This window comes from Kitasatospora sp. NPDC048286 (assembly GCF_043201735.1).
GTDB lineage: Bacteria > Actinomycetota > Actinomycetes > Streptomycetales > Streptomycetaceae > Kitasatospora.
Genome location: NZ_JBICZE010000006.1, coordinates 437,325 through 494,571 on the forward strand (window position 1 = coordinate 437,325; position 57,247 = coordinate 494,571).

The 57,247-nt window shown below is 74.6% G+C and carries 47 protein-coding genes (2 of these 47 only partly in view); 28 read left to right on the forward strand and 19 right to left on the reverse strand.

Annotated features, from left to right (window positions below; all coding sequences use genetic code 11):
- The 4 genes from ACGF13_RS17480 to ACGF13_RS17495 all read right to left on the reverse strand — a co-directional run.
- Positions 1–1,179, reverse strand: the 5' portion of a protein-coding gene (locus tag ACGF13_RS17480; RefSeq protein ID WP_392875344.1) for an XdhC family protein. 63 nt of this gene lie to the left of the window's left edge; only the first 1,179 of its 1,242 coding nucleotides appear in the window; it begins with the start codon at positions 1,177–1,179; its stop codon lies beyond the left edge, outside the window.
- Between the two features lie 103 nt (positions 1,180–1,282).
- Positions 1,283–3,742 carry a xanthine dehydrogenase subunit D gene (pucD, locus tag ACGF13_RS17485; protein WP_392875347.1) on the reverse strand — a complete coding sequence of 820 codons (2,460 nt, stop codon included), beginning with the start codon at positions 3,740–3,742 and terminating at the stop codon, positions 1,283–1,285.
- The gene (locus tag ACGF13_RS17490) at positions 3,739–4,230 is read right to left on the reverse strand and encodes a (2Fe-2S)-binding protein (RefSeq protein ID WP_392875350.1); all 492 of its coding nucleotides are present in this window, start codon (positions 4,228–4,230) and stop codon (positions 3,739–3,741) included. The genes pucD and ACGF13_RS17490 overlap by 4 nt, the downstream gene beginning before the upstream one ends.
- Positions 4,227–5,114 carry an FAD binding domain-containing protein gene (locus ACGF13_RS17495; protein WP_392875352.1) on the reverse strand — a complete coding sequence of 296 codons (888 nt, stop codon included), beginning with the start codon at positions 5,112–5,114 and terminating at the stop codon, positions 4,227–4,229. Before ACGF13_RS17495 ends, ACGF13_RS17490 begins: the two co-directional genes overlap by 4 nt.
- A gap of 298 nt (positions 5,115–5,412) precedes the next feature.
- On the opposite strand from ACGF13_RS17495, the gene ACGF13_RS17500 reads away from it, so the two are divergent.
- Complete coding sequence (locus tag ACGF13_RS17500; RefSeq protein WP_392875355.1) at positions 5,413–7,056, forward strand: PucR family transcriptional regulator; 1,644 nt, start codon at positions 5,413–5,415, stop codon at positions 7,054–7,056.
- 87 nt (positions 7,057–7,143) lie between these two features.
- On the opposite strand, the gene ACGF13_RS17505 is transcribed toward ACGF13_RS17500, so the two are convergent.
- Positions 7,144–8,277, reverse strand: coding sequence for an alpha/beta hydrolase (locus tag ACGF13_RS17505; RefSeq protein ID WP_392875358.1), 1,134 nt, complete (start codon positions 8,275–8,277; stop codon positions 7,144–7,146).
- 311 nt (positions 8,278–8,588) lie between these two features.
- Here ACGF13_RS17505 and ACGF13_RS17510 point away from each other — a divergent pair, with 311 nt between their 5' ends.
- The 7 genes from ACGF13_RS17510 (at position 8,589) to ACGF13_RS17540 (ending at position 16,435) form a co-directional block, all read left to right on the forward strand.
- A complete protein-coding gene (locus ACGF13_RS17510; protein ID WP_392875360.1) occupies positions 8,589–9,608 on the forward strand; it encodes a substrate-binding domain-containing protein in 1,020 nt (339 codons plus the stop codon).
- A complete protein-coding gene (locus ACGF13_RS17515) occupies positions 9,605–10,651 on the forward strand; it encodes an ABC transporter permease (RefSeq protein WP_392875363.1) in 1,047 nt (348 codons plus the stop codon). The genes ACGF13_RS17510 and ACGF13_RS17515 overlap by 4 nt, the downstream gene beginning before the upstream one ends.
- Positions 10,648–11,574: an ATP-binding cassette domain-containing protein gene (locus ACGF13_RS17520; protein WP_392875366.1), complete on the forward strand. Its 927-nt coding sequence runs from the start codon at positions 10,648–10,650 to the stop codon at positions 11,572–11,574. Before ACGF13_RS17515 ends, ACGF13_RS17520 begins: the two co-directional genes overlap by 4 nt.
- Positions 11,571–12,677 carry an ROK family glucokinase gene (locus ACGF13_RS17525; protein WP_392875369.1) on the forward strand — a complete coding sequence of 369 codons (1,107 nt, stop codon included), beginning with the start codon at positions 11,571–11,573 and terminating at the stop codon, positions 12,675–12,677. Before ACGF13_RS17520 ends, ACGF13_RS17525 begins: the two co-directional genes overlap by 4 nt.
- A 252-nt stretch (positions 12,678–12,929) precedes the next feature.
- Positions 12,930–14,720: a gamma-glutamyltransferase gene (gene ggt / locus ACGF13_RS17530; RefSeq protein ID WP_392875372.1), complete on the forward strand. Its 1,791-nt coding sequence runs from the start codon at positions 12,930–12,932 to the stop codon at positions 14,718–14,720.
- Positions 14,721–14,856: 136 nt separating this feature from the next.
- Positions 14,857–15,660, forward strand: coding sequence for an exodeoxyribonuclease III (locus tag ACGF13_RS17535; protein WP_392875375.1), 804 nt, complete (start codon positions 14,857–14,859; stop codon positions 15,658–15,660).
- A gap of 202 nt (positions 15,661–15,862) precedes the next feature.
- Positions 15,863–16,435: a hypothetical protein gene (locus tag ACGF13_RS17540; RefSeq protein ID WP_392875377.1), complete on the forward strand. Its 573-nt coding sequence runs from the start codon at positions 15,863–15,865 to the stop codon at positions 16,433–16,435.
- 149 nt (positions 16,436–16,584) lie between these two features.
- On the opposite strand, the gene ACGF13_RS17545 is transcribed toward ACGF13_RS17540, so the two are convergent.
- Positions 16,585–17,313 carry a lysoplasmalogenase gene (locus tag ACGF13_RS17545; RefSeq protein ID WP_392875380.1) on the reverse strand — a complete coding sequence of 243 codons (729 nt, stop codon included), beginning with the start codon at positions 17,311–17,313 and terminating at the stop codon, positions 16,585–16,587.
- 225 nt (positions 17,314–17,538) lie between these two features.
- Here ACGF13_RS17545 and ACGF13_RS17550 point away from each other — a divergent pair, with 225 nt between their 5' ends.
- Positions 17,539–19,206 (forward strand): DUF2398 family protein, encoded by a 1,668-nt coding sequence (locus ACGF13_RS17550; protein ID WP_392875383.1) that lies wholly within the window; start codon positions 17,539–17,541, stop codon positions 19,204–19,206.
- Between the two features lie 247 nt (positions 19,207–19,453).
- Here the strand turns inward: ACGF13_RS17550 and ACGF13_RS17555 are convergent, their stop codons facing one another.
- The 3 genes from ACGF13_RS17555 to ACGF13_RS17565 all read right to left on the reverse strand — a co-directional run bounded on the left by ACGF13_RS17555 (position 19,454) and on the right by ACGF13_RS17565 (position 21,914).
- Positions 19,454–19,633 carry a hypothetical protein gene (locus ACGF13_RS17555; protein ID WP_392875385.1) on the reverse strand — a complete coding sequence of 60 codons (180 nt, stop codon included), beginning with the start codon at positions 19,631–19,633 and terminating at the stop codon, positions 19,454–19,456.
- Positions 19,634–19,753: 120 nt separating this feature from the next.
- Positions 19,754–21,385: a BCCT family transporter gene (locus ACGF13_RS17560; protein ID WP_392875388.1), complete on the reverse strand. Its 1,632-nt coding sequence runs from the start codon at positions 21,383–21,385 to the stop codon at positions 19,754–19,756.
- Between the two features lie 133 nt (positions 21,386–21,518).
- Positions 21,519–21,914, reverse strand: coding sequence for a MerR family transcriptional regulator (locus ACGF13_RS17565; RefSeq protein ID WP_392875391.1), 396 nt, complete (start codon positions 21,912–21,914; stop codon positions 21,519–21,521).
- A 463-nt stretch (positions 21,915–22,377) separates the two neighbouring features.
- On the opposite strand from ACGF13_RS17565, the gene ACGF13_RS17570 reads away from it, so the two are divergent.
- Positions 22,378–23,616 carry a sulfite oxidase gene (locus ACGF13_RS17570; RefSeq protein ID WP_392875797.1) on the forward strand — a complete coding sequence of 413 codons (1,239 nt, stop codon included), beginning with the start codon at positions 22,378–22,380 and terminating at the stop codon, positions 23,614–23,616.
- A gap of 81 nt (positions 23,617–23,697) precedes the next feature.
- On the opposite strand, the gene ACGF13_RS17575 is transcribed toward ACGF13_RS17570, so the two are convergent.
- Positions 23,698–24,348 carry a TetR/AcrR family transcriptional regulator gene (locus tag ACGF13_RS17575; RefSeq protein ID WP_392875393.1) on the reverse strand — a complete coding sequence of 217 codons (651 nt, stop codon included), beginning with the start codon at positions 24,346–24,348 and terminating at the stop codon, positions 23,698–23,700.
- Positions 24,349–24,438: 90 nt separating this feature from the next.
- Positions 24,439–25,347: an acyl-CoA thioesterase gene (locus tag ACGF13_RS17580; protein ID WP_392875396.1), complete on the reverse strand. Its 909-nt coding sequence runs from the start codon at positions 25,345–25,347 to the stop codon at positions 24,439–24,441.
- A 218-nt stretch (positions 25,348–25,565) separates the two neighbouring features.
- Here ACGF13_RS17580 and ACGF13_RS17585 point away from each other — a divergent pair, with 218 nt between their 5' ends.
- The 3 genes from ACGF13_RS17585 to ACGF13_RS17595 all read left to right on the forward strand — a co-directional run bounded on the left by ACGF13_RS17585 (position 25,566) and on the right by ACGF13_RS17595 (position 30,876).
- Entirely contained in the window at positions 25,566–27,014 is a 1,449-nt protein-coding gene (locus ACGF13_RS17585) for an SWIM zinc finger family protein (RefSeq protein ID WP_392875399.1), read from the forward strand.
- Positions 27,011–29,755 carry a DUF6493 family protein gene (locus ACGF13_RS17590; RefSeq protein WP_392875402.1) on the forward strand — a complete coding sequence of 915 codons (2,745 nt, stop codon included), beginning with the start codon at positions 27,011–27,013 and terminating at the stop codon, positions 29,753–29,755. Before ACGF13_RS17585 ends, ACGF13_RS17590 begins: the two co-directional genes overlap by 4 nt.
- 176 nt (positions 29,756–29,931) lie before the next feature.
- Complete coding sequence (locus ACGF13_RS17595) at positions 29,932–30,876, forward strand: DUF389 domain-containing protein (RefSeq protein WP_392875405.1); 945 nt, start codon at positions 29,932–29,934, stop codon at positions 30,874–30,876.
- A gap of 34 nt (positions 30,877–30,910) precedes the next feature.
- On the opposite strand, the gene ACGF13_RS17600 is transcribed toward ACGF13_RS17595, so the two are convergent.
- The 3 genes from ACGF13_RS17600 to ACGF13_RS17610 form a co-directional block, all read right to left on the reverse strand.
- Entirely contained in the window at positions 30,911–32,119 is a 1,209-nt protein-coding gene (locus tag ACGF13_RS17600; protein ID WP_392875800.1) for an MBL fold metallo-hydrolase, read from the reverse strand.
- A 375-nt stretch (positions 32,120–32,494) separates the two neighbouring features.
- Positions 32,495–32,947, reverse strand: coding sequence for a MaoC family dehydratase (locus tag ACGF13_RS17605; protein ID WP_392875408.1), 453 nt, complete (start codon positions 32,945–32,947; stop codon positions 32,495–32,497).
- 74 nt (positions 32,948–33,021) lie between these two features.
- Positions 33,022–33,552, reverse strand: a complete 531-nt coding sequence (locus ACGF13_RS17610; protein ID WP_392875410.1) for a pyridoxamine 5'-phosphate oxidase family protein — start codon at positions 33,550–33,552, stop codon at positions 33,022–33,024.
- 120 nt (positions 33,553–33,672) lie between these two features.
- Here ACGF13_RS17610 and ACGF13_RS17615 point away from each other — a divergent pair, with 120 nt between their 5' ends.
- The 13 genes from ACGF13_RS17615 to ACGF13_RS17675 all read left to right on the forward strand — a co-directional run bounded on the left by ACGF13_RS17615 (position 33,673) and on the right by ACGF13_RS17675 (position 48,468).
- Positions 33,673–34,560, forward strand: coding sequence for a hypothetical protein (locus ACGF13_RS17615; RefSeq protein ID WP_392875413.1), 888 nt, complete (start codon positions 33,673–33,675; stop codon positions 34,558–34,560).
- A gap of 137 nt (positions 34,561–34,697) precedes the next feature.
- The gene (locus ACGF13_RS17620) at positions 34,698–35,321 is read left to right on the forward strand and encodes a hypothetical protein (protein ID WP_392875416.1); all 624 of its coding nucleotides are present in this window, start codon (positions 34,698–34,700) and stop codon (positions 35,319–35,321) included.
- The gene (locus ACGF13_RS17625) at positions 35,315–36,256 is read left to right on the forward strand and encodes a hypothetical protein (protein ID WP_392875419.1); all 942 of its coding nucleotides are present in this window, start codon (positions 35,315–35,317) and stop codon (positions 36,254–36,256) included. Before ACGF13_RS17620 ends, ACGF13_RS17625 begins: the two co-directional genes overlap by 7 nt.
- 160 nt (positions 36,257–36,416) lie before the next feature.
- Positions 36,417–37,319 carry an SAF domain-containing protein gene (locus ACGF13_RS17630; RefSeq protein ID WP_392875421.1) on the forward strand — a complete coding sequence of 301 codons (903 nt, stop codon included), beginning with the start codon at positions 36,417–36,419 and terminating at the stop codon, positions 37,317–37,319.
- Positions 37,319–38,944, forward strand: a complete 1,626-nt coding sequence (locus tag ACGF13_RS17635; protein WP_392875424.1) for a hypothetical protein — start codon at positions 37,319–37,321, stop codon at positions 38,942–38,944. Before ACGF13_RS17630 ends, ACGF13_RS17635 begins: the two co-directional genes overlap by 1 nt.
- Positions 38,934–40,565 carry a CpaF family protein gene (locus tag ACGF13_RS17640; protein WP_392875426.1) on the forward strand — a complete coding sequence of 544 codons (1,632 nt, stop codon included), beginning with the start codon at positions 38,934–38,936 and terminating at the stop codon, positions 40,563–40,565. Before ACGF13_RS17635 ends, ACGF13_RS17640 begins: the two co-directional genes overlap by 11 nt.
- Positions 40,565–41,530 carry a type II secretion system F family protein gene (locus tag ACGF13_RS17645; protein ID WP_392875428.1) on the forward strand — a complete coding sequence of 322 codons (966 nt, stop codon included), beginning with the start codon at positions 40,565–40,567 and terminating at the stop codon, positions 41,528–41,530. Before ACGF13_RS17640 ends, ACGF13_RS17645 begins: the two co-directional genes overlap by 1 nt.
- Positions 41,527–42,405, forward strand: a complete 879-nt coding sequence (locus tag ACGF13_RS17650; protein WP_392875431.1) for a hypothetical protein — start codon at positions 41,527–41,529, stop codon at positions 42,403–42,405. Before ACGF13_RS17645 ends, ACGF13_RS17650 begins: the two co-directional genes overlap by 4 nt.
- Before the next feature lie 107 nt (positions 42,406–42,512).
- Positions 42,513–42,806 carry a hypothetical protein gene (locus ACGF13_RS17655; RefSeq protein WP_392875434.1) on the forward strand — a complete coding sequence of 98 codons (294 nt, stop codon included), beginning with the start codon at positions 42,513–42,515 and terminating at the stop codon, positions 42,804–42,806.
- Positions 42,807–42,844: 38 nt separating this feature from the next.
- Positions 42,845–43,219, forward strand: coding sequence for a TadE/TadG family type IV pilus assembly protein (locus ACGF13_RS17660; protein ID WP_392875436.1), 375 nt, complete (start codon positions 42,845–42,847; stop codon positions 43,217–43,219).
- 173 nt (positions 43,220–43,392) lie between these two features.
- Positions 43,393–43,761: a pilus assembly protein gene (locus ACGF13_RS17665; protein WP_392875439.1), complete on the forward strand. Its 369-nt coding sequence runs from the start codon at positions 43,393–43,395 to the stop codon at positions 43,759–43,761.
- Between the two features lie 163 nt (positions 43,762–43,924).
- Positions 43,925–44,371 (forward strand): hypothetical protein, encoded by a 447-nt coding sequence (locus ACGF13_RS17670; RefSeq protein ID WP_392875442.1) that lies wholly within the window; start codon positions 43,925–43,927, stop codon positions 44,369–44,371.
- A complete protein-coding gene (locus ACGF13_RS17675) occupies positions 44,371–48,468 on the forward strand; it encodes a LysM peptidoglycan-binding domain-containing protein (protein WP_392875444.1) in 4,098 nt (1,365 codons plus the stop codon). The genes ACGF13_RS17670 and ACGF13_RS17675 overlap by 1 nt, the downstream gene beginning before the upstream one ends.
- A gap of 136 nt (positions 48,469–48,604) precedes the next feature.
- On the opposite strand, the gene ACGF13_RS17680 is transcribed toward ACGF13_RS17675, so the two are convergent.
- Entirely contained in the window at positions 48,605–49,135 is a 531-nt protein-coding gene (locus ACGF13_RS17680; RefSeq protein WP_392875447.1) for an HAD domain-containing protein, read from the reverse strand.
- Between the two features lie 171 nt (positions 49,136–49,306).
- On the opposite strand from ACGF13_RS17680, the gene ACGF13_RS17685 reads away from it, so the two are divergent.
- Positions 49,307–51,748 carry a hypothetical protein gene (locus tag ACGF13_RS17685; RefSeq protein WP_392875449.1) on the forward strand — a complete coding sequence of 814 codons (2,442 nt, stop codon included), beginning with the start codon at positions 49,307–49,309 and terminating at the stop codon, positions 51,746–51,748.
- A 153-nt stretch (positions 51,749–51,901) separates the two neighbouring features.
- Here the strand turns inward: ACGF13_RS17685 and ACGF13_RS17690 are convergent, their stop codons facing one another.
- Positions 51,902–53,272 (reverse strand): S8 family serine peptidase, encoded by a 1,371-nt coding sequence (locus ACGF13_RS17690; protein ID WP_392875451.1) that lies wholly within the window; start codon positions 53,270–53,272, stop codon positions 51,902–51,904.
- A gap of 245 nt (positions 53,273–53,517) precedes the next feature.
- A complete protein-coding gene (locus ACGF13_RS17695) occupies positions 53,518–54,507 on the reverse strand; it encodes a helix-turn-helix transcriptional regulator (protein WP_392875454.1) in 990 nt (329 codons plus the stop codon).
- A gap of 93 nt (positions 54,508–54,600) precedes the next feature.
- Here ACGF13_RS17695 and ACGF13_RS17700 point away from each other — a divergent pair, with 93 nt between their 5' ends.
- A complete protein-coding gene (locus ACGF13_RS17700) occupies positions 54,601–54,999 on the forward strand; it encodes a VOC family protein (RefSeq protein ID WP_392875457.1) in 399 nt (132 codons plus the stop codon).
- A gap of 182 nt (positions 55,000–55,181) precedes the next feature.
- Here ACGF13_RS17700 and fabG read toward each other — a convergent pair whose 3' ends face one another.
- Together fabG and ACGF13_RS17710 are read right to left on the reverse strand one after the other, a co-directional pair.
- Positions 55,182–55,940, reverse strand: a complete 759-nt coding sequence (gene fabG / locus ACGF13_RS17705; RefSeq protein WP_392875460.1) for a 3-oxoacyl-ACP reductase FabG — start codon at positions 55,938–55,940, stop codon at positions 55,182–55,184.
- Between the two features lie 174 nt (positions 55,941–56,114).
- Positions 56,115–57,247, reverse strand: partial view of a thiolase family protein gene (locus tag ACGF13_RS17710; protein WP_392875463.1) — the 3' portion only. 67 nt of this gene lie beyond the right edge of the window; only the last 1,133 of its 1,200 coding nucleotides appear in the window; the start codon falls outside the window, past its right edge; it ends in the stop codon at positions 56,115–56,117.

A 57,247-nucleotide genomic window follows, 5' to 3' on the forward strand; every position in this document is an offset into this window, starting at 1 on the left:
CTCGATGCCCTCGACGCCCCCGTCACCCTCCGCCTCCGGGCGGGGCAGGTCGTGGTGGATCGGCCCGTCCGAGGCGCTCAGCGGCAGGCAGCTGCCGCCGCGCCGGTGGGCGACGATCTCGGCGGCGACCGAGACCGCCGTCTCCTCCGGGGTGCGGGAGCCGAGGTCCAGGCCGATCGGGGAGCGCAGCCGGGCCAGCTCGGCCTCGGTGAGCCCCACCTCGCGCAGCCGGGCCACGCGTTCGCGGTCGGTGCGGCGCGAGCCCATCGCGCCGACGTAGCCGACCGGCAGCCGCAGGGCGCGCTCCAGCAGCGGGATGTCGAACTTGGCATCGTGGGTGAGCACGCACAGCACGGTGCGCCCGTCGATCCGGCCGAGCTGGGAGTCCAGGTAGCGGTGCGGCCAGTCGATCACCACCTCGTCGGCCTCGGGGAAGCGACGGGCGGTGGCGAAGACCGGCCGGGCGTCGCAGACGGTCACGTGGTAGCCGAGGAACTTGCCGATCCGCACCACCGCGGCCGCGAAGTCGATCGCCCCGAAGACCAGCATCCGCGGCGCGGGCACGTACGACTCGACGAAGCAGGTGACGGTGCCCCGCCGGCGGTCGTCGCAGGGGCGTCCGTCCAGGCCGAGTACGAGCCGGCCGGTGCGTCCGGCCTCCAGCATCGCCCGGGCCTGCGCGACGACCGCCCGCTGCAGGCCGCCGACCGTCGACGGGGCCGGCGAGAGCGCGCCCTCGACGTCGTCGGCGGTGACCGCCAGGGTGGCCCCGACCAGCCCGTCCGGCCCGGCGATCACCCGCACCAGGGTCACCGGTGTGCCCGCCGCGACGTGGGCGATCCCGGCGTCCAGTCCGGTGTCGGCCCCGGGCACCACCGGCTGGACGAAGACGTCCAGGACGCCGCCGCAGGTCAGCCCCACCGCGAAGGCGTCCTCGTCGCTGTACCCGAAGCGTTCCAGGGCCGGCCGGCCGCTCGCGATGGCGGCCTGGCACAGCTCGTACACCGCGCCCTCGACGCACCCGCCGGAGACGCTGCCCACCGCCTCGCCGTCGGCGTCCACGGCCAGCGCGGCTCCGGGGTCGCGCGGAGCGCTGCCGGAGACGCCGACCACGGTGGCCACGGCGAAGGAACGCCCGGTCGCGTGCCAGGCCAGCAGCTGCTCGGCGATGTCCTGCATGGGGTGAGGCTCCTTACACGGTTTCGACAGTAGCGGGCGGCGCCGCCGTACGGGAAACGATCCCGTACAACAGCGGTGCCGCCCAAGGCCGCTGCCCAGGGCGCTACTGCGCGAGGCCGTGCTGTCCGCCGAGCCCCCGGCCGGGGGCCCGGCCCGGCCGCTCGGTGGTCAGGTGCTCCGGTCGCACCGGGATCCGGTTGAGCGCCAGCCCAGTGGCGTCGCGGATGGCGGCCACGATGGACGGCGTCGCCGAGACGGTCGGCGCCTCGCCGACCCCGCGCAGCCCGTACGGCGCGTTGGGGTCGGGCAGTTCGAGCAGTTCCACCGGGATCGGCGGGGTGTCCAGGATGGTGGGGATCAGGTAGTCGGTGAAGGAGGCGTTGCGCACCTTGCCGTCCCGCAGGACGATCTCCTCCATCACCGCGAGGCCCAGCGCCTGGGTGCAGCCGCCCTGGATCTGGCCGACCACGGAGAGCGGGTTGAGCGCCTTGCCGACGTCCTGGACGGCGGTGAGCTCGACCACCTTGACCAGGCCCAGTTCCACGTCCACGTCCACCACCGCGCGGTTGGCGCAGAAGGAGTACTGGACGTGGCCGAAGCCCTGGCCGGTCTCCCTGTCGAAGGGCTGCGTGGGCCGGTGGCGGTGTACGCGGGTCTGCTCGACGGCCCCGTCGCCGAGCAGGTCGACGACGGGGACCAGCACGCCGGCGCTCCTCGACACCACCTTGCCGCCGGCCAGCACCAGGTCGTCGTGGGTCCAGCCGTAGCGCCGGCGGCCCCGGTCGAGCAGTTCCCGGCGCACCGCCTCGGCGGCCAGCTTCACCGCGCCGCCGGTCATGTACGTCTGGCGCGAGGCGGAGGTCGAGCCGGCCGAGCCCACCGAGGTGTCGGCCGGGTGGATGGTGACGTGCTCGACGCCCAGCTCGGTGCGGGCGATCTGGGCGTGCACGGTGACGCCGCCCTGGCCGACCTCGGCCGCCGCGGTGTGCACCATGGCGACCGGCTCACCGCCGATCGCCTCCAGCCGCACCCGGGCGGTGGAGTAGTCGTCGAACCCCTCGGAGAAGCCGACGTTCTTGATCCCGACCGAGTAGCCGACGCCGCGCACGATCCCCTCGCCGTGCGAGGTGTTGGACAGCCCGCCGGGCAGCCGGCGCAGGTCGGGGCGCTCGGAGTCCAGCGGCGGCGGAAGCGGCATCTCCTTGGCCCGGCGCAGCAGTTCGGCGACCGGAGCGGGCGCGTCGATCTGCTGCCCGGTGGGCATGGAGTCGCCCTGCGAGACGGCGTTGAGCTGCCGCAACTCCACCGGGTCCATGCCCAGTTCGGCGGCCAGCTTGTCCATCTGCGACTCGTAGCCGAACGCCGCCTGCACCGCGCCGAAGCCGCGCATCGCCCCGCAGGACGGGTTGTTGCTGTACAGCGCGAGGGCGTGCATCCGCACGTTCGGGATCACGTACGGGCCGTGCCCGAGCGAGGCCGCGTTGCCGACCACGGCGGGGGAGGTGGAGGCGTACGCGCCGCCGTCCAGCACGATCCGGCAGTCGGCGAAGACCAGCTTGCCGTCCCGGGTGGCGCCGTGCTCGTAGTGCATCCGCGCGGGGTGGCGGTGCACGTGGCCGAAGAAGGACTCGTCCCGGGAGTAGACGATCTTGACCGGTTTGCCGGTGCGCTGGGCCAGCAGACAGGCGTGGATCTGCATCGACAGGTCCTCGCGGCCGCCGAACGCGCCGCCGACGCCGGCCAGGGTGAGCCGGACCTTCTCCTCCGGCAGGCCGAGCACCGGAGCCATCTGCCGGCGGTCCGCGTGCAGCCACTGGGTGGCGACGTAGAGGTCGACGCCGCCGTCCTCGGCGGGCACCGCGAGGCCGGACTCCGGGCCGAGGAAGGCCTGGTCCTGCATGCCGACCTCGTAGTCGCCGCTGACGATCACGTCGGCCAGCGCCCGCACCTCGTCGGTCACGCCGCGGCCGGAGACCAGCCGCTGCTCGTGGCAGATGTTGCCGTACGCATGGGACTTGTACGCCTGCGGCTCGTGCACGTACCCGTACGTCTCCGGGTCGAGGCACTGCTCCTCGGTGACGATCGGGGTGAGCACCTCGTACTCGACCGCGATCTTCCTCACCGCGCGCCGGGCCGTCTCCGGGTGGTCGGCCGCGACCAGCGCGACGGGCTCGCCGTGGTAGCGGATCCGGTCGATTGCCAGGGCCGGCTGGTCCTGGACGTCCAGGCCGTAGTACTTGGAGCCGGGGATGTCCTCGTGGGTCAGCACCGCGTACACCCCGGGCACCTTGAGCGCCTCGGAGAGGTCCACCGAGAGGATGTTCGCCCGGGGGTGCGGCGAGCGCAGCGCCGTGCCCCACAGCATGTCCTCGTGCCAGAGGTCGGAGGAGTAGGCGAACTCGCCCCGGACCTTCAGGTTGCCGTCCGGGCGCAGCGGTGAGCCGCCGATGCCGTCCTTGGACGCCTGGTCGATGCTCCGGAGGTTCTTCTGCCCCTGGATGGTCCGCCCGCCCGTGCCACCGCTCTCCGCGCCGCCCGTGCCACCGCCCGCCGCACCGTTCATCGCGCACCGGCCTTCCCCGCGCCGCCCATGCGGGCCGAGGCCAGCCGCACCGCGTCCATGATCTTCTCGTAGCCCGTGCAGCGGCACAGGTTGCCGGACAGCGCCTCGCGGATGTCGTCGTCGCTCGGCTGCGGGTCGTCCGCCAGCAGCGCGTCGGTCTGCACCAGCAGCCCGGGGGTGCAGAAGCCGCACTGGACGGCGCCGGCGTCGACGAACGCCTGCTGGACCGGGCCCAGTTCGCCGTCCTGCCCGCTCAGGCCCTCGACCGTGCGCACCTCGCGGTCCTGCACCTGTCCGGCCGCGACCAGGCAGGAGCAGACCGGGACGCCGTCGAGGTAGACGGTGCAGGAGCCGCACTCGCCCTGCTCGCAGGCGTTCTTCGAGCCCGGCAGGCCGACCCGCTCGCGCAGCACGTACAGCAGGCTCTCGCCCTCCCACACGTCGTCGGCCTCGACCGGCTTGCCGTTGGCGGTGAAAGTGACCCTCATGCCGCGCTCCTGATCTGCTTGCCGTAGTCGTTCCAGGTCCAGGTGAGGGTGCGGCGGGCCATCACGGCGAGCGCGTGCCGGCGGTAGTCGGCGGTGCCCCGGACGTCGTCGATCGGCGAGGCCGCGGCCTTCACCAACTCGCCGAAGCGCCGGACCACCTCGGCGCCCAGCGGCTCCCCGGACTCCCACAGGCCCCGCTCGGCGAGCACGCCCCGGAGGTACTCCTCGGCCTCGACGGCACGGCGCGGCGTGGGCGCGGCCGAGCCGATACCGGTGCCGACGGTGCCGTTCCGCGGGTGCAGGGCAAGCCCGAACGCGCAGACCGCGATCACCATGGCGTTGCGGGTGCCGATCTTCGAGAACTGCTGCGGCCCGTCCGCCACCGGGACGTGCACGGCCCGGATCAGCTCGTCGGCCGCCAGGCAGTTGCGCTTCACCCCGGTGTAGAAGTCGTCGATCGGGATCATCCGGGTGCCGCGCACCGAGGCCGCCTCGACGAACACGTCCCGCCCGGCCGCCAGCAGCGCCGGGTGCGAATCGCCGGCCGGGGAGGCCGCGCCGAGGTTGCCGCCGACGCTGCCGCGGTTGCGGATCTGCGGCGAGCCGACGGTGCGGGCCGCCAGCGCCAGCCCGGGCAGCGGGCCGGACAGCTCCGCGATGATCCGGGTGTAGGAGACGGCGGCGCCGAGCCGGACGACACCGCCGTCCTCGGACCACGAGGTGAGTTCGGCGATGCGGTTCAGGTCGAGGATCGCGGACGGCCGGTGCATGTCGAAGTTCAGCTCGACCATGACGTCCGTGCCGCCCGACAGGGGCAGCGCCGTCGGCTGTTCGGCCTTCACCGCGAGCGCCTCGTCCCAGGTGGCGGGCCGAAGGAACTCCATGCGGGTGTCTCCTCACGTCGTCGCCCGCCGGGTGTCCGGTGGCGTGTCGCCCAGTGAACCGCTGTGACGCGGCCCACTGGCAGTCACCGATGGCATGAAGCCCCGGCTGTGAGCCCGCCCGGCATCCTGTACGTTCCTCTAAGGAGGGGAATCCCGCAGCCCAGGTGTTCGCCGGGTGCTACCTACGACCGTAATCCCGGCCGTGACGCGAGGGCTACGGACCCGCACACGCCCCTACGGCCAGGCCCTATCGTTACCCCTTCGTTCCTTCCCCCAAGCCCCGTTAAGGAGTCCGCGGATGCGCGTCCGTGACCTGCTCGCCCCCGGCGCCCCGGGACTGCGCCTGCTCGCGGCCGAGGAAGAGCTGGACCGGCAGGTCAGCGGTGTGATGACGACGGACCTCCAGGACCCGGGCCGCTACCTGCACGGTGGCGAACTGGTGCTCACCGGCATGCTCTGGCGCACCGTCCCGGCCGACTCCGAGCGCTTCGTCCGCACCCTCGCGGCCGGCGGCGCGGTCGCTCTCGCGGCCGGCCAGGCCGAGGTCGGGCCGGTGCCCGAGGACCTGGTCGAGGCCTGCCGCCGGCACCGGATGCCGCTGCTCGTCGTCCCCGACGACGTCGCCTTCGGCACCGTCACCGAGTTCGTCGGGCGCCAGCTCTCCGCCGACCGCGCGGCCGACCTCGCCGCCCTGGTCGACCGGCACCGCCTGCTGGTCTCGGCGGCCGGCGGCGGCGGACTGGACGCGGTGCTGGACCTGCTCGGCGGCGACCTCGACCTGGACTGCTGGGTGCTCACCCCGACCGGCGCGGTGATCGCCGGCCCCGCCGACCGGCTCTGCGCCCAGGACCGCGACCAGCTGGTCCGCACCCACCTCGCCGCCCAGCGCCAGCGCCGCCGCCCCCCGCACCGGGCCCGGCTGGCGGACGGCTCGTACTCGCTGCTGCCCGCCCCGGCCCCGGTCCCCGACTCGGAGCCCACCCCCGCCCCCGCTGCCGGCGAGCCCGACGCGCCGCCGGCCGACTGCCCGCCGGCCGACTGGGTGCTCGTGGTCGCCGGCGACGTCACCGAGTGGACCACCAAGCGCCAGCAGCTCGCCGAGAACCTCGCCCGGCTGGTCGCCGCCGAGCGCCACCGCCGCGACGAGGGCCGCCGGCTGCGCCGCCGCCTCGCCGACGAGGTGCTCGCCCTGCTGCGCCGCGACGCCGACCCGGCCGAGATCAGCCGCAGCCTGTACGCCTCCTCGGCGATGGCCGCCCGCTACGAGGGCCCCGGGCGCAAGTCCCAGGCGCAGGACGACTCCTGGCTGGTGATCAGCGCCGAGGGCACCGGCCTGCCGGAGGGCGCCGTACGGGCGGTGCTGGAGGAGGCCCTCGGCGGCACCGACGACCGCGCCCTGATCGCCGGAACGGGCACCGGCGCCGTGGTGGTGCTGCCCGCCCTGGACGGCCCGGTGCCCGCCGACACGCTGCGCGAACTGCTCGCCCCGCTGGAGGCCGGGCTCGGCGCCGACGACCGGATCACCCTCGGCGTCTCCGCCCCCGCCTCCGGGGCCGGCGGCCTGCGCGGCGCCCTGGAGGAGGCCCGGCACGCCCGCCGGATCGCCGCCTCCCGGAGCGGCCGGGTCTGCGTCGCGGGCCCCGAGGAGCTCGCCTCGCACGTCCTGCTGCTGGCCGCCGTCCCGGACGAGGTGCGCCGCGCCTTCCGCGGCCGGCTGCTGGACAAGGTGATCGCGTACGACACGGAGCACCAGGCGGACCTGGTCCGCACCCTGGAGGCCTTCCTGCGCTCGGACGGCTCCTGGACCCGCTGCGCCGCGCAGCTGCACGTCCACGTGAACACCCTGCGGTACCGGATCGGCCGGATCGAGGAGCTGACCGGGCGTGACCTCTCCCGGCTGGAGGACCGGGTGGACTTCTACCTGGCGCTGGAGCTGGCCTGACGCCGCACCCGCCCGGACATGCGACAGGGCCCGCCGCGACCACGGTCGCGGCGGGCCCTGCCCGTACGGTTCGCTACTGCCGGTCGGTCACTGCACCGGGATGACGGAGGTCAGCCACTGGAAGGCGGACGGGACCATCTTCTTCCACTGCTCGGTGGTGTGCGGGCCGGAGCCCTCCTCGACCTGGACGGTGGTCGGGGCCTTGGCCGCGGTGCGGATCGCCTCGCCGTCCTCGAAGCCGTCCCCCTTGGAGCCGCTGACCAGCAGGGCGACCTTCGGCGGCTGCGCGGCGGTCTTCAGGATGTTGACCGGGTTGTTGGCCTCGCGCAGCTTGGCGTCCTTGCCGACCAGGGAGTCCGGCTCCTGGGCCGGGTCGTTGTAGCCGGACATCGCGATGGCGGCCCGGTACCGGTTGGGGTGGGCCAGCGACAGCTTGGCCGCGCAGTGGGCGCCGGCCGAGTAGCCGGCGATCGCCCAGCGGTCCGCGGACGGGTCGGCGCGGAAGTTGTCCAGCACCATCTGCGGGACGTCGCGGGTGATCCAGGCGTCGGCGTTGATCTTGCCGGGGATGTCGGTGCAGCCCGCGTCCTGGTTGTTCAGCAGCTTCGTGCGGGGCGAGACCAGGATGAACGGGGCGACCTTGCCCTGCTGCATCAGCGGCTTGAGCTGGTCGGAGACCTTGAGGGTGCCGTACCAGGTGGAGGAGGAGCCGGGGTAGCCGGGGATCAGCTCGACCACGGGGAACTTCTTGTCCTTGAACGCCGGGTCGTTGTACTGCGGCGGCAGCCAGACCAGCACCTCGCCGTCGACGCCGGAGACCTGGCCCTTGAGCTCGGTCCGCTGCACGTCCTTCGGTACCGCCGGGTCGTCGACGCCGCCGAAGCTCTGCTTGACCTTCGGCGGCTCCTTGGCGGCGTCGGCGGCGCTCTGGCCCGGTGCGGCCGCGGCCGGGTCGACCGGGGTCACCACGGGCACCGCGCGGACGTGGTTGCCGGTGCCGAGCAGGTCGTCCCAGTTGCCGTAGATCAGGTTGGCGTTGTTGACCATCACGAAGACCATCAGGACGGCCGTGACCTGGCAGAACATGATCATGACGATCCGAGTGAGGTACCGCACCGGCTCGGGGCCGCCGACCTTCCCCCAGAACAGCAGCGCCACCGCGATGGAGACCGGCACCAGGATGACGGTGAGGAGGAAGAATGGCGTACCTGTCAGTTCCATCGATTCTCGTATCCGGGTCGCACGCCGCCCGGGCCCCACTCGCCCGGACGCACGTCAATGGCATCAGACGGCGATGGACCGATGATCGGTTGCCGTCCGAATCTGTGCGGAACCTGAGAGGAACATCACGTTCTCGTGATGAACCCCCTTCGGATCGGCGCCTAAGTCTGCCACCCGAACGGACGCCGTCCGGACCAGGTGCTCAGCGAACTACCAGGAAAGGTCCCCCGGGGCACCATACCTCCCAGGCCGTTCGAGCTGCCGGGCGAGGCGGTGCGATCGCGTGCGGCCCGGGCAGGGAGACTATGGGGATGAGCATCACCCGCTTTCGCCCGTCCCGCCGCTTCTGGCCCGTGTGCGCCGTTCTGGCACTCGCGGTCACCGCGGCCGGTTGCAGCAGTACCGGAGGCAGACGCGCCGAGGAGGCCCGCGCCAAGGCCGCGGCCACCGGCGGCAGCGCCGTCACCACCCCGCGCTGGAAGGTCGCCATGGTGACCCACGCCGGAGCCGGCGACGCCTTCTGGGACACTGTGCGCAAGGGCGCCGAGCAGGCCGCCGCCAAGGACAACATCACCTTCCTGTACTCCAACGACGCGCAGACCCAGAACCAGGTCCAGCTCGTCCAGGCCGCCATCGACCAGAAGGTCGACGGCCTGCTGGTCACCCTCGCCAAGGGCGACGCCATGGCCGACGTCCTCGGCAAGGCCAAGGCCGCCGGCATCCCCGTGATCACGATCAACTCCGGTCAGGAGTTCTCGCAGAAGTTCGGCGCGCTGACCCACGTCGGCCAGGACGAGTCCACCGCCGGCCAGGCGGCCGGCGCCGAGCTGGCCTCGCGCGGCCGCAAGAACACCCTCTGCGTGATCCACGAGCAGGGCAACGTCGGCCAGGAGCAGCGCTGCTCCGGCGCCCAGTCCAAGGCCGGCGGAACGTTCCAGGTGCTCTACGTCAACGGCGTCGACATGCCCGACGCCCGCGCCGCGATCTCCGCCAAGCTCCAGGCCGACCCGTCCATCGACACCGTGCTCACCCTCTCCGGCCCGATGGCCGCCACCGGCCTCCAGGCCATCCAGGACGCCCACCGCGGCGTCGAGCTGGACACCTTCGACCTGGGCACCCAGGTGGTGTCCGGGCTGAAGTCCGGCAGCGTCGGCTTCGCCGTCGACCAGCAGCCCTACCTCCAGGGCTACACGGGCGTCGACCTGATCTGGCTGTACAAGTACAACCTGAACATGCTCGGCGGCGGCAAGCCCGTCGAGACCGGCCCGCAGATCCTGACCAAGGACAACGCCGACGCGCTCGCCGAGTACGTCGCGAGGGGGACCAGGTGAGCACCCCCGACCTCCTCGCCAGGGACGGCCTGCTCGACGACCGTCCGGCGGCCCTGCGGCGGCTCCTCGCCCGCCCCGAGCTCGGCTCGCTGATCGCCGCCGTCGCGGTCTTCGCGGTCTTCGCCGCCGTCGCCGAACCCTTCCTGCGGGTCTCCTCGATGGGCACCGTGCTGTACGCGGCCTCCACCATCGGGATCATGGCGGTGCCGGTCTCGCTGCTGATGATCGGCGGCGAGTTCGACCTCTCGGCCGGCGTGCTGGTCACCACCGCCGCGCTGACCTCCTCGATGGTCTCGTACCAGTTCACCGCGGTGACCTGGGTCGGCGTGCTGGTCTCGCTGGCGACCACGCTGGCCATCGGCTGGTTCAACGGCTGGATGCTCGGCCGCACCAGGCTGCCCAGCTTCATCGTCACGCTCGGCACCTTCCTGATGCTGACCGGCGCCAACCTGGGCGTCACCAAGGCGATCTCCGGCACCGTCTCCACCAGGTCGATCGCCGACATGGAGGGCTTCGCCTCCTGCCGGTGGCTGTTCGCCTCCGAGGTCACCATCGGCGGACTGGCGATCAAGGCCACCGTCTGGTGGTGGCTCGGCCTGCTCGTGGTCGGCAGCTGGGTGCTGCTGCGCACCCGCTTCGGCAACTGGATCTTCGCGGTCGGCGGCGACGCGGACGCGGCCCGCGCGGTCGGCGTGCCGGTCGCCCGGACGAAGACCCTGCTCTACCTGGGCGTCGGCTTCGGCGCCTGGGTGCTCGGCCAGCACCTGCTGTTCTCCTTCGACACCGTGCAGTCCGGCGAGGGCGTCGGCAACGAGCTGATCTACATCGTCGCGGCCGTCATCGGCGGCTGCCTGATCACCGGCGGCTACGGCTCGGTGGTCGGCTCCGCGCTCGGCGCGCTGATCTTCGGCATGGCCAGCAAGGGGATCATCTACGCCCAGTGGAACCCGGACTGGTTCAAGTTCTTCCTCGGCGCGATGCTGCTGCTGGCCGCGCTGCTGAACGCCTACGTCAAGCGCCGGGCCGAGCGGGGGCCGCGATGAGCAAGGACGTTTCGGCGGCCTCCACGGCCTCCACGGCCTCCATCGGGGACGAGCTGCTCTCCCTGGACGGCGTGGGCAAGAGCTACGGCACCGTCCGGGCGCTGCAGGACGTCTCGCTGACCCTGCGGGCCGGCGAGATCAGCTGCGTGCTCGGCGACAACGGGGCCGGCAAGTCCACCCTGATCAAGATCATCTCGGGGCTGCACCAGCACGACGAGGGCACCCTGACCGTCGGTGGCGAGGAGGTCCGCTTCGCCTCCCCGCGCCAGGCCCTGGACCGCGGCATCGCCACGGTCTACCAGGACCTTGCGGTCGTCCCGCTGATGCCGGTCTGGCGCAACTTCTTCCTCGGCTCCGAGCAGGGCATGCGCCGCTGGGGCGGCCTGCGGCTGGACGCCGACGGGATGCGCGCCACCACCCGCGAGGCGCTCGCCAGGATGGGCATCGACCTGCACGACGTCGACCGGCCGATCGGCACCCTCTCCGGCGGACAGCGCCAGTGCGTGGCGATCGCCCGCGCGGTGCACTTCGGGGCCAGGGTGCTGATCCTGGACGAGCCCACCGCCGCGCTCGGCGTCAAGCAGTCCGGGGTGGTGCTCAAGTACGTCACCGCCGCCCGCGACGCCGGACTCGGGGTCGTGCTGATCACCCACAACCCGCACCACGCGTACCTGGTCGGCGACCACTTCACGCTGCTCAAGCGGGGGCGGATGGCGGGCAGCCACCCGCGAGCCGAGATCAGCCTCGAACAGCTCACCACCGAGATGGCCGGCGGCTCCGACCTCGCGGAGCTCTCGCACGAGCTGGCCAGGCCGTCCGTCTCCGGTCCGTCCGTCTCCAATCCGTTCGCCACCGGCCCCTCCGACTCCGGAGATTCCGACTCCGATCCGTCCGACCCCCGTGAGGAGCGTCCGCAGCTGTGACCAGCTCCCAAGGCAGCACCCGGCCGCCCGTCCTGCCCACCCTGCTCGGCCTCGGCCCGCGCGCCGAGCGTCGCCGCCGCGCCCTGCCCGCCGGGATACTGCGACTGCCCACCATCGGCGTCGACATCGGCGGCACCAAGGTGGTCGCCGGGGTGGTGGACGGCGAGGGCAAGGTGCTGGAGAAGCTGCGCACGGACACGCCGCACAAGAGCAAGAGCCCCAAGGTCGTCGAGGACGTCATCGTCGACCTGGTGCTCCAGCTCGCCGACCGGCACGACGTCCACGCCGTCGGCATCGGCGCGGCCGGCTGGGTCGACGCCGACCGCTCCAAGGTGCTGTTCGCCCCGCACCTCAACTGGCGCAACGAGCCGCTCCAGGAGGCGCTCAGCGAGCGGCTGCGGTTCCCGGTGATCGTGGAGAACGACGCCAACGCGGCCGCCTGGGCCGAGTGGCGCTTCGGCGCCGGCCGCGGCGAGGACCACATGGTGATGCTGACCCTGGGCACCGGCATCGGCGGCGCGGTGGTCCGGGACGGCTACGTGGACCGCGGCAAGTACGGCCTGGCGGGCGAGTTCGGGCACATGCAGGTGCTGCCCGGCGGCCACCGCTGCCCGTGCGGCAACCGGGGCTGCTGGGAGCAGTACTCCTCCGGCAACGCGCTGGTGCGCGACGCGCGCGAACTGGTCGCCGAGGAGTCGCCGGTGGTGCAGCCGCTGCTGGCCCGGGCCGGCGGCACGGTCGAGGGCATCACCGGGCCGCTGGTCACCGAGGCCGCCCAGGACGGCGACGCGACCGCGACCGAGCTGCTCTACGAGGTCGGCACCTGGCTCGGCGTCGGCATCGCCAACCTGGCCGCCGCGCTGGACCCGGGCCGCTTCGTGATCGGCGGCGGGGTCTCCGAGGCGGGCGACCTGCTGCTCGGCCCCGCCCGGGACACCTTCCGCCGTACCCTCACCGGACGGGGCTTCCGCCCGGAGGCCGCCATCGTGCACGCCGCCCTCGGCAACGAGGCCGGCCTGGTCGGCGCGGCCGACCTGGCCCGGCAGGTGGCGCGGCGCTTCCGCACGATCAAGCGGCGGCGGGTGGAGCGCAGCGCGCTGTAGCGGGGAGCCGCTGACGACGAACGGCCGACGACGAACGGCCGACAGCCGATAGCTGACAACAAACAGCCGACAGATTTCAGCCGACAGATTTCGTTTTCTGTCATCTGAAACCTGTCGGCTGTTGCCGTTCCGCTTCCACCGGATCTGCCCCGCCGACCCGTCAACTACCCATTGATATCGGCGCGGTGTGGTTGTCGGATCATGCCTCCTGTGGAACAACTGATGAGTTGACGTCGACTCAGGAGGACTCGCATGAGAGCTCTGGCCCGTCTCGCGCCGTCTCTGTTACTCACCACCGCACTGGTCTGGTCCGGCGTCGGACCGGCCGGCGCCGCGGCCCCGCCGTCGAAGGTGCCGGAGGCGGTGGGCTGGGGCGGGGCGGTGGCCACCGTCGACGCCGACGCCACCGCCGCCGGCATCGAGGTGCTGCGCAACGGCGGCAACGCGGTGGACGCGGCCGTCGCCGCTGCCGCGGCCCTCGGGGTCACCGAGCCGTACTCCTCCGGCATCGGCGGCGGCGGGTACTTCGTCTACTACGACCACGCCACCGGCCGGGTGCACACCATCGACGGCCGCGAGACCGCCGGCCGCACCGCCGACAGCGGCCTCTTCCTGGAGGACGGCAAACCCCTGGCCTTCGCCGACGCCGTCACCAGCGGCCTGTCCGTCGGCGTCCCGGGCACCCCCGCCACCTGGGACGCCGCGCTGCGCCACTGGGGCACCCGCTCGCTCGCCCGGAACCTCGAACCGGCCGAGCGGATCGCCGACAACGGCTTCGTCGTGGACGACACCTTCCGCAACCAGACCGCCGACAACTACGCCCGGTTCAAGGACTTCCCGGCGACCGCCAAGCTCTACCTGCCGAACGGCAAGCCCCCCGAGACCGGCAGCGTGCAGCGCAACCCCGACCTCGCCGCCACCTACCGGCTGCTCGCCAAGGACGGCGTCAAGGCCTTCTACCAGGGCGAGTTGGCCCGGGACATCGCCGACACCGTGCAGCACCCGCCGGTCGACCCGGCCTCCGGCCGGGGCGTCCGCCCCGGCAAGGTCGACACCACCGACCTCGCCGACTACCGGGTCCGCGACCAGGCGCCCACCCACGTCTCCCACGGCGCCTACGACGTCTACGCGATGGCCCCGTCCAGCTCCGGCGGCACCACCGTCGGCGAGGCGCTCAACATCCTGGAGGACGGCGGCGACGTCTCCGCCTACAGCAGCACCCAGTACTACCACCACTTCCTGGAGGCCTCCCGGATCTCCTTCGCCGACCGCAACCGGTGGGTCGGCGACCCGGCCTTCACCGACGTCCCCACCAGGCAGCTGCTCTCCGAGCGCCACGCCGCCGCCCGGGCCTGCCTGATCAGCCCGGACCACGCGCTCACCAGCCCGCTCGCCCCCGGCGACCCGAGCCACCCCGCGCCCTGCGCCGACACCGGCCAGGCCGTCCCCGAGCCGTACGAGGGCCCCAACACCACCCACCTGACGGTCGCCGACCGATGGGGCAACATCGTCTCCTACACGCTCACCATCGAGCAGACCGGCGGCAGCGGCATCACCGTCCCCGGCCGGGGCTTCCTGCTCAACAACGAGCTGACCGACTTCGACTTCACCCCGCTCGCCCCGGGCGTCCCCGACCCCAACCTGCCGGGCCCGGGCAAGCGGCCGCGCTCCTCGATGTCCCCGACGATCGTGCTGCGCGACGGCGAGCCGCTGCTCGCCACCGGCAGCCCGGGAGGCGCGACCATCATCACCACCACCCTCCAGGTGCTGCTCGGGCGGCTCGACCGGGGCCTGAGCCTGGAGCAGGCCATCGCCGCGCCGCGCGCCAGCCAGCGCAACAGCGCCGCGACCCAGGCCGAGCCCGGCTTCCTGGCCCTGCCCGAACGGGCCGCGCTGGAGGGCCTCGGGCACAGCTTCGTCAACGGCGGCGAGATCGGCGCCGCCACCGGCGTGGAACGGCTGCCGGATGGCCGCTGGGTGGCCGCCGCGGAACCGGTGCGGCGCGGCGGCGGCTCGGCCGCGGTGGTCCGGCCCGCACGCTGATCGGACCGGCCTGTCGGTGCCGGGCGGTATGTTCGGGGTGGGCCTCCCGGGAGGGGAGGCCCACCCCGTCCGTCATGCCCGTCCGCACATCCGTCGCACACCCGTCCGCACCGAACCACCGGGAAGGCCGCCCGCCGTGACCGTCCGCATCGCCACCTGGAACATCAACTCCGTCACCGCGCGGCTGCCCAAGCTCCTGGAGTGGCTGGAGAGCGCCAAGCCCGACGTGCTCTGCCTCCAGGAGCTCAAGTGCGCGGCCGACGCCTTCCCGTACGAGGCGGTCCGCGAGCTCGGCTACGAGACGGCCGCGCACGGCACCGGCCGCTGGAACGGCGTCGCGATCGTCTCCCGGCTCGGCCTGGAGGACGTCGTGCGCGGCCTGCCCGACCAGCCCGGCTACCTCGCCGACGGCGCCCTGCTGCCCGAGGTCGAGCCGCGCGCCGTCGCCGCCACCTGCGGCCCGGTCCGGGTCTGGTCGGTGTACGTGCCCAACGGCCGCGAGGTCGGCCACGCGCACTACCGGTACAAGCTGGAGTGGCTGGAGGCGCTGCGCAAGGCCGCCGCCGAGGACGCCGCCGGCTCCCGCCCGTTCGCCGTCCTCGGGGACTTCAACATCGCCCCGACCGACGAGGACGTCTTCGACACCGCCGCCTTCGAGGGCCTCACCCACGTCACCCCGGTCGAGCGCGCCGCGCTCACGGCCCTCGGCGAGATCGGCCTCCAGGACGTGCTGCCCCGCCCGCTCAAGTACGACCGCCCCTACACCTACTGGGACTACCGCCAGCTGGCCTTCCCCAAGAACCGCGGCATGCGGATCGACCTCACCTACGCCAACAAGCCCTTCGCCGACGCCGTCACCGACAGCTACGTGGACCGCGAGGCCCGCAAGGGCAAGGGCACCTCGGACCACGCGCCGGTCGTGGTGGACCTCGACCTCTGATCCGCTCGGCGGGCGGCACGGCAGTGGGCACGGCGGCGCCATGACCGGCATCACAGCGGGTCATGGGCCGTAACCCGAACGGGTGTGAGCGCTGGCCGGGCGTGAGGCGGGTACCTACCGTCGGTGAATGACCGGGTGCGGTTGATTGACCACGTGGACATGGGAGTCCCCGGCCGCGCCCGAGAATCCCGGAGGTTCCGGCATGCGCCCCATGTGTACGGCCGCCGCCGCCCTGATCGGCGCGACGGTGCTGACCAGCCTGACGGCCCCCCTCGCATCCGCCAGGGACGGCTCCGCCTCGGTCAGCCCGTCCCAGGCCGCACCGGGCCAGACCGTGACGGTCACGGTCTCCTGCGAGAAGTCGGACAAGCCCGACGCCAAGACCATCACCGCCCGCTCCGCCGCCTTCGAAGGCGGTCCGGCGACCCTCACCCTGGGCCCCGACGGCAAGCACAGCGGCTCCGCCCGGCTGGCCGACCAGCACGCCGGGGACAGCAGGGTCGACGGCACCTGCCCGGACGGCGGGGCCTTCGCCACCACCGTGACCTCCACCACCCCCGACAGGAGCCTCGGCGAGTGGGGCGAGGCCGCGGGGGAGTGGGCCGGCTCGCTCGGGCAGTCCGGCGCCGACAGCCGGCAGGTCGCCCCGCACGGCTCCGTGCAGACCGGCCTCGGCGGCTCGGTCGCGGCGAACCCGGCGGAACTGGCCGGCGGCCTCGCGCTGGTCGCGGGCGGCGTCGGCGGCTTCTGGCTGCTGCGGAGGCGCGGTGCCTGAGGCCTCGCCCCGCGCCCGAGGGCGCGTCCCCGTGTCGTGCCGCCGGAACCCTTGAGGATCGGCGGTGCGGCGGCATGTCGGACGGTCGGACGGTCCGGTGATCCGGCGACCCGGCTGTCCGGTGATCCGACGACCCGGCGGTCAGGAGATCAGGCGGTCTGCGGCCCGGCGCCCTCGCCGGCCTCGCGGTGGAGCCGCTCCTGGTGCCGGAGGGTGCCGTCCGCCAGCAGGTACTGGGCCAGCACATAGGTCGCCATGATCCAGAACTGATGGCCCGGCAGCTCCCGCCACTTCGCCAGCTGGGTGGCGATCAGCGTGTCGGAGAGCAGGAACAGCGCCCCGCCCAGCCCGGTCCGCCAGCCCAGCCCGGCCGAGGTGACGGCCGTCGAGGCCAGCAGCAGGCTGTAGCCGGCCACCGGCACGCGCAGGTCCCCGAGGTCCGGCCAGAGCTGCCCGACCAGGGCCACCCAGGCCGTCGCGTACGCGGCCGCGACCACCAGGGCCCGGCGGCGGTCACTGAGCGCGCCGCGCTGGACGAACATCGTCACGTAGCAGACGTGCGCCGCCGCGAACGAGCCCATGCCCGCGAGGAACGCGGGGTCGTTCTTCAGCTGGAGCAGCACGTCCCCGCCCGCGCTCAGCAGCAGCGCCGGCGCCAGCAGCTTCGGCGCCTCCCGTCCGGCCTTCGCGGCCGCCGTCACGCTGTGCGCGGCCAGCAGTGGCATCAGGGCCGGCTTGGTGGCGTTCTGGAGCACCGAGACACCGGAGGCGATCGCGCCCAGGTGCGCCGCCGAGGTGGCCGCGAAGCCGCCCAGCAGGCCGGTGGCCGAGCGCAGGCGTGCTCCGAGGCCGACGCGGTTGGTGGTACGGACGGTCATGCGTGCGCCTCTCGGTGATCTGCTGCTTAGGACCGACCCTAGAGGAGCCGGAGCGGCGGCGGAAGAGTCGGTTACCGGTGCGTAACCCCCGTCGGGCGTGGCGGATGACGGGGCGGCCGGTTAGCGGAGCGCGGGCGCCCGCTTCGAGGGCTCTTGCGGAGAGTTCCTCAGGAGGGCGGTTGCTGCCGTCGGGTGACCCGGGCACCGTCTAGTCTGGACCCCGACATGGATCAGCAGGAGTACGCGGTCGGCGCCACCCGGGTGGCCGCCGGCAGGCCGGACGGACGTACGGGCGGGGCAGGACGGGGAACCGCCGACGCCGTCCTCGCCGTACGCGAAGCCGGGCCCGCCGCCGACGTCACGCTCTCGCCCGACCCCGGACTGCTGCGCCTGGCCCACTGGTTCGCCGCCGCCACCCCCGGCACCGCCGACGACCTCTGCGCCGCCTCCTTCGGCCTCTACCCGGCGCGCCACCTCGGCGGCGCCGCCGAACCCGCCGCCGAGCCCGGCGTCAGCTGGTGGCACGGCCCCACCGCGCACGGCGCCACACCCGTCCGCCCCCGCGAGGACCGCACCGACGGCGGCCTGCGCCGCGCCCGGCGCGACGACGCCGCACTGCCCGTCGTCCGGTCAGGTGCCAAGCCGGGCAGGCCGGGTCGGCATCGCAGGCCCGAGGGCACGCCGGTGGCGCGGCTCACCGTGACGGCGCAGGATCGTTCCGGCGAGGAGCTCCCCGCGGCCGAACGCCGGATCGCCGCCCGGCTGTTGCTCGCCCATCCGCTGGTCACTGCCTCCGGCCCGCACGCCGACGGCTTCCCGCTGATCCGCCGTCACCGAGACTGGCTCGCCGAGCGCTTCGACACCCTGCTCGGCTACCGCCTCGTGGTCGGCCCCTGGCACGCCCGGCTCTGCAAGGCCGGCCTCGGCGCCGACGCCGCCCGCCGCCTCGAACACCCCGTCACCGGCGCGCCGTTCACCCCGGCCGGTTACGCCCAACTCGCCCTCGCGCTGGCCCTGTTGGTCGACGCCCCGGAGGAGCTGGGACACCGGCGGCTGCTCGACGCGATGGGCGCCGCCGCACCCGAACTCGCCGCCGAACCGGCCGACCTCGACATGGCGCTGGCCGCGCTGGCCGGCTGGCAGGTGCTCGGCGAGCTGCCCGCCGACCCGGCCGACGACTCCTTCGTGCTGACCGTGGACCGCGAACTCGCCCGGGCCGTCCCGGCCGGCCCGCCCGCCCTCGCCGACGACGCCGACGACCTGATCCGCCGCGCCGCCGAGGCCGAACCCGCCACCGCCGTCCGCCGCCTGCTCGCCGAGACGCCCGCCGTCCTGGCCGCCGACCTCCCCGAGGACCACCGGGCCTGGCTGACCGAGCACCGGCTCAGCGGCCCGGCGGCGCTCGCCGAGTTCCTCGGCCTCGAGGCCGAACTCCGGGCCGAGGGCGTCGCCCTGCTCGACCCGGCCGCCGAACTCACCGACCTCGCCCTCCCCGGCGCCGGCACCCTCGCCCAGGCCGCCCTGCTGCTGGTCGAGCGCCTGGTGGAGGAGGTCCGCCCGCTGCCCGGCGAGACGGTGGCCGGCGACGTCGTGATCCCGGACGCGCTGATAGACGGAGTCCTCGGCGACATCGCGGACGAGTACGGCCTCCCCGCCCGCTACCTCGCCGACCGCACCGCCCTGCGGCGCGACGCCCTCGACCTGCTCCACCGCCTCGCCCTGATCGCCCCCACCCCCCACCCCACCCGGCCCCCGGCCTGGCGCCTGCGCCCCCCGGCGGCCCGCTTCGCCCCGGCACCCGACCTCCACCCCACTCCCGGCACCGGCCGCCACTCCCGCCCCGGCCCGTTCGTCCCGCTCCCGCCCGGCCCCCGCACCGAACAGCGGGCGTAGCGGGGCCTGCGCCCCCCGGCGGCCCGCTTCGCCTCGGCGCCCGATCTTCACCCCGTCCCGGTTACCGGCCGCCCGTCACGCCTCGGCGCCCGACCTCCACCCCGTCCCCGGTATCGGCCGTCACTCCCGTCCCGGCCCGCTCGTCGCGCCCGTCAGTGACCGGCCGGGGGGGTACCCGCTCGGTGGTGGCGGAAAGCAAGAAGCACCGCGTCCGGTGTGGGACCGCGGTGCCGGGTGGGGCGGGTTGCTACTTGCTGGCGGAGGCGCTGGTGACGGGGCCGTGTTCGACGGTTTCCACGGTGGCGCCGACGCCCAGGGTGCCGAGGGCGATCGAGGCGAGGACGGCGGTGACGGCGAGCAGCCGGCGGTGCCGTTGGGGCAGGGGGAAGCGCGGTTCCTGGAAGGGCGCCTGAGGGCTGGCGTTCATGACAGGGAGGTTTCCAGGGCGGTGTGAACGGTCGGTACGCGCGGGTGAAGTCCGGACGGGGGTTGGGCGTCGGTTGGCCGCATATGCCCCACCCGTCGCCGGGCGGGGCATATGTGCTGGTCAGCGGCGTGTGTTCGACTCGCCGACGACCTCGCGGACGGCGTCCCGCAGGCCGTGCGGCGGGTGGAGGCGGGAGGGGCCGGCGGCCGGGTCCTCGCGGAGCTCCTTCACCAGCGAGACGCACAGCAGTAGCATCACCACCACGAACGGCAGTGCGACCAGGATCGTCGCGTTCTGGAGCGCGGTGAGTCCGCCGGCCAGCAGCAGGGCCGCCGCGACGCCGCCCATGAGTACGCCCCAGACCACCACCAGCCAGGTGCGCGGGTGCAGCGAGCCCCGGCTGGAGAGCGAGCCGAGCACCAGCGAGGCGGAGTCGGCGCTGGTGATGAAGAAGGTCATCACCAGCAGCACCGCGATCACGCTGGTCACCGAGCCGAGCGGCAGCGAGCGCAGCATCTCGAACAGCGAGGCCTCCGGGCCCTGCGGGATGGTCGCGACGAGGTCGGCCGCACCGGTGGTGACCAGCCGGATCGCCGTGCCGCCCATCACGCAGAACCAGATGACCGTCGCCCCGCTGGGCACCAGCAGCACGCCGAGCAGGAATTGCCGGACGGTGCGGCCGCGCGAGATCCGCGCGATGAAGGTGCCGACGAAGGGCGCCCAGGACAGCCACCAGGCCCAGTAGAAGATCGTCCAGGAGCCGAGCCAGGCCTCGTCGGTGAAGGCGCCGGTCTGGGTGGACATCACGAGCAGGTCGGAGAGGTAACCGCCGACCGAGGAGGGGATCGCGTCGAGGGCGAACACCGTCGGGCCGAACACGAAGACGAAGAGCATGATCAGCGAGGCCAGGACGACGTTCGCGGTGGAGAGCCACTTCACGCCCTTGTGCACCCCGGAGAACGCGGAGACCACGAACGCGGCGGTCAGCGAGCCGATGATGACCAACTGGGCGTTCTGGGTGTTGCGGACGGAGGAGATGTAGCCGAGCCCGTCGGCGACCTGGAGCGCGCCGAGGCCGAGGCTGGTCGCGGAGCCGAAGACGGTCGCGAACACGGCCAGCAGGTCGATCGTCCGCCCCGGCCAGCCGTCCGCGCCGCGCTGCCCGATCAGCGGGACGAAGGCGGCGGAGATCCGGTTGCCCCGGCCCTTGCGGAAGGCGGTGTAGGCGAGGGCCAGGCCGCCGACCGCGTAGATCGCCCACGGGTGCAGGGTCCAGTGGAAGAGCGAGAACTCCAGGGCCTGCTGGGCGGCGGCCGCGCTCTGCGGTGCCAGACCGGAGCCGGGCTGCGGGGTGGCGAAGAGCTGGAGCGGCTCGCCGACGCCGTAGAACATCAGGCCGATGCCCATGCCGGCGCTGAACATCATGGCGATCCAGGCGAGGTTGGAGAACTCCGGCCGGTCGTCGTCGCGGCCGAGCCTGATCCGGCCGAACCGGCTGAACGCGAGCAGCACGCTGAGCACCAGGAAGACGTCGGCGGCCACCACGAACAGCCAGCCGAAGTTGTGCAGCACCCAGCCGAGCGCCGTGTCGGAGGTGCGGCCGAGCGAGTCCTCGGCGAAGACGCCCCAGGCGACCACCGCCAGGACCAGGACCGCGCCGATGCCGAACACCGCCCGGTCGGCCGGAAGGGTCGCGGCGGGTTCGTCGGGCTCCTTCGCGGGCTGGTCGGGCGGGGGTGGCTGGCTGCTCATCGGATGGACCTCTCGACATACTCGGGGGGCTCGGCACGCTCGGAATCAAGCTGTATGTCGCACTATGTCCAGTTCACTCCGCCGGTGGCGGGACGGCGCGCCGGGGACGCGCCGGGTCGGGATTCACGTCCCGTCAGGCCGCCCGCCCCTCGCCGTAGCCGTGCCCGGACTCGTGCCCGGAGTCGTGTGCGGTGGTGATGTAGTGGGAGAGCGCGCGGCGGTTGCGGGTGAGGTCCTCGATCCGGGAGTCCAGGTCGGCGAGTTCGTCGTGCAGGATGGCGAGCAGCTGCGGGCAGGCCTCCAGGACGGGGACGGGGCCGGTGGCGCAGGGCAGCAGCTCGGCGATGACCCGGGTGCTCAGGCCGGCCGCGAGCAGGCTGCGGATCTGCCACACCCGGACGGTGTCCTCCTCGCCGTACTCGCGGTGGCCGGCCGTCGTCCGGCCCGGCCGGAGCAGGCCCTGCTCCTCGTAGTAGCGGAGCAGGCGGGTGGACACCCCGGTCAGGCGGGCGAGTTCTCCGATGCGCATGACCGGGCGAACGCCGCCGCCCGTCGGGGTGTTCCCGGGCGGCCTCGACTCGCTGTGAACTCCGCTGCCACGCCCGGCGGTTCGGGAGCGGAATCGGCCATCTACGGCTGTTCGCAGGTGAGTTCGGACGCGGGCCGGGGTTTCCCCGAGGGTCGGAACGGTAGGAGTCCAGACGGTGAGAAGGTCGGGCCGGGGAACGGGGGCCCGTCCAGGACGGCCTTCACGCCCCGGACGTGGTCGCGCGCACAGCCGAACCTCCAACGCTGACACGGAAGGAACACCGTTCATGGACAACGAGGTCCGTATTCCGAACGAAGCAACCCCGACACAGGACACACCGGCACGGGACGCCAGGGCACGGGACACCCGGGCACAGGACACCCGGACACCCGACGCCCCGGCGCGTGCGGCCGGGGACGGTGTGCCGCCCGCCGACGGCGTGGAGCGCCGGACGCTGCTGCGGATGGCCACCGCCGCCGGGGTGCTCGCCGCGCCGGTCCCGGCTGTCCCGGCGCTCGCCCCGGGCCGGGCGGCGGCCGCCGACGAGGGGGCCACGCCGGGCCCCGCGCCCGCCGCCGGGTCCTCGTCCGTGCCCGGGATCGTCAAACCGCTGCCCGCCGAGTGGTTCGTGTCGCGCGGCACCAACGCCGAGACGCGCTGGGACGCCTTCCGCGACGCCGACGGCGACGCCGTCGTCGGCCGCCACGTCCCGGTAGAACGGTTCTTCGTCCGCAACCACACCAGCACCCCGCTGATCGACCCCGACACCTGGCGCCTGCGGCTCTTCGGCAGCGGCCTGCGCGGCGGCCCGACGGCCGAGCACCCGGTCGAGTTCGGCCTCGAGGAGCTGCGGGAGCTGCCCTCCACCCGGATCAGCGCGCTGATCGAGTGCGCCGGCAACGGCCGCAGCTACTACGCCGGCCAGCAGGGCCAGCCCGTCCCGGGCACGCCGTGGACGCTGGGCGGCGTCGGCTCGGCGAGCTGGCGGGGCGTCCGGCTGGCCGAGGTGCTGCGGGCCGCGGGGCTGACCGGTGCGGCGGTGGACGTGCTGCCCGTCGGCCTGGACCCGGACTACGTCGTCGGCGGCACCAACTACGGCCCGGTGCGCCGCCCGTTGCCGATCGCCAAGGCGCTGGACGACGTGCTGCTCGCGTACGAGATGAACGGCGAGCCGCTGACCCCGGACCACGGCGCGCCGGCCCGGCTGGTGGTGCCCGGCTGGGTGGGCATCGCCTCGATCAAGTGGGTGGGCAGCCTGGAGGTCGCCGACCGTCCGCTGTACTCGCCGTGGAACACCGACTTCTACCGGATGTTCGGCCCGGACTACCCGCCCGGCGGTGGCGAGCCGCTCACCACCCAGGTGGTCAAGAGCGCGTTCGAGCTGGCGGCGGGCGCGCGGCTGGCGGCGGGCCGCCGGCACCGGCTGCGCGGGCGCTCGTGGTCCGGAGCGGCGGCGGTGCGCCGGGTCGAGGTGAGCGCCGACGGCGGCCGGACGTGGCGGCGCGCCGACCTGCGCGACGAGCCGCGGGCGGACGGCTGGACGCGCTGGAGCATCGACTGGCGCCCCGAGCGGCCCGGCCGGTACGAGCTGCGCGCCCGCGCGACGGACCGCCGGGGCAACACCCAGCCCGAGCGGGCGGTGTTCAACCGGGAGGGCTACCTGTTCGGAGCGGTGGTGGCCCACCCCGTGACGGCGGTCTGAGCGCTGTCGGTGTCCTGAGCCGTGTGCCCTGGGCCGCGCTGGCGCCTTGGGTCGCGCCGGTCGTCCGGGGCCGGCGGACGCTCAGCCGGTGGACTGGACCTCGTACGGGGCCGGGTAGCGCGTCTCGTACGGGTTCAGCACCAGCCGCACCACGTCCTCCAGGCGGCGCCGGGCGTCCCCGAGGGTGGTGCGGCCGGTCACCCAGGCGGTCAGCTCGCCCTGCCAGGCGTGGGCGACGATGTGCCGCACCAGGTCGCTCGCGGCGGCCGGCACCTCGGCCGTCACGGCCTGCAGGGCGGTGCTGTCGGCCCGGGCCATGCCCTGCAGCGCCTCGCTGGCGAACGGGTCGGTGGAGGCGGCCACGGCCACCCGTAGCCGGGCGAGTTCGGGCTGCCGCTGGTAGGCCCGCATCCCGCCCCGGACGAACCGCACCGCCCGGTCGGTGGCCCCCAGTCCGGCTCTCGGCCCGCGCAGCTCCGCCACCAGGTCGGCCAGCAGCAGGCGATGCCACTCGGCGATCGCCGCTGCCAGGAGGTGGTCCTTGGAGGAGAAGTAGCGGTACGCCGTCCCCAGGGCGACTCCGGACCGCTCGCAGACCTGCTTCATCTGCATCCGCTCGACGCCGATCTCGTTCACCAGGGCGAGCGCGGCCGCGATCAGGTTTTCGCGGCGTTCGAGCTGACGCGGAGACATCGCCTCCACCGGCCGTGGTGACAGGTCAACCTTGGTCACCCGCACCATGATACGGGCCGGGGCCGCTCAGGAGTATGACGCCGTCCGGCCCCCTTCCGTTCGTGCGGTGGTCACCGGGCCGCGAGGGCGTCACGAGGGGTCGCGGATCAGCGCCTCCTGGACGGCGGAGGCGACCAGCCGGCCGTCCAGGTCGTAGAACTCGCCGAGCGCCAGGCCCCGGCCGTCCGAGGAGGACGGGCTGCGCTGGGCGAACAGCAGCCACTCGTCGGCCCGGAACGGGCGGTGGAACCACATGGCGTGGTCCAGCGAGGCCATCACCAGCCGGGGCGGTTCGGTGCGCTGGAAGAAGTTCGGCTGCACGTTCAGCCCGGCGGTGGAGGCCAGGGTGAGGTCGGACAGATAGGTGAGGGCGCCGGCGTGCAGCAGTGGGTCGCCGTCCGGCAGCGGGGAGGCGGTGCGCATCCAGACGAAGTGCTGGAGCAGACCGGGAACGGCCGGCGGCAGTCCCGGGGCGTCCGCCGGGACGAACCGCACGTCGAGGTCGCGGAAGCCGCCGCCCGCGGCGAGCGCCCGGCGCACCTCCTCGGGCAGCCGGGCGACGGCGTTCGGCAGCGACTCGGGGTGGGGCAGCGGAGGGACCTCGCGCTGGCGGTCGGGGGCCGGCTCGGGGTGCTTGAAGGACGCCGAGAGGGTGAAGATCTCGTTGCGCCCCTGGAGCGCCGTCACCCGGCGGGTGGTGTACGACACGCCGTCGCGGACCCGCTCGACCAGGTAGTCGATCGGGTGCTCCGGGGAGCCCGGCAGCAGGAAGTAGCCGTGCAGCGAGTGCACCGGACGCTGCTTGCGGGAGGTGCGCCCGGCGGCGACGAGCGCCTGCGCGGCCACATGGCCGCCGAAGGCCCGCATCGGGGCGCCGGCATGGCAGTGGCCCCGGAACGTGTTCTCGTCCAGCTGCTCGATCTCCAGCAGCTCGGCGAACGGGGCGGCCGGCCGGGCGTGCCGTTCGGCCCGGACATGGGGTTCGGTCAGGTCGGTCACGAGGCCATAGTGGCAGAAGCCAACCGTGCCGCGGTGTGACCTGGGTAACGTCGTCGCGATGGCCGTCGGATGACATAGAACACGTTCCAGTTCGATTCTCGGGTCGAGGGCACGGGAGGCCGGTCCGAGGCCGGGACCGAGGCGGGGTCGGTGCCGTCCCGAGGCGGGGCCGGTGCCGCCCCGACGGATTGTCAGTGCCCTCACCTAGCGTGCTCGGCATGACGCAATCCGCACACGCGTACGCCTATCTGCGCCCGTCGGCCGTCCTGGACGGCGCCGACGGCCGGTGCCTCGACCTGGCCACCTCCGGCGGCGCCACCCCGCTCGGCGCCGCCGCCAACCCGCGCTTCTTCGCGGGCTTCCTGGCGGATCCGGCGCCGGCCGCCGCGGCCCTGCTCGCGGTCGCGGACGTCGCCGCCGCGCGCTACTACCAGCCGCAGCTGCGCGCCTCGCTCGACCCGGTGGTCACCGCCAACGGGGACCGGCTGCGCTTCGAGTCCTTCTCGGGCTGCTGCGGCGTCTACGCCCGGCTCGACGTGCTCCAGGCCGGGCTCGACGGGGACGAGATCGGCCACGGCACCACCAACGTGGACGTCAACAACCCGCTGCGCGAGGCGCTGACCAGGATCGGCCCCGCCGACCCGCTGCACCTCGCGGTCGGGCCGGACGCGCTGGAGGTCACCACCTTCGACGGCCCGCTGGTCGAGAAGAAGGTCCCGCTGCCGGAGCGCTGGCTGCGCGGCTTCGCCGAGACCCAGGTGGTGGCCGCCGGCTTCGAGCTGCGCGCCGAGCTGCCCGCCGCCGAGGCGGTCCGCTTCCTGCGCTCGCTGCCGCGGGCCGGGCGCGGCGGGCGGGCCTGCGTCGGCTGGGTCGTCCCGGCCGGGACGTCACTGCGGCCGACCACCCGTCCGGTCCCCGGCGCGGTCTGCCTTCCCGGGCCCGAGCGGCTGGTCGCGCTCCAGCGGGTGCTGCGGCACGCGCTCGCCCTGCGGGTGTACGGGCCGGTGGCGGCCGGGCAGCCCACCGCCTCCGCCTGGGAGGCGGTGCTGCCCGGCATGCGGCTGACCCTGACGCTGTCGCCGGACGCGTCCCGGGGCTTCTCCGGCGAGGGCGGCGTGCTCGACTCGCTCGCCACCGCGGCGGCCGAGCGGGACGCCGAGCTGATCGCGGTGCTGCTCGCCTGGGAGCCCCGGATCGAGGTCGGGGACCTCGCCGCCCAGTCCGGGCTGAGCCCCGAGCGGGTCCGCGCCGCGCTCACCCGGCTGGGCACCGCCGGGCAGATCGGCTACGACGCCGCCGAGGCCGCGTACTTCCACCGGCAGCTCCCGTACGACGCCGGGCGGGCCGAGACGGCCAACCCCCGGCTGCGGGCCGCCGGGGCACTGGTCGCGGCGGGCGCGGTGCGGTTCGAGGAGGGCGGGGCGACGGCCGTCGTCACCGTGGACGACCACATCCAGCGGGTGCGCACGGACGCGTCGGGGCGGTCGAGCTGCACCTGCCTGTGGTGGGGCAAGTACCGGGGCGGGCGCGGGCCGTGCAAGCACGCGCTGGCGGTCGGGATGGTGCGGGACGCGGCCGCCGGGGCCGTGTCGTCCGCCGGGGCCGTGGAGACGGCCGGGACCGTGGAGGCCACCGGGGCTGCGGGGACGAAGGGGGCCGGAGCGTGAGCACGACCTCGGGCACCGAGCGCCAGGGGCCGGTCGACGAGCTGCTCGCCGCCGTCCGGTCCGGTCGGCTGGCGCGGATACCGGAGCTGCTGGCCGCCCTGGACGCGGCCCAGCGGCGGGCCTGTCTGCCCGCCCTCAAGGAGCTGCGCAAGGAACTGCGCCAGGACTGGTCACGGGAGTCGGCCGAGGTCAAGGGCAGGCTGCTGGTGGCCGGGGCCGGCTGCCACGCCGGCCCGGCCGGCGCCGCCACCTGGCTGGCCGGCAGCGACTTCGGCGTCCGGGACTGGGCCCGGAACTCCGTGCTGCACCAGGTCATCGAGGCGCAGCCGGTGGAGTGGCAGGTCGAGGTGGTCACCCGGCTCGCCGCCCGGCCGGTGCGGAGCTGGGGCTGGTCGATGTACCCGGTGATCGAGGCGGTGGTCCGGCGCACCGGCTGCGAGGTGCCGCGCGGCGAGTCCTTCGTCCGGAGCTGGATGGACCACATCGACGAAACGGGCGGCCCGCGCCCGACGCTGGCCGACGTGCTGCGCGAGGACGCCTTCACCCCGGTGCTGCTGCCCGAGCTGTTCGAACTCGCCGATGTCGGCTACACGTTGACCTTCCGGCTCAGCCCGCGCCCCGGCGACATCTGGACGGAGGCGATCGGCGAACTGGCCGCGGCCGGAGTGGTGGACCGCGCCCAGCTGCTCGACCGCTGCCTCGCCCGGCTGCTGCGCGGCGGCAAGGCCACCGACCAGCGGGCCTTCCTGGAGGTGCTGCGGGCGCTCGCCCCGACGACCGAGGAGTACGCGGCCAGGGTGCGCGACGTGGTGGCGCTGCTGGACGGCCTGTCGGTGATCGCCGGGCACGCCCAGGACGTCCTCGCCGGGCTGGACGAGGCCGGCCTGATCGAGCCCGAGGTGCTCGCCGAGGCCTCGGCGGTGGTGCTGTTCCGGAACGAGAAGAAGCTGGTCCGCGCCCAGCTGGCCTGGTTGGAGAAGGCCGCCCGGCGCGCGCCCGCGCGTTCGGGACCGGTGGTGCTGGCCGCGGCAGAGGCCTTCGGACATCCGGACACGGCCCTCCAGGAGCGGGCACTGAACGTGGTGGCCCGTCACCTGAAGGCGGCGGGGGAGGCGGTGCTGGCGGAGCTGCGCTCCGCCGCCGAGACGCTCAACCCGGCCCACCACCGGCGCGCGGGCGAGCTGTTCGGGGCGCCGGTCGGCGGCGACGGGGACGACCCGGACACCGGGTGGAACGAAGTCCTGCCGCCTGCCCCCGAGCCGCGCCCGCTCGGCGCGCCGATCGGCTCGGCGGCCGAACTCGCGGAGGAACTGTCCGCCCTGCTCGCGGCGCGCGAGCCCGGCATGGCGGCCTTCGAACGGGTGCTGGACGGGCTGGTCCGGCTGACCCACCGGGACCGGGCGGCGCTGGTCGAGGCGCTGGAGCCGGTCCGCCGGGTGCACCCGTGGCGCGGCACCGGCAGCTGGGGGGACTGCACGCCCCGGGAGATCCTCTTCGTGGTGGCCGCGGTGGCCGGTGAGCTCCCGCCGCGCCGGTTCTGGGACTCCCTCCGCGGAAGGGACGGCTCGGCGCTGCGCGGCCCGGGCACCACCGTGCCCGGGGCCGTTCTCGCCGCCCGGCTGGAGGAGGCGGCCTGGCAGGTGACGGCCACCCGGCCGCCGTACCTGCTCGCCACCCCGACCGATGCCACCGGCGCGCTGGACCTGGCCGTGCTGGTCGAGCGGATCGCCGGGTACGAGGCGGCGGGTGTCACACCGGGGAAGGCAGACCTGTCCCAGGCCCTGCTGCGGGTCGGGCCGGTGGCGGTTGGGCCGGTGACAGACGGGTCGGTGGCAGAGGGGGCGGCGCTGAAGGCCGCCGAGGCGCTCACCTCCCCGGCCGGGCGCCGGCTGGCGCACTGGCTGCGCACCGGCGGACTGCACGGTCAGCCGTCCAAGCGGGTGCTGTTCGCGCCCGGCCAGGGGCTGCGGCGCACCAACGTGTACGGGAACCGCTGGTGGGAGGAGATCGAGCGGATCGCCGTCGCCCAGCCGGGCATCGGCGCCGGGCCGGTGGGGCCGGGCGGCGAACGCCTCCCCAGCGAGTTCCTGGCCCTGCTGGACGGCACCGAGCCCAGCGTGGCCCGCGCCCGCAAGGTGTACGACTGGAGCCGGCGGCCCGTCGCGCACTGGTTCGCGATGCTCCCCTGGCACCGGGAGGAGCTGGCCGCGCGCTGGCTCGACCCCTTCGCCGAGGGCGCCGACCGGGACGAGCGCGGGGCCGCCGGCCACCTCCCGCTGCTCGCCGAGGCCGGCGGCCAGGCCGGGCTCGCGCTGCACCTGGCGCTGGCGTACGGCCTGGGCGCCCGGCACGTCGAGGACCGGACGGCGGCGGTGGACGCCCTGCTGGTGCTCGCCGCGCGCGGCGACCTGGACGGCGCGCTGCTCGGCCGCGAACTCGGGGCCCTGGTGGCCTGCGGCACGGTGACGGCCGGCCGGCTGGGAGCGGCGCTCACCCTGGCGGCGGAGAGCGGTGCCCGGGCGACGGTCTGGTCGGTGCTCGGGGCGGCCCTGCCGGCCCTGCTGGGGGAGGCCGATCCGTCGACGCGCGGGCTGGGCGACCTGATCGCGCTGGCCACCGACTGCGCCCGGCGCACCGGCGCCCGCGGGCCGGTCGCCGAGGTGACGGCGGCGGCCGGGCGCGGCGGCGCGGGCCGGGTGGTCAAGGAGGCCCGGGCGCTACGGGACGTCCTCGCGGGCTGAAGGGCTGAAGGGCTGAAGGGCTGAAGTGCTGAGGGGCCGGGCCGTTGACGGGCCGGGTGGTCGACGGGCCGCGGTGCGGGATCGGGGTGGCGCGGGCCCGGGGTGGTGCGGGGTCCGGTGCGGGGCGGGCCTAGGGTGGGCGGGACCTTCCGCCTGCCCTGCCCACCGGAGCGCCCGTGCTGCACCTTCGCCTGATCGTCCCGCCCGACCTCCGGAACCGCGTGCTGGACTGCCTGGACGAGGTCGTCGGGGTGACACACGTCGTCCTGCTCCCGGACGCGGCCGTCCGGCCCGCCGGCGACGTGGTGCTCTGCGACGTGGCCCGCGAGGCGGCGGACGAGGTCCTGGGCGCGCTGCGCGCCACGGGGCTGGCCGAGCGCGGCGCGATCGACGTCTCGGCGGTCGAGCTGACCCTCTCGGCGGCGGCCGAGGAGGCCGAGCGGCTGGCCCCCGGGGAGGGGGCGGACGCGCTGGTGTGGGAGTCGGTCTCCGAGATCACCCACGAGGAGTCCACCCTCACGTGGGTGTTCCTGGCCTTCCTCACCACCGCCACCATGCTCGCGGCCTGTGGCGCGGTGCTGGACAGCGCGATCCTGATCGTCGGCGCGATGGCCGTCGGACCGGAGTTCGGGCCGCTGGCCGGGCTCTGCGTGGCGGTCGTCCAGCGACGGCTGCGCCCGGCACTGCGATCGTTGAACGCGCTGGTGACGGGTTTCGTGGTGGCGATGGGGCTGACCGTCTGCTTCGGGATGCTGATGGAAGGCCTCGGGCTGTTCAGCGAGGCGAAGTTCGACGCCGTGCGGCCGAACACCTCGTTCATCTGGCAGCCGGACGCGACCTCCTTCGTGGTCGCCTTCCTGGCGGGCGTCGCGGGGCTGCTCTCGCTCACCTCCTCGAAGGCCGGGGCCCTGGTCGGCGTGGCGATCTCGGTCACCACCGTGCCCGCCGCGGCCAATGCGGCCGTCGCCCTCGGCTACGGCGACGTCAAGCAGTTCTGGGGCTCCAGCGCGCAGCTGCTGCTGAACCTGCTGGGGATCGTGCTGGCCGGGGTGCTGACCCTGTTGGTTCAGCAGGCGGCTTGGGCGGTGATCCGGCGTCGGCGGGTGACGGCGAAGGGGTGACGGGTTTCAGCTGACGACTTTCAGCTGACGGATTTCAGCGAACAGATTTTGAAATCTGTTCGCTGAAAGTCGTCGCCTGTTCGCGCGCCCCGCCCCCGCCCGCCGCCACCCCTTCGCCCGGCCGCCGCTCGTCGACCAGCGGCGGGACGTCGCGCGGGGCGACGGCGACGGCGCGCCACCACAGGCGCAGGGCGGGCGGGCGCGCGGGTTCGAAGGGCTTGCCGGGGCGGGGCACCGCGAGCCGGGCACCGAGCGCCTGGGCCGCGGTGACCACCCGCTCCGCGGGCTCCTCCCAGGGGTGCAGCGCGAGGTTGAAGGTGCACCAGTGGATCGGCAGCAGCAGCTCGCCGCCCAGGTCCAGGTGCGCCCGCACTCCCTCCTCGGGGGTCATGTGCACCTCGGGCCAGAAGTCGCTGTACGCGCCGACCTGCATCATCGTCGCGTCGAACGGGCCGAGCCGGCGGCCGATCTCGGCGAAGCCGGGGAAGTAGCCGGTGTCCCCGCTGTGGAAGATCCGCCGTCCGCCGCCGGCCACCACCCAGGACGCCCACAGGAACAGCGAGCTGGTGCGCGGCCCGCGGCTGCAGTAGTGCCGGGCCGGTGTGGCGGTCAGGGTCAGCCCGGCGACCTCGGCCGACTCCCACCAGTCCAGTTCGACGATCCGCGCGGCCGGTACGCCCCAGTGCTCCAGGTGCGCCCCGACCCCGAGCGGCACGGCGAACACCGCGTCCGTCCCGATCAGAGCCCGGACGGTGTCCATGTCGAGGTGGTCGTAGTGGTCGTGGGAGATCACGACCACGTCCACCGGCCCGAGTTCGGACAGCGGCAGCGGCACCGGGTGCAGCCGTTTGGGCCCGGTCCAGGAGAAGGGGGAGCAGCGCTCGCCCCAGACCGGGTCGAGCAGCACCCGCCGCCCGCCGATCTCGGCCAGCACGGAGGCGTGCCCCAGCCAGGTCAGCCGCAGCCCGGACTCCGGCGGCGCGGCCAGGTCGACCGGGAGCAGCCGGTGCAGCGGAATGGCGGCGGTCGGCCTCCGGCGGGCCTTGTCCCCGGTCAGCTGGGCGTGGGTGATCTCCAGCGGGCTGCGCTCGTACACCAGGCGGCGGGTGGGCACCGGGTTGCGGAAGGCGCCGTCGGCGAACTGCGGGGAGCGGCGGATGCGGGCCAGCCGCTCGCCCCTGGGTTCGGCGCCGAAGGGGTCGGTCCGGACCCGGTGCCAGGCGGCCCGGGGCAGTCCGGCCAGACCGGGGACGGCGCGCTCGGCGGCGGGGCCGGTGGCCGGCGGGACGAACTGCGAGGACAGACCGGCGAGGCGGGAGAACCACGGGGCTGGGCGGGGCACGGCTCCTCCAGGGACGGTCACGGCTACCGGGCGGGCCGGGGCGTGCAGCGCAGCGCCAGATGGGGCTGCTGCGATACGACAACCATCTCGTCGGAGGTTACTCGTCGTGGGCCGTCCGGACCTGGTGGAGAGCCCGGCGCGGTCCAATCGGGGGACCCGGGAGGAACGGGCCGCACGCCGCCGCCCGGGCCCGCCCGCTCCGCTCCGCCCGGCCCCGCACGCCTGCCGGTCCGGGCACGCACGCCGTCGGCCCGGGCCCGCGTGGGCGCGCTCCCGTCAGGCGTAGAAGCGGGTGATCGTCTCCGCGACGCAGTGCGGCTTGGTGCTCCCCTCGCTGACCACGGTGAACCGCACCACCGCCTGGACGCCGCCCGGCACCTCGGTGGCCGAGAGCAGCTCGGCGGTGGCCCGGATCGCGGTGCCCACCGGCACCGGGGCCGGGAAGCGCACCTTGTCGGAGCCGTAGTTCAGCGCCATCCGCACGCCCTCGACGGCGTAGCACTCCTTCGCCAGCACCGGGATCATCGACTGAGTCAGGTAGCCGTGCGCGATGGTCGAGCCGAACTGGCTGTCCTTGGCCCGCTCCGGGTCCACGTGGATCCACTGGTGGTCGCCGGTCGCCTCGGCGAACAGGTCGATCCGCCGCTGCTCGATGGTGTGCCACTGGCTGGTGCCCAGCTCGGTGCCGACGGCGGCGGTCAGCTCGGCGAGGGAGGCGAAGGTCGTCACGGTGAGCTCCTGGTGGGGACGGGCCCGGGGAGGGATCAGGACGCCGGAAGCGTATGCCTACCCACCGGTATCTGTCAGGAGCCGAACGGAAAACCGGTGTTCACGGGCCCGGCGTCCGCGCTCCCCAGGCCCACCTGCCCGGCGTCCATCCGCCCGGCGTCCGAAGGTCGCCGCGTCTGGCGGGCCGGGGCGCCCGGCCCGGTCGGGAACAGTCGGCGGCCGCTCACCAGCTCCGGCACCAGCGCGACGAACAGCGGCTCCGGATCGCCCACCCAGGGCCGCAGTCCGGAGCGCAGCACCCGCCGGATCTGCTCGGGGTCGGTCATCACGTCGGCCCGTCCGTGCACCAGGACGCTCCACCCGGTGCGGGTGACCGGGTCCAGCAGATCCGCCTGGAAGGCCACCACCGTGCCGTCAAGCCCGCGCGCGGTGGCACTTCCACGGCGCACGGCGAGCACCAGCCGCCCGTCCAGGACCTCGAAGGAGACCGGAAGGACGGCCGGCAGCGCGTGCTCGGTGTACACCACGCGCCCGACGGGCACGGTGCTGAGCAGCCGCAGGCACTCGGCCTCGCTCAGGGTCTCCACACGGTCCTCACGCTCCATGCGTCCGATCGTCCTCGGTCGGCGCGCGTACCGATAGGGCCCATGGTCCCTGAGCGGACGGGCCGGGAGCCCCGTCGGAGGCCCTCGGGGGCGGTAGCCTGCCCGGCGGGTGGAGAAACGGTGGAGGAGGGGGACGGCCGGATGGCGGGCGGGGTCGATCTGGTGGTGATCGGGGCGGACGGCGGCCCCGACCGGGCCTTCGGGGGTGCGGCGCTCGCACCGGACGGCGCCCGGCTGCTCGCCGAGGTGCTGCCCGGGATGTGCTTCGACACCGGAGCGGCCGGTTGCAGGGTCACCACGGTGCCGCCGGACGCGGACGCCAACGCCATGCTCACCGCCGTCCGGGACGCCGCCCAGCACCCCGGCCGCTGGCTGTTGGTCTGCCTGGTCGGCCAGTTGGTGGCCGACCCGCGCGGGCGCCGGCTCGCCCTGGTCACCGCCGGCAGCACCGCCGACAACGCCTACCGCCGGGGCCTGGCCTGGGACTGGGTGGTCAGCGCGATGGTGCACGGTGACCAGGAGGAGGCCCTGCTGCTGGTCGACGCGGTGGCCGACCGGGACACCTGGGCGGCGGTGGAGAACGGCGAGGACGGCGCCGGCGAACTGCTGAGCTACTCCAGGGTTCCGCTGTGGGGCCGGATCGGCCGCTACGCCCCGGGGAACCGTTACACCCCGGGCAGACGCGGCCGGGACGCCGTACTGCCGGGCGGGGAGGGCTCGTTCAGCCGGGCTCTGACCACCGTCCTGCGCCAGGGCGTCCCGGGTGCCCCCGCGGCCGTCGCCCCGCTCGATCTCCAGCCGGCCGTGGCCGCGCTGACGGGCGGTGGAGAACCGGTCGGTAGTTCGGGTGCGCCTGGCGCGCGCCTGCTCGTTCCGCCGCACGCCGGGCGGCTTCTGATGCGCAATCGGGCCGCGGTTCGGGGCGCATTGGCCGGATTGTCGCTTTCCGAGGAACTGTTGGCCGTTCTGTGGCGGGAAAGTGCCCCGACGGAACCGCCTTCCGCGTAAGGTCAGGGGGCCTGAGGTGTTGCCGTGATGGGGTGGGTTGGCGAAGAATCGATCCCCAGCGGAAACACCGGCGGGACGGCGGAATTCTCCTGGCGGCCGTGGATCACGGATCAGGTCGGTCGCAATGAGGTGGGGCCATGCGGCAGCGCGGAAATGTGTTGCGCCCTGGGGCGGTTGGGGTCGGTGGGGCGGTACTGGTGTTGCTGCTCGGCGCCTGTGCGAGCGGTGGTGCGGGTGGTTCCGTCGATCGCCTCGGGTCGGCTGCGCCCACCGTCGCGGGAGTGGATCCGCTAACTCCTTCGAGTGGTTCGGTAAACGGCTCGATCGCGCCGACCAGCGGCCCGGAAGGGGCCATGGGGCGGCTGGCCCTGAAGGCGTATCAGGATTGGTGGCAGGCCCAGGCGGACGTCTTCGGGCGTGCGGATTCGGACGGCTACGGACTGGAGCAGTACTCCTCCGGCCGGGCGCTGTCCGACAGTCTGGTAAGCCTTCGTCAACTGCGCGACGCCAAAGCGGTGATGACCGGAACGCCGCGCAATTCCGCGGTGGTCAAGGTCATCGACCTGAAATCCGATCCGCAGACCGCCGTGATCGAGGACTGCGTCGACCTGTCGGACTGGCACCGCGTCGATGCCGTGACCGGGGCCGCCAAGGATCCCGGATCCCGGCTGAACCGGTACGTCGCGACCGCGTCCCTGCGCTGGTTCCAAGCACATTGGTTGATCAACGACTTCAAGCGGGAGGTGGACCGGACATGCTGAACGCGCGGAAACCGGCCCGGCGGATCGCGATCGCCGTGTCGATGTCGGCCGGACTGCTGCTGTCCTCGGCGGTGAACGCGTCCGCGGACGAACCACCGGGCGGCGGGGCCGAACAGTGCTACCCGACCGTGATCTGCGTGGACGTCCACTCCGGTGGAACGACCCCCGGGCCCGGCGGATCCCAGCCCGGCGGCGGCGGTTCGGACACCGGGCCGCAGCTGTGCGACTACCACCAGGTCACGTGGGCCTGCCACGACCCCGAGCTGGGCTGGTTCAGCAGCAGCAAGGGCTGCTACTTCCGCCCGCTGGACAACCCGCCGGCCGCGGGCGACCCGGCGTGGGGCGGCCACGACCCGAAGGACGGCGCGCTCTACACGAAGGTCTGCCCGCAGACCGACGGGGGCATGGACGGCGCCGAGATCGTCTTCGAGGCCACCACGCCGGGGCAGGACGTCACCACGGAGGCCAGGGTCATCGAGCGGGCCACCGACCAGGTCCACTTCACGCCGCCGGTGGGCCGGGCCGCACCCCAGAACACCGCGGTGGTCAACGCCCCGGTCTGGCTCTGGGCGGACGGCGCCGCGCTGCCGGGCGTCGGCCACGCGGAGCTCGCGGGCATCGCGGTCACCGTCACGCCCCGGCTGGTGAAGGCGGACTGGAGCTTCGGCGGCAACCTCCAGACCTCCTGCGCCACGACCGGCACGCCGTACGACCCCAAGTACGGCGACGCGAAGTCCCCGGACTGCGGCTACGAGTTCAGGACCAGCTCGGCCGGCGAGAAGAACGGCGTCTTCAACGCCACGGTGACGATGCAGTGGGAGGCCACCGTGGTGGTCACCGGAGGGCCGAACCCGCGGACGTTCAAGCTCCGGGGCATCAGGCGGAGCAGCGTTCCCTTCCAGCTCAAGGTCGCCGAGATGCAGGTGCTCAACTGAGCGCGCCCGACCGGGAGCGGCCGGCCGGCCGCTCCCGGGTGGTGGCGCCGGTACGGCGATTCACACACTGACCAGCCAGACCAGCCAGACCAGCCAGACCAGCCAGACCAGCCTGACCGGCCAGACGAGCCGGAGACGAACGAGGGAAGGGCGGAACCCGGTGGAGAACCGTACGTTCGCGACGCCGGGATCCGGCACCTCCGCGGGCGCGGCGGCGTCCGTGCCGCTCCCGGAGCAGCCGGAGCAGGGCGGCCGGGGCAAGGGCCGGGGACGGGCCGTGCCGCACGCGCCCGGGCGGACCATGCGGGCGCGGCGGCGGCGCCCGGCGGTGCTGGCGATGGCGGTCGCGCTGATCGCGGCCGGCGGGCTGGGCGGGGCCGTCCTCTACAACAGCACCGGCCAACGGGTCGCGGTGCTGGCACTGGCCCGGGACGTGCCGTGGGGACAGGTGATCACGGAGGACGACCTGGTGGTCGCCCGGATCGCGGGAGACCCGGCGCTGCACCCGGTGTCGGCCCAGGACCGGGCGAAGGCGGTCGGCATGCGGGCCGCCACCGACCTCAAGCGCGGCGCGATGCTCACCGGCTCCGACCTCGCCCAGGGCCTGTCGCTGCAGCCCGGGCAGATCGTCGTCGGCGTGTCGGCCAAGCGCAGCCAGCTGCCCGCCAGCCGGCTGCAGCCCGGCGTCCAGCTGGTCATCGTCTTCACCCCCGACAACGGCCGAGCCGACTCGCTGCCCGCCACGGTGATCACCGTCGGCCGGGTGGACACCGACGGCAGCCAGGTGATCGACGTGGCGGTCGGCACCGCGGACGGGCCCCGGCTGGCGCAGTGGGTGGCGAGCGGGCGGATCCAGGTACTGCTCGCGCCCCGCGGCGCGGCGGCCGGAGCCCCCGCGGCCGGTGCCCCCGCCGGCGGCGCCGCGCCGGCCCCGGCGACGAGCGGCGCGCCCTCGGCCGCCGCCGGCACCCCGGGCGCCCCCGCACCCGGGGCTGCCACCCCGGGCGCCGCCACCTCCGGCGGCGCCTCGCCCGGAGCGCCGGCCGCGACGGGCGGTGCCTGATGGCCGTGATCGCGGTGGTCGGCGGCCCGGGCGCACCGGGAGCGACCACCACCGCCCTGGCGCTGCTGCTGTCCTGGCCGCTGCAGCCCGGCCGGCGGATCCTGCTGGTCGAGGCCGACCCGGACGGCGGCGCGGTGCTCGCCGGCGCCCTGGAGGGCCGGGTCGAGGCGGTGTACGGGCTGCGCAACCTGGCCGTCGCCGACCGCCGCGGGCTGCTCGCGCAGACCATCTGGGAGCAGCTGATCGACCTCTCGCCCGAGGGCGGCGCCGAGCGGCTGCTGCTGCCCGGGCTGACCGACCCCACCCAGGCGCCCGGCCTCGCCTACACCTGGGAGCCGCTCGCCGAACTGCTGCGCGGCGTGGAACAGCAGGGCTACGACGTCATCGTGGACCTCGGCCGCTCCGGTGCCAGCGGCCACAGCGCGGTGCTGGCCCGCCGCGCCGACGTGGTGGTGGCGACCGTGCGCACCACGCTGCGCGGGCTGAGCTCGGTCCGGCCCCGGCTCGCCGCCCTGGCCGAGGACCTGGCCTCGGCCGGCACCGGGGCGGACGCGCTCGGGCTGCTGCTGGTCGCCGAGGGGCCGTACATGCGGGCGGAGGTGTCCCGAGAGCTCGGACTGCCGGTGCTCGGGGTGCTGCCGCACGCCCTCCGGACGGCGAAGGTGCTCTCCGACGGCGGGGACACCACCGACCGGCGGTTCATCCGTTCGGAGCTGATGCGGACGGCGCGGTCGGCGGCGGACGAGGTGCAGCTGCTGATCCGCCGTCGGCGCCAGCGGCTCGCGCCGGGCGTCGCGCAGGACGCGGCGCCGGCCCAGCTGACGGCCGGCGGTGCGGCGGGCGGTCCGGCGGCCCCGGTCGCGGCGGCGGTGCCGACGCCCCCCGTTCCGACGGCTCCGGCCCCGGCGTCCCCCGTCCCGACGGCTCCGATGCCGGCCCCGCCGATACCGGCCCCGCCCGTGCCGATGGCGCCGCAGCAGTCGATGCCGTCGCAGCCCTCGCCGCCGTCGCACCCCTCGCACCCCTCGCCGCCGTCCCAGCCGTCGATGCCCGTGCCCTCGGCCGGGCCCACGCCCTCGCCCGCGCCGGGCCCGTACGGGCAGTCCGCGTACGGGCAGGGCGGCCGGCCGGGGTACGCGCAGCCGGGGTACGACCAAGCCGGGTACGTCTCGGGTGGTGGGTACGGGCAGGGCGGCCACGGCCAGGCCCCGTACGCCTCGGGCGGGTACGGCGCGGCGGCCCACGGCCACTCCGCGCAGGGCCAGTCTGCGCAGGGCCAGTCCATACAGGGTCAGTCCATGCAGGGCCAGTACGCACAAGGACAGTTCACACAGGGCCAGTTCACGCACGGCCGGTCCGGCTACGGGACGGCCGAGGGCGAGCAGCCCTCCTACAGCCCGCCGCAGCCCGTCCCGCCGGTGATCACCACAGGACCGGTGGCGCCGCTGGCCGGGCTCGCTCCGCAGCCGGCCGCGCCGGCGCCGTTCCCGGCCCACGTCCAGTCCGCCCCGTACGGTGAGCCGGACGACCGGTACCCACTCCAGCAGCCGAGCGTGACGGACCGTCGGGACGATCCCGACGGTCCGTACCCGCCGAACCCCGGGGAGGTGCTCCGTGCGCGGTAGCCCCCTGCACCAGCGTCCCGCCTCCGATCCGGCCGCACTGCCCTGGACCACACCGGTGCCGGCGCCGGCAGCCGGGCCGGTCGCCCCGCCGCACGGGTACCAGCCCGGCCCGGTCGCGCCCCAGCCGGCCGCCGCCCAGCCCGTCGCGCCGCAGCCCGTCCCGCCCGGCACGGCCGGGCCCACCGCCGTGCCCTCCCAGCTGCCCTCGCTGGACCTGCGCGGTGCCGCCACCAGGCCCGCCGTCGACCCGCAGGTCGCCCGCGAGCTCAAGCGCCAGGTCGCGGCCGAACTGCACCAGCAGATCACCCGGTTGACCGCCGCCTCCGGCTCCGATCCGGACCGCGCCACCCGCCGCCAGCGCGGCCGGGCGCTGATCGAGGAGGCCGTCGCCCGGTGGTCCGACGCGTACGCCCAGACCCACGGCATCCCGCCCACCCGGGAGCAGGACCGCGCCCTCGCCGAGGCCGTCTTCGACCTGCTGTTCCGGGCCGGCCGGCTCCAGCCCTACCTGGACGACCCGGAGATCGAGAACATCCTGATCAACGGCTGTGACGACGTCTGGGTCTCCAAGGTGCACCAACCCCTGCGCCAGGTACCGCCGGTGGCCGACAGCGACGCCGAACTCGTCGAGCTGCTCCAGGACCTGGCCCGCCAGCACGGCGGCGGCGAGCGCAGCCTGTCCACCGCCAGCCCGACCCTCGCGCTGCGCCTGGAGGGCGGCATGCGCCTCCAGGCGCTCACCGAGGTGACGCCCCGCCCGTACGTGGCGATCCGACGCCACCGGGTGGCCTCCGCGACCCTGCCCGAGATGGTCGAACTCGGCACCCTGGACGCCACCTTGGCGGCCTTCCTGGCCGCCGCGATCCGGGCCAGGAAGAACGTCATGATCACCGGCACCCAGGGCGTCGGCAAGACCAGTCTGCTGCGCGCGATGGCCGCCGAGATCCCGCCGGACGAGCGGATCGGCACCCTGGAGTCGGAGTTCGAACTCTGGCTGCACACCCTCGGCCACCTGCGCCAGGTCGTCCCGATGGAGGCCAGGGAGGGCAACGGCGAACGCGTCGAAGGGCGCCTGGCCGGGGAGTTGAGCATCGGCGACCTCATCCCGGCCGCGCTGCGCATGACGCTCTCCCGGATCATCGTCGGGGAGGTCCGCTCCGGCGAGGTCGTCCCGATGCTGCGGGTCATGACCAACGGCGAGGGCGGCTCGATGTGCACCCTGCACGCCCGCGGCCCGCACATGGTCGTCGACCGCATCGCCGAACTCTGCCTGGAATACGGCTCGCACATGACCGACTCACTCGCCTACCGGCTCACCGCCAACGCCCTGGACCTCATCGTGCACGTCACCATGGTCGACGAGACCGCCGTCGGCGGCCGCCGGCACCGCTTCGTGTCCCACGTCCTGGAGGTCACCGGCCTCGGGGAGAGCGGCCGGCCCGCGCTGAACACCGTCTTCGGCCCCCGGCCGGACCTCGGCGAGCCGCGGGCCGTCCCGCACACCCCGCCGCAGTGCCTGGACGACCTGCGCCGGGCCGGCTTCGACGCCTCGCTGCTCGGCTCCCGGTACGGGAGTTGGGCCACCCCGCTGCAGCTGCGGATCGGCGGTGGCGCGCGGTGATGCTGCTCTTCGCCCTGTGCGGGCTGGCGCTCGCGGGCGGCCTGGTCGCCCTGGTGGTCTGGGCCCGCGGCAGCGAGCCCGGCGATGAGGACGGGGCCGAACCGGCGGTCAACCCGCTGGCCGGCCGCCTCCACGTGTTCTGGTACGGCGCCCCCGGGGCGGCCGCGAACCGGATGGTGCGGCTGCGCCGCGTCCAACTGCCGCTCGCGCTCGCCGGGGCGCCGCTGGCCTGGCTGTTCACCGGCATCCCGCTGACCGCGCTGCTGGTGCCGCTGGCCGTCTTCGGCCTGCCCTGGCTGTTCGACACCACCCGCCCGGACACCCACCGGATCGAGCGGCTGGAGGCGCTCTCCGAGTGGACCCAGCGGATCGCCGACGTGCTGCTGCTCGGCGTCGGCCTCAACCAGGCCATCGTCACCAGCCGCCGCACCGCCCCGGCCGCCCTGGAGGACGAGATCGGCGAACTGGCCGCCCGGCTGCAGGCCCGCTGGCGGCCCGAGGAGGCGCTGCGCGCCTTCGCCGACAGCCTCGCCGACGCCACCGCCGACAAGGTCCTCGCCGCGCTCGTGCTGCGGGCCGGGGACAGCGGCCCCGGACTCGCCCGCACCCTCTCCGACATGGCCGACTCGGTGCGCGAGGAGGTCCGCCAGCGCCGCGCCATCGAGGCCGACCGGGCCAAGCACCGGACCACCATCCGCTGGCTGGTCGGCATCATCGTGCTGGTCGTCACGGTCGGCTCCTTCAACACCGAGTACACCCGGCCGTACGGGACCTTCCTCGGCCAGGTGGTGCTCGCCGTCGTCGCCGCCCTGTTCGTGGCGATCATCGCCTGGATGCGGGCGCTGGCCTCCCACCCGCCGGTGCCCCGGCTGCTGACACCGGACCGGCGCAGCAGGAGCGGGCGGCGGTCCGCCGCAGCGGCGACCGAGCCGGAGCCGGCCGAACTGCTCGGGGAGGTCCGGTGATCTCCCCCTGGTCCGTGCTGGCCGGCGCCGCCGCGGCCGGCGGCCTCGCCCTCCTGGTCGCCGAACTGCGCCCGGCGCCACCGGACCTGCGCCAGGCGCTGGACCGGTTGCACGCCACCCCCGCCGACCGCGAGCAGCACCCGGACGAGCGGCCCCGCTGGTACGACCGGATCGGCGAACGGTCCGTCCACCTGCGCGGGGTCTCCGTCCCGCGCCGCGAACTCTCCCTGATCGGCCGCACCCCGGCCCGGTTCATGGTGCACAAACTGCTGTTCGCCGCGCTCGGCCTGATGCTCCCCGCCTACCTGGGCGCGATGGCCGTGCTGATGGACGTCGGCCTGCCGTTCGCGCTGCCGCTGGTCATCGGCCCGCTGCTGGCCGGACTGCTCTGGTTCGTCCCGGACGCCATCGTGCGCGGCGAGGCCAAGGAGGCGCGCACCGAGTACCTGCACGGCATCGCCGCCTACCTGGAACTCGTCGCGATGGAGCGGGCCGCCGACTGCGGCCCCGCCGAGGCGCTGCGCCGGGCCGCCTCGGTCGGGCAGGGCGCGGTGTTCCGGCGGATCCGCGACGCCCTGGAACGCGCGGCCACCGACCGGCTCCCGCCGTGGGCCGGACTCGACGCGCTGGCCGAGGAGTTGGGGCTGAGCCCGCTCCAGGACGTGGCCGACATCATGCGGCTGTCCGGCAACGACGGCGCCGCCGTGTACGACACCCTGCGGGCCCGCGCCAAGGGCCTGCGCGGGGAACTGCTCGCCGAGGACCTCGCCCGCGCGAACGCCGACAGCGAACGGATGGTCGCGCCGGGGGCCGCGCTGACCCTGCTGATGACCGTCCTGATCGTCTTTCCCGCCCTGCACCAGATGCTCAACTGACCGCGCCCACCGCCTCGTTCACGTCCTTCTGGGCCCTATCGGCCCGGTCGGAGCAGCCGGCACCACCCGCCACACCACACCACACCGCCACACCCCCGGAGACCCCGATGACCGTACGACTCGTCCAGCTGGCAGACCGGGTGCTGCGCCCCGTCCTGCTACCGGTCCAGTTCGCGCTGCTGCTGTTCACCTTCCGGCTCGGCCGGCTGCGGGCCGCCCGCGCGCGCGGCGACCGCGGTGCGATCAGCATCGAACTCGCCCTGGCCATCATCGCGTTGGTGTTCGTCGCGGGCGCCGTGGCGACCGCGCTCTACCTGCTGAAGGACAAGGTCGTCAAGAAGGTCCAGCAGGACCCGAACATGCCGGGCGGCGGCGCGGGCGCGGGCGGCGCCACCCCGTGACGCGTCCTGCTCTCCGCCGCAGGGGCGACCGGGGGGCGATGAGCCTGAGCCTGGCCATCGTCTTCCCGGTCGTCCTGCTGCTCCTGCTGCTCGTCGTCCAGGCCGCGCTGATCTGGTACGACCGGCAGGTCGCGCTCACCGCCGCCCGCGAGGGCGTGGACGCCGGCCGGGTGCAGGGCAGTGCGACGGACGGCGAGAAGAACGAGGCGGCCCAGCGGCAGGCCCGCGACTTCCTCGACCGGCAGGGCGTGCACGGGTACACGGTGCGTACCGACGGCAGCACGGCACAGACCGTCAGGGTCACCGTGCAGCTGACCCCGCCGCTGCTGATACCCGGGCTCAGGGCGCCCGCCGTCACCCAGTTCGCCGAGGCGCCGCGAGAGCGCTTCGTGGCGCCGGTGGTGACGCCGTGACGGGCGTGGCGGGCGTGGCGGGGGCACCGGGCGTACCGGGGGCGCCGGGGGCACAGGGGGCACCGGGCGGCGGTCGCCGGCCGCGGTCCCGTCTCCGGCTCCGGTCGCGTCCACGTCCGCGCAGGCGGGACCGGGGCGGGATCGCGATCGAGGCGGCGATCGTCGTGCCGGGCGTGGTCGGACTCGTCCTGGTGGCCATCGCCGCCGGGCGGGTGCAGTCCACGGCCGGCACCGTGGAGGCCGCCGCCCGGGCCGCGGCCAGGACCGCCTCCCTGCAGCGCAGCGTGGACGGCATGGACCAGCCGGCCAGGGACTCCGCCCTCGCGACGCTGCGCCAGCAGGGCGTGTCCTGCCGCAACGGGGACGTGCGGGTCGGCAGGGGGGAACTGAACCTGCCGGGCGGACCGGTCACGACCGTCACCGTCACGGTGGTCTGCGACGTGGAACTGGCCGACCTGCTCGGCGGACCGTCCGGGGTACCCGTGACGAAGCACCTCGTCGGCGAGTTCACCTCGGTGGTGGACCGTTACCGGGGCACATGACGGCGCGCGGCGCCGTCACCCGGAAGACGGGGGATTGGAGACGGCCCGTGCGGGGGAGACGCAAGCGGAGAGCGCTCGGGGGATGACACAACGGTACCGAGCGGCGCCCGGTGGGGGCCGGTGGGGAGAGCATCGTGCGAAGTGGGGGGAGGGGACGGGAGTGGTGAGCCGTCTGCGGCGACGGCTGTCGGCGCGCCGGTCCGACCGGGGCGCGGTGGCCCTCTTCGTGGCGATCTGCGCGGCGTACGTCGTGCTCGTCATCGCCCTGGTGATCGACGCCGGCGGCCGGCTGCGGGTCGCCGAGCGGACCGACGCCTACGCCCTGGAGGCCGCGCGGGTCGGCGGCCAGCAGCTCGACCGGGCGGCCGTCCTGCAGGGCAAGGGCTTCAAGGTCCAGGAGAAGTACGTCCGGGACGCCGCAGACGCCTACCTCGCCCTGTACGGCCTGCGGGCGGGCGAGGTCGAGTTCTCCGGCGACGGCAAGGTCGTCACCGTCACCGTGCGGGCCGACTACCGCCCGGTCCTGCTGGGCGCCCTCGGGGAACGGAAGGTAACGGGCAAGGGCAGTGCGACCCTCGTCCACGGAGTCGAGAAAGCGGAGACCGACTGATGGCCGCGCCACGTGCCAAGGACCAGGCCCGTACCGCCCAGGCCCGTACCGGCCGGGCCGGGACGTCCCATCGCGCCGGCGGCGCCCGAGGGCCCGCCGCCCCGGGGCCCCGACCACCCCGCGGGCGCGGCCGTGCCGTGATCACCGCGCTCGGCGCGCTGGTCGCCCTGCTCGCCCTGCTGCTCGGTGTCCCCGCGCTGCTGCTGTACGGCACGGAGGCGGTCGCCGGGATGGGCGAGGTCGCCTCGGGCGGGGTGGGCGAGGCGCTCACCAGTCCGGACGACGGAAGCCTGTTCCTGTGGGCGCTGGTGGTCGTCGGCTGGATCGCCTGGGCCTGCTTCGCGCTCTCCGTCCTGCTGGAGATCCCCGCCCAGCTGCGCGGCCGGATCGCCCGCCGCATCCCCGCCTTCGGCTGGAGCCAGCGGCTCGCGGCCGGGCTGGTCGGCTCGGTGCTCGCGCTGGTGCCGGTGGCCGGTTCGGCCTTCGCGGCCGTTCCCGATCAGGCCCACGGGTCCGTCGCCCAGGCCCAGTTGGCGCCGGGCGGCGTGCAGCGTGCCGCACTGCCCACCGCGCAGGCCGCGCCGGCCCTGACGCCGGCCGCCGAGCAGCAGGCCACCTACACGGTGCGGGACGCCCGCCCGGCCGACAGCCTGTGGTCCATCGCCGAGCGCCAACTGGGCTCGGGGGAACGGTGGATGGAGATCGCCAAGCTCAACGACGGCCGGGTGATGGGCGATTCGGGCGTCCGCTTCGACGCCGAGCGGCCGATCCAGCCCGGCTGGGAGCTGCTGATGCCGGCGGACGCCAAGCCTGACGAGGCGAGGACACCGGCGCCGGCTCCCGCCCCGGCTCCCTCGGGGGACGCCGCGCAGGGCACGCCGCAGAGCGCGCCGCAGGGGGCCCCGCAGGCCGGGACGGAGGCCGGTGGCCCCGGTGGTGCGGGCGGTTCCGGTGGGCAGCACACCATCACCGTCCAGGCCGGGGAGAGCCTGTCGACCATCGCCCAGCGGGAGCTGGGGGACGGGGAGCAGTGGCCGAAGCTGTTCGAGGCGAACAAGGGGGCGCAGGCCCCGGACGGCGAGCAGCTGACGGATCCGGACGTGGTGGTGCCGGGGATGGTGCTCACGGTGCCGGGGGCGGGGGCCGCCACTCCGGCGCCCGCTCCTGCTCCTGCTCCTGCTCCCGCTCCCGTGGACCAGGCGCCTGCTCCCGCTCCGGCGCCCGCTCCGGCTCCGGCCGCCGGGGACCAGGCCGCGGCGCAGACCCCGGCGCCGGGCGCTCCCGCGCAGGGCGCGCCGCAGTCGACCCCGGTGCCCGCGCCCACGCACGCGCCGGCGCACGCGCCCGCCGCGCACGCCGACCCGGCCGCCGACGACGACTACAGTGTGGCCCTCTCGGCCTCCACCGTCGGCGTCCTGCTCGCCGCCATCATGGTCGGCGCCGTCGCCCACAAGCGCGGCACCCAGCAGCGCGCCCGCCGCCCCCGGCACCGCATCGCGATGCCCGAGGCCGGGGCCGCCGCCTTCGAGAACGAACTGATGGCCCGCCAGGACCAGGCCGGACTGGAACTGCTGGACCGCGCCCTGCGCACCCTGGCCCGCAACACCGTGCGCGGCGGCAAGCGGCTGCCCGCCATCGTCGCCGCCCGGATCACCCAGGGCCAGACCGTCGAACTGCACCTGTCCGGCCCGGCCACCCCGATCGCGCCGTTCCGCGCCGCCCACGCCGCCAACGTGTGGTGGTGCAGCGCCGACTCGGGCGACCTGCTCACCCCCGGCCAGGCCCGGAAGACCCCCGCGCCGTACCCCGCGCTCGTCACCCTCGGCACCTCGCCGGACGGCTCGGTCGTCCTCGCCGACCTGGAGGCCGTCCGGCTGCTCCACCTGTCCGGCCACCCGGACGACGCCCGGGACGTGCTGCGCACCCTCGCCATCGAACTGGCCCACAGCCCGCTCGCCGACCGGCTCCACCTGCACCTGGTGGACCTCGCCGAGGAGGTGCCGATCAGCGGCCCGGCCGCCGAACGCGTGCACCGCCACCCCACCCTGGAGGCCGCGCTCGCCGCCCTCGGCCCGCGCACCGCCAAGGCCCGCGCCACCCTGGTCGCCGCCGAGGCCACCAGTCCGCGCGAGGCCCGCAGCCGCGGCCAGGCCGACGAGTCCTGGACGCCCGAGATCGTGCTCTGCGCCCACCAGCCCGGCGGGGACGTCCCCGCCGAGCTCGGGCGCCTGCTCGACGCCCGCCCGCGCACCTGCGTCGCCGTCATCACCCGCGCCCCCGAGCGCGGCACCGGCCCGGTTGCCCGCTGGACCCTTCCGACCTCCGGCCAGGCCGCGATCCCCGGCCTGCACCTCACGGTCGAGCTGCAGCGTCTCGACGTGCAGCAGTACGACCAGGTCGCCGAGCTGCTCCGGGTCGCCGACGACACCACCCAGCACCCGGCCCCGGCCTGGACCCTGGACGGACCGGAGGACGACACCGACACCACCGAACTGCCCGCCGCCGTACCGGTGCTGGCCGCCGTCGGGGCCTCGGTCGCCTCGGCGGTCTCGGCGGTCGGCGGGGCGTCGGCTGGTAGCGGCCCGGGCGGAGGTGCTTCGGGCGCGGGCGCCTCGGGCGGAGGCGCCGCTCGTGGCGGGGCCGCGGTGGGCGGGACGGACGAGGGCGCGGACGCGGCTGCCGGTCCCCGGCTGCTCGCCCGGGTCATCGGCACCGGGGCCAGCCCGTTCGCGGGCACCGATCCGGTGGCGCCGGCCCCGGCGACTGCCGCCCTGCCGCCCGCGGCTCCGACTTCGGCTCCGGTTCCGGCTCAGGTGCCGGCCGGCCCGGCGCGGTTCGTCGTCAACGGGCAGGGACGGCAGGCGGCCACCGACGAGACCACCCGCGACCTGCGACGGCCTGACCCGACGGAGGGCGACGGGGCGGACGAGCCGGGGGACTCCGCTTCGGAGTCCACGGCGACGGTCGTGCTCGCCGTCCAGCCCGTCGTGCCGCAGCCCGTCGTGCCGCGGCCGGTGGCGGTGGATCCGGTGGCGGCGGAGCCGACCGGCTCGACGACCGTCGAGGAGTCGGCGCCGCGGGCCGAGCACGCTCCGGAGTCCACTTCGGAGTCCACTTCGGAGGCGGCTTCGGAGTCCGCCGCCGGGACCGGGCCCGCCGGGGCCGCCGGGTTCGCGGAGGCCGTCGAAACCACGGACGCGGTCGGTACGGAGGAACCGGCGCCCGCCGTCGAGCCCGGCCCCGCCGCCGTCGCCCAGGTCGCCCGGACGACGCCCGGTCGCAGCGACAGCGACGACCTGCTCGCCATCCTCCGCTCCCCGGAGGCGCACGCCCCGCGCAACGCCCCCCGGATCCGGTTGCTCGGCCCGGTGGACGTCGCGGGAGCCCTCGGCGCCGCCGCACCCGGCGCGCTGCCCCGGCTCACCGAGCTCGCCGTCTACCTGGCGCTGCGGCCGGGTTCCGAACTCCACGTACTCGACCACGACCTGCACCCCGGGGCGGCGCACCTCGACCCGCACCCCACCGCGGCCGACGCCAGGAGTCCGCTGTCGGCCAAACTCTCCGACCTGGCCGACTGGTTCGGCACCTCGCCGGAGGGCCGCGCTTTCCTGCCCACCGAGGGCACCGAGGGCTACGCCTTCGCCCCGGCGGTCACCTGCGACTGGGACGAGTTCCGCGGCCTCTACCGGCGCGGCATGCGCAGCACCAGTGCCACCGCCGACGCGGCCCTCGCCCACGCCCTGGCCCTGGTCCGCGGCGCACCGTTCGCCGAGGCCCCGCCGGCCTCGTACGGCTGGGCGGAGGCCGAGCGGCAGGACATGATCGCGGCGATCGTCGACACGGCCCACGAACTGGCCGCCCGCCGCCTGCAGTACGGCGACCACCGCAGCGCCGAGGCCGCCGTCTTCCGCGGCCTCGCCGTCGCCCCGGACGTCGAACTGCTGCACCGGGACCTCTTCTACGCCTACGCCTCGGCCGGCGCCCGGGACCAACTCCTGCGCGCCGTCAATCGGTTGGACGCGCTCAGCCGCCGCACCGGCCGGGACCTGGACGCCGACACCGTCGCCCTGCTGCGGGACCTGCTCGCGGGGTCCTGAAGCGGACCGCCGACTGCCCGGTCACTCCCCACAGGGGTGGCCGGGCGGTCGAGTTGACGGGCCGGCGGCCGATGTGGCGGCCGTGTGGACGTCTCGCACGGATGTGGCCGGCGGGTGGGAAGGGGATGGCGGCCGGTCAGACCGTCCGCAGCCAGGTGTCCAGGGCCGTGAAGTCCGCTTCGGTGAGCCCTCGTCGGGGGTCCACCCGGTGGAGCAGGGCGCGGGCGGGGGAGTGCGCGGCGACCCAGCGGTCGTCGGCCTCGGTGATCTCGTCGTCCACCCAGGCGAACGGCCGTCCGTCCGCCCATTCGACCAGCGCACGGGTCTTCCAGTGCAGACCGTCCGGCCCGTCGGGCCAGTCCGGGGTGTCCGTGTCGTCCACCGGCCAGTCCACGACGGGCAGTCGGGGCAGACCGAGCCAGGGCGCGAGGCACTCGTTGGCGTCCTCCAGCCAGGTCGTGGCCCAGACCGGCTCGGCCGGCAGGCGCAGCAGTCGCGGCCCCAACTCCGGGTCCACGCGGGCGATCAGCGGGTTCCCGGCCGGGGCAGTGTCGGACGGGAGGTACGGGCTGCGGTAGGTGGGGTAGCCGCCCGGGGGCGGGTCACCGAAGGGGATCAGCGGGCCGTCCACGTCGAGGAACAGCAGGGGGCGATCGGGATCGATCATGGCGGCACCATAGCGGGACGGGGCGGGCGGTGGGCCGCCGATCGGCCACCCGGCCTGGAACGGGTGAGCCGGGATCTCGTAGGGTGGCGCGCACGGAGTGTGGTGGCAGGCACCACGCAGGCGAGGGCATCAGACGCCGCGGGAGCGGCGGGGCGGGGCGGTGACCAGGAGATGGCGGAGACGACAGCGGTTTCCGGAGGTCCCGACCCGGCAGCGGACTCGGGTCCCTGGGACGCCGTACCGCCGCCCCCGCGCCTCCCGGCCGAGGACCACCCGCCCGGTCCCGCCGCGCTGTACGAGCCGCCGCCGGCGCCTCCGGCCGCCCCCGCCCCCGTCCCGGCGCCCGCTCCGGTCGCCACCTCCGTGCCGGGCGCCGCGCAACCGGTCGGGCAGGCGCCCGCGCCGCCGCCCGCGCCCCCGGCGGCACCGCCCGTTCCGCCCACCGGATGGACCCTCACCGGGCTGCCCGCCGCCGGGGCCCTGTCCTCGGCGACCCCGCCGCCGTTCCCGGTCCAGAGCGCGGCGCCGGTCGCCGCCGTCGGTGCGGGCGGTGCCGGCAGCGCCGGTGGCACCGGCGGGCTCGGTGCCGCGCCGCGCGGGCGGATCCTGGTGATCGAGGGCGGGTACGGCACCTCCGGCCGCCGCACCTGGGGCCGTGGCGGGCCGACCCAGGCGCCGGTGCTCTCGGCGATGCTCGCCGCCGTCTCGCCGCAGGTGCTCCTCGCCGCGGACGCGGTGGACGCCGTCCACCTCCCCGGTGCCGGCGACCCGCACACCGTCCTCGCCCACCTGCGCGCCGCCTCCCGCCACCCCGGACCGCTGCTGATCCACCTGGGCGGCCACGTCGTCGCCGACAAGCGCGGCGGACAGCTCCAACTGACCCTGCGCGACGCCAAGCAGGACGGCCTCCCCTGGCCGGCCATCGCCGCCGAGCTGAGCCACCGTCCGGCCGAGTGGCAGACCCTCGTCATCGCCGACCTGAGTGCCGACCAGAACGCCTGGCCGTACCTCCAGGGCACCGTCTCGCCGCTCAGCGAGGGCATCCCGCTGTGGGCGGTGGTCAGTCCGGACCCGGAGCAGATCGGAACCTTCACCCGCGCACTGATCGAGGCGCTGCACGGCGGTCGGCCGGGTGCGGGCGAGGTGCTCGCGCCGGAGCAGCTGCGGCAGCAGGTGTACTCGGTGCTGCGTCCGGACGTGGTCATCCTGGCCACGCACGCCCCGGACCGGCCGTTCTTCCGCAATACGGCCCGTCGCGGCGAGGGCCTGCCGGCCGAGGTTCCGCCGGTGCCGGTGCCGGCATCGACGGCCTCGATGTCGGCGGTGTCGGCGGTTCGGGCGGCCGGTGTGGTGCCCTCCGACATGTCGTCGCCCCCGGCGCCGCCGCTACCGCGTCCGGGGGAGCCACGGGACGCGGTCCCCGAGTGGCCGGTGCCGGCTCCGGTCGCGGTGCCCGCGCCGCCGGCCGGGGCCCCGGCGGCCGCAGGCGGTCCGGTCAGCCTGGTCAAGCCGGGCGTTCCGCCCACTGCGCCGCGGCCGGCCCGTCCGGTCAGCCTGCTGAAGGCGGGCGAGACAGCGGCGGCCCCGGGCGTGACCCTGCTCAAGCCCTCCCCGGCCGACGCCGTGCCCGAGGACAGCACGCCCCCGGCGGGTGTCACGCTCCTCAAGTCCCGGCCGGAACCGACGGGTGAGGCCGTCGCCGAGCCCGAACTCCCGCAGGAGGAGGCCGTGGTGGCCTCCGAGGTCGCGGTCGGGGAGGCCGTCGCGGAGGCGCGCGAGGCTGTCGGGGAGCCCGAGGCCGGGATCGAGACGGCGTCCGAGGCCGAGGTCGAGTCCGAGGTCGAGGTCGAGGTGGCGTCCGAGGCGGCGTCCGAGGCCGAGGCGGAGCCCGGAACCGCGGAGGAGCCCGGGGACGCCGTCCCGGTGGAGCCCGCGTTGACGGACGAGGTGCCCGTCGAGGAGGAGCCCGTCGACGTCGTTCCGGCCGAGGAGGCAACTGCTGACGAGCTGTCGGCCGACGCCGCGCCGCAGGACGAGGGGCCGCAGGACGAGGTGCCGGTCAGCGAGGCCACCGCCGACGCGCCGATGGCCGACGAGGCTCCGGCTCCGGCTCCGGTCGACACTCCGGTCGACGCCACTGCCGAAGCCCCGGCCGACGAGGACGGCGCGGCCGGTCCGCCCCGCGCGGACTACCGCGAGGTGATCGGACGGATCGTCCGTAGCGCCGACGTCGGGGACCACGCCGCCGCCACCGATCTGGCCTTCGCCCTCGAACTGGAGGCGATCGCCGAGCACGGCGCCGTCTCCGAGCCGGTGCTGCAGGTCCGGCAGGTCCGGGCGCACGTCTGCCGGCTCGCGGGCCGGACGGCCGAGGCCGCGGACATCTACCGCGAGGTGGCCCTGACGCTGCTCCGCTCGCAGGGCCCGGACCACCCGGAGACCCAGCGGGCGGCCACCAACGCCGAGGCCTGCTGGCGGGCCATCACCGACCGTGCGGAGGCCATCCGGATCGCCCCGGAGATCATCGAACTGCGCGCCTACCTCCCGGGCGCCGACGGCCGCAAGCTCCGCGCCGCCGAGCGCTACCTCGCCCAGCTCGCCGCCACCGGCTGACCGACCGCCGACGGACAACAGCGGACGGAAGGCAGCAGACGGAAAACAGCGAACAGCTGACAGATTTCAAAATCTGTCAGCTGTTCGTTGTCGTCTGTTATCTGTTACCTGTCACCCATCGCCCGCATCACCTGCCACGGGCGACCCGCCCGCTCACCGACCTGCGATCGCGTGCACGAACTGCGTTCCGTCGATGGTGCCCAGGCCGCTGGCGAGGTCGTAGCCCTCGGTGGCGTTGTAGCCGGTGACGCCGTCCCAGCCGTTGTCGCCCTGCTTCACGTCCACGATGCCGCTCCACTTGCTCGGCAGCAGGTTCATGCCGTACAGGCGCCAGTTGAGCTGGCCGAGGCGGTGCCCGGCGAGCTGGTCGGCGAGCGCGACGACGCCCGAGAACAGCGGAGTGGCCTCGCTGGTGCCGCCGGTGAGGTGCCAGCCGACGGAGGTCGGGTCGTAGGACTCGTAGGTCCAGGCGGCGCCGTCCACGGCCGCGCTCATGCTGATGTCCGGGGTGCCGCGGTGGTTGCCGGTGACGCCGGCGACACCCGCCTGGTACCACGGGCGCTCGAAGATGCCCGAGACGCCACCGCCGCCGGCGCCGGACTTGTCGTGCCACACCTTGTCGGGCGCGGTGCGGTTGCCGGAGTCGTCCAGGGTGAGCTGGGTGCCGCCGATGGAGGTGACCAGCGGGTCCGAGGACGGCCAGGAGTTGACCTTGTACGGGTACAGGTCGGTGCCGTTCTCCTTGGCGTCGGTGGCACCGTTGTCGCCGGAGGCGGCCAGCACGGTCACGTTGTGGTCAGCGGCGGCCTGGAAGGCGTAGCGCAGGTCGGTGAGCGACTTGAAGTCGCCCTTGTCGTACCCCGGGAAGGTGTTCTCGGTGGCGCCGAAGCTCTGCGAGATGACGTCGGCGCGGCCGGCCTTGATGAGGGCCTTCTCGGCGTCCATCATCTCGGGCAGGCCGGTGGTGCCCTCGGTCTCGGCGACGCCGGTCTCGACCAGGATGATGTGCGCGTCGGGGGCGATCGCGTGGGCGTACTCGACGTCCAGGGTGGTCTCGCCCGCCCAGCCGGTGTGGTCGGGGTTCTTCGGGTCCCAGGTGGGGACGTTGCCCCACTTGACCACCTCGACGTTGGTGTCCGGGATGCCCCACTGCTTGTCGAAGACCTCCAGGTCGTGCTGGATGGTCGGGGAGCCGAAGGAGTCGACGATGACGATCGTGCGGCCCTTGCCGGTGATGCCCTCCTGGTACAGCGGGTTCAGGTTGTAGGCGGCCCGGTACTGCAGCGGCGAGTAGCAGTGGATGCCGACCTGGCTGACGCACTGGGTGGTGCTCAGCGGGGCGGGGCGGCCCTGGGCGCTGTGCTGCCCGAAGGAGGCGGGGCGCACGTGGACGCCCGTGAGGTCGTGGGCGGGGGCGGCGATCGCGGTGCCGGCGGCCGGTACGGCGACGGTGCCGGCCGTGAGGGCGGTGGCCCCCACGGCGAGCAGGGCCAGGGCGCGGCGGAGGGTGGCGGGGCTGCCCATGGGGCTCCTTGGGGCGCAGGGCCTGACCTGGTTCGGTCGGGTCGGTCCGGCCATCCCATCGAGAGCTGCATGATCATGCCATAGTCATTTGGTGGGGTCGTACGATTGAGGCCATGGTCATGCTCGGCCACGCGAAAAGGTAAAGGCCGTCCCAGGGGAAAGTAACCTCCCACCTGGGGCAGCCAGGTGATGACCCGTCAGAAATCTGCCCGACCGTGCCGTCTCCTGGCATCGGTGCCTCGCCGTCAGACCTGGCGGGCGCAGGACGTGAGGCGATCGGCGAGCGCGATGACGAGGTCGCGCAGCGCGTCGGGGCGCTCGATGACGAACGGCCGGTCGAGCGAGGCGAGGACCCGGGGCAACCAGTCGAGCTCCTGCGCCCGCAGCTCGACGCGCAGCCAGTGCCCGGCCGCCGGGTCCTGGCCGGCCGCGGGCTCGTGCTCCTCCAGGCTCGCGACGCTCGCGGGCAGGTGCGCGCGGATCTGCTCGACCGTCCCGTGGATCCGCAAGGTCACCTCGTGCCGGTACTCGGCCGTGGCGAACCCCGACAGCACGCGCTCGGCCGGAGCGGGACCCACGGGCGCTTCGAACGAGCCGGGCAGGGCCCTCGCGGCCGCGATGCGATCGAGCCGGAAGGTCCGGTCCTCGCCGACCCCGGCGTCCTCGCCCGTCACGTACCACCGGCCCGCATGGGCGACGATCCCGTACGCGTGCAGTGTGCGTTCGCTGCGCCGTCCGTCGCGGTCGGTGTAGCGGATCGAGACCGGCCGGCGGTGGCGCACCGCATCGGCGATGGTGAGCAGGATCCCGGCGTCCGGCTGGTCCAGCTCGCCGGGCTGATCCGTGAAGGCGAGCGCATCCAGGAGGGCGTCGAGCCGGCGGGCGATGTGCTTGGGCAGCACCCGCCGGATCTTCGCCGAGGCCGTCTCGTTCGCCGTGCGCTCCGCCGTCGTCAGTCCTGCCCGGCGGCCGGCGACCAGGCCGAGCAGCACGGCCAGCGCCTCGTCGTCGCTGAGCATGAGCGGAGGCAGTCGGTACCCGGGGGCCAGCCGGTACCCGCCGTAGCGGCCGCGCACCGACTCCACGGGCACGTCCAGGTCGATCAGCTGGTCCACGTACCGCCGCACGGTGCGCCCTTCGACGCCGAGACGGTCGGCGAGTTCGGCCACGGTCCGGGTGCCGCCCGACTGCAGCAGCTCCAGGAGCGTCAGCACGCGGCCGGTGGGTCGGGACATGTTCGCAGCCTAACGCGAATAGAGGACCGATTCTGTCCACTAATCCTCCTAGCCTGCGACGTGCACGCCTCCAGCACAGCCAAGGAGATTCCCATGGACTTCGTCTCGATCCGCATCATCACCGGCGACGTCGCACGCCTCGTCGAGTTCTACGAGCGGGCGACGGGGATTCGGGCGGTACGGGCCACCGAGGACTTCGCCGAACTCAGGACCGCGGGCGCGACCCTCGCGATCGCCAGTACCCGCACCGTCCCGCTGTTCGCCCCGGGCTCCGCCCGCCCGGCGGACAACCACAGCGTGATCACCGAGTTCCTCGTCGACGACGTGGACCGCGTTCACCGGAACCTGACCGGCTTCGTCACCGACTTCGTCAACGAACCCACCACGATGCCCTGGGGCAACCGGTCGCTGCTGTTCCGCGACCCCGACGGTAACCTCGTCAACTTCTTCACCCCCGTCACCCCGGAGGCCATCGAGAAGTTCGCACGCTGACGCCACGCACGGCCGCTCACCGGGAGCGCTGAGATCTCGGGCTCCCGGTGAGCGGCCGCCGGGTCCAGGAGCCGCCACCGGCGGGGGCAGCGGACCGCGCCGCTGCCCCCGAACGACGTCCGCGCTCCCGCGGCGGCTCACCGTCGAGGGCGCCGAGGAACCGGCGTCCTGAGACAACACGCCTAGCGCGCACCGCCGTTGACGTACAGCGTCTGTCCGCTGACGTAGGAGGCCTCCTCGCTGGCCAGGAAGGCGACGACCGAGGCGATCTCCTCCGGCTGCCCGACCCGGCGCAGCGGCGTCCGGGCGGCGACCTCGGTCTGGTGGTCCTCGGCGCTGCTGCCGACCCGCTCGGCGGTGGCGGCGGTCATCGCGGTGGCGATGTACCCGGGCGCGACGGCGTTGACGTTGATGTTGAACGGCCCGAGCTCGATCGCCAGGGTCGCGGTGAGGCCCTGGATGCCGGCCTTGGCGGCCGCGTAGTTGGCCTGGCCCCGGTTGCCGAGGGCGGAGCGCGAACTGAGCGAGACGATCTTCCCGTACTTCTGCGCCACCATGTACTTCTGCGCGACGTGGCTGCAGTTGTACGCGCTGGTCAGGTTGACCGTCAGCACCGCGTCCCAGTCGGACTTCGGCATCTTGAAGAACAGGTTGTCCCGGGTGATCCCGGCGTTGTTGACGAGGATGTGCACCCCGCCGAGGTCCGCCGCGACCTGCGCGAACACCGCCTCCACGGCGTCGTAGTCGGCCACGTCGCAGCCGTACGCCCGGGCGGTGCCGCCCTTGGCGGTGATCTCGGCGACCGTCCCGGCCGCCCGCTCGGCGGTGAGGTCGACGACGGCGACCGCCGCGCCCTCCTCCGCCAGCCGGCGGGCGGTGGCCGCCCCGATGCCCTGCGCCGCTCCGGTCACCACGGCGACCTTCCCCGCGAACCGCGTCATGTGAACTCCTTGGAAGTTGGATCAACAGGCGACGAGCGACGAGTGGCAGGCGACAGCTGACATCGGACGGCGAACGGATGACAGATGACAGATAACAGATTTCGTCATCTGTCATCCGCCATCCGTCATCTGTTCGCCGCCACCCGTCAGCCGCCTCCCCGCCACCGCCGGTCGTCAGACGTTCTCGACCAGCACGGCCGTACCCTGCCCGACACCCACGCACATGGTGGCCAGGCCGCGCCGGGCGCCGGTACGGCGCATCCGGTGCAACAGGGTGGTGAGGATGCGTGCGCCGGAGCCGCCCAGGGGGTGGCCGAGCGCGATCGCGCCGCCGCTGGGGTTGACCACCTCCTCGGCCCGCTCCGGGCTGAACCCGATGCCGTCGGCGGAGGCGAGCGCCTGGGCGGCGAAGGCCTCGTTCAGCTCGGCGGTGTCCAGGTCGGCGAGCGACCAGCCGGCCCGCGCGAGCACCTTCGCCGTGGCCGGCACCGGCCCGATGCCCATGACGTCCGGGTGCACCCCGGCCGAGGCCCCGGCCACGTACCGGCCGAGCGGCCGGAGCCCGAGGTCGCGCAGCGCCTCCTCGCCGACCAGGAGCAACCCGGCCGCGCCGTCGTTCATCGGCGAGGCGTTCCCGGCGGTGACGGTGCCCCCCGGCCGGAACACCGGCTTGAGCCCGGAGAGCTTCGCCAGGCTGGTGTCCTCGCGGATGCTCTCGTCCCGGCTGACCGTCACCCCGTCCGGCCGCTCGACCGGGACGAGTTCGGCGTCGAAGTGCCCGTCCTTGCGGGCGGCTCCGGCCCGCTGGTGGCTGCGCAGCGCGAAGGCGTCCTGGCGCTCCCGGCCGATGCCGTACCGGGTGGCCACCTCCTCGGCGGTCTCGCCCATGCTGAGCACGCCGTGCAGTTCGGCCATCCGCGGGTTGGTGAGCCGCCAGCCGAGCCGGGTGTCGAAGGTCTCCATCCGGTGCGGCAGCGCCTCGTCCGGGCGGGGGAGGACGAAGGGGGCGCGGGTCATCGACTCGCAGCCGCCGGCCAGCACCACGTCCGCCTCGCCGGAGCCGATGGCCCGGGCGGCGAGGGTGACGGCCTCCAGCCCGGAGGCGCAGAGCCGGTTGACGGTGGCACCGGGGACGGTCTCCGGCAGGCCGGCCAGCAGGACGGCCATCCGGGCGGCGTTGCGGTTGTCCTCGCCGGCCTGGTTGGCGGCGCCCCAGTAGACGTCGTCGATCCGGGCCGGGTCGAGCGCGGGCGCGTCGGCGAGCAGGGCGCGCAGCACGGTGGCCGAGAGGTCGTCCGGGCGGACCG

What these genes read in the sequence shown, in the direction of transcription:
- ggt (WP_392875372.1), top strand. Translation starts at nt 12,930, where the DNA reads ATGAGAGCTCTGGCCCGTCTCGCGCCGTCTCTGTTACTCACCACCGCA.
- ACGF13_RS17565 (WP_392875391.1), bottom strand. Translation starts at nt 21,914, where the DNA reads ATGCGCATCGGAGAACTCGCCCGCCTGACCGGGGTGTCCACCCGCCTG.
- pucD (WP_392875347.1), bottom strand. Translation starts at nt 3,742, where the DNA reads ATGAACGGTGCGGCGGGCGGTGGCACGGGCGGCGCGGAGAGCGGTGGC.
- ACGF13_RS17680 (WP_392875447.1), bottom strand. Translation starts at nt 49,135, where the DNA reads ATGATCGATCCCGATCGCCCCCTGCTGTTCCTCGACGTGGACGGCCCG.
- ACGF13_RS17495 (WP_392875352.1), bottom strand. Translation starts at nt 5,114, where the DNA reads ATGGAGTTCCTTCGGCCCGCCACCTGGGACGAGGCGCTCGCGGTGAAG.
- ACGF13_RS17675 (WP_392875444.1), top strand. Translation starts at nt 44,371, where the DNA reads ATGGCCGCGCCACGTGCCAAGGACCAGGCCCGTACCGCCCAGGCCCGT.
- ACGF13_RS17490 (WP_392875350.1), bottom strand. Translation starts at nt 4,230, where the DNA reads ATGAGGGTCACTTTCACCGCCAACGGCAAGCCGGTCGAGGCCGACGAC.
- ACGF13_RS17620 (WP_392875416.1), top strand. Translation starts at nt 34,698, where the DNA reads ATGCGGCAGCGCGGAAATGTGTTGCGCCCTGGGGCGGTTGGGGTCGGT.
- fabG (WP_392875460.1), bottom strand. Translation starts at nt 55,940, where the DNA reads ATGACGCGGTTCGCGGGGAAGGTCGCCGTGGTGACCGGAGCGGCGCAG.
- ACGF13_RS17560 (WP_392875388.1), bottom strand. Translation starts at nt 21,385, where the DNA reads ATGAGCAGCCAGCCACCCCCGCCCGACCAGCCCGCGAAGGAGCCCGAC.
- ACGF13_RS17540 (WP_392875377.1), top strand. Translation starts at nt 15,863, where the DNA reads ATGCGCCCCATGTGTACGGCCGCCGCCGCCCTGATCGGCGCGACGGTG.
- ACGF13_RS17695 (WP_392875454.1), bottom strand. Translation starts at nt 54,507, where the DNA reads ATGTCCCGACCCACCGGCCGCGTGCTGACGCTCCTGGAGCTGCTGCAG.
- ACGF13_RS17635 (WP_392875424.1), top strand. Translation starts at nt 37,319, where the DNA reads ATGGCCGTGATCGCGGTGGTCGGCGGCCCGGGCGCACCGGGAGCGACC.
- ACGF13_RS17545 (WP_392875380.1), bottom strand. Translation starts at nt 17,313, where the DNA reads ATGACCGTCCGTACCACCAACCGCGTCGGCCTCGGAGCACGCCTGCGC.
- ACGF13_RS17690 (WP_392875451.1), bottom strand. Translation starts at nt 53,272, where the DNA reads ATGGGCAGCCCCGCCACCCTCCGCCGCGCCCTGGCCCTGCTCGCCGTG.
- ACGF13_RS17500 (WP_392875355.1), top strand. Translation starts at nt 5,413, where the DNA reads ATGCGCGTCCGTGACCTGCTCGCCCCCGGCGCCCCGGGACTGCGCCTG.
- ACGF13_RS17655 (WP_392875434.1), top strand. Translation starts at nt 42,513, where the DNA reads ATGACCGTACGACTCGTCCAGCTGGCAGACCGGGTGCTGCGCCCCGTC.
- ACGF13_RS17585 (WP_392875399.1), top strand. Translation starts at nt 25,566, where the DNA reads ATGACGCAATCCGCACACGCGTACGCCTATCTGCGCCCGTCGGCCGTC.
- ACGF13_RS17660 (WP_392875436.1), top strand. Translation starts at nt 42,845, where the DNA reads ATGAGCCTGAGCCTGGCCATCGTCTTCCCGGTCGTCCTGCTGCTCCTG.
- ACGF13_RS17610 (WP_392875410.1), bottom strand. Translation starts at nt 33,552, where the DNA reads ATGGAGCGTGAGGACCGTGTGGAGACCCTGAGCGAGGCCGAGTGCCTG.
- ACGF13_RS17555 (WP_392875385.1), bottom strand. Translation starts at nt 19,633, where the DNA reads ATGAACGCCAGCCCTCAGGCGCCCTTCCAGGAACCGCGCTTCCCCCTG.
- ACGF13_RS17550 (WP_392875383.1), top strand. Translation starts at nt 17,539, where the DNA reads ATGGATCAGCAGGAGTACGCGGTCGGCGCCACCCGGGTGGCCGCCGGC.
- ACGF13_RS17700 (WP_392875457.1), top strand. Translation starts at nt 54,601, where the DNA reads ATGGACTTCGTCTCGATCCGCATCATCACCGGCGACGTCGCACGCCTC.
- ACGF13_RS17685 (WP_392875449.1), top strand. Translation starts at nt 49,307, where the DNA reads ATGGCGGAGACGACAGCGGTTTCCGGAGGTCCCGACCCGGCAGCGGAC.
- ACGF13_RS17520 (WP_392875366.1), top strand. Translation starts at nt 10,648, where the DNA reads ATGAGCAAGGACGTTTCGGCGGCCTCCACGGCCTCCACGGCCTCCATC.
- ACGF13_RS17505 (WP_392875358.1), bottom strand. Translation starts at nt 8,277, where the DNA reads ATGGAACTGACAGGTACGCCATTCTTCCTCCTCACCGTCATCCTGGTG.
- ACGF13_RS17625 (WP_392875419.1), top strand. Translation starts at nt 35,315, where the DNA reads ATGCTGAACGCGCGGAAACCGGCCCGGCGGATCGCGATCGCCGTGTCG.
- ACGF13_RS17645 (WP_392875428.1), top strand. Translation starts at nt 40,565, where the DNA reads ATGCTGCTCTTCGCCCTGTGCGGGCTGGCGCTCGCGGGCGGCCTGGTC.
- ACGF13_RS17570 (WP_392875797.1), top strand. Translation starts at nt 22,378, where the DNA reads ATGGCCACCGCCGCCGGGGTGCTCGCCGCGCCGGTCCCGGCTGTCCCG.
- ACGF13_RS17510 (WP_392875360.1), top strand. Translation starts at nt 8,589, where the DNA reads ATGAGCATCACCCGCTTTCGCCCGTCCCGCCGCTTCTGGCCCGTGTGC.